The organism is Arhodomonas aquaeolei DSM 8974, from assembly GCF_000374645.1.
In the GTDB taxonomy this organism is placed as follows: domain Bacteria; phylum Pseudomonadota; class Gammaproteobacteria; order Nitrococcales; family Nitrococcaceae; genus Arhodomonas; species Arhodomonas aquaeolei.
Genome location: NZ_KB894814.1, coordinates 41,838 through 93,766, shown reverse-complemented (window position 1 = coordinate 93,766; position 51,929 = coordinate 41,838). Strand labels below are relative to the sequence as shown.

Below are 51,929 nucleotides of genomic sequence, written 5' to 3'. Positions count from 1 at the left end.
GAGGCCCGGGTCACGCCCTCGTCGATGTCCACCAGCACCGCGCGCTCCACGCCGGGGTGGCGCAGGACCTCGCGCAGGGTGCCGCAGTCGCCGCCGCCGACGATCAGCACCCGCCGGGGATCGGTGTGGGTGAACAGCGCCGGGTGGGCCATCATCTCGTGGTAGAGGAAGTTGTCCCGCGTCGTCAGCATCACGCAGCCGTCCAGGGTGAGGACGTTACCCCAGTGGCTCGTCTCGAAGACCTGGATGTGCTGGTAGGGGCTGTGTTCGTCGAGGAGTGTCCCCGTGATACGCAGCGAGAACGCCACGCCCTCGTCCTCGAACGCTTCGGAAAACCAGTGCTCGTCGAGACTCATGCCATGCTCCGCGTGGATCGTGGCCGGGAGTTTACTAGTGCCCTCCGGGGATGCCCAGCACCGCGCGCGTCCGGGGGCTTGCGCCCTGTGCGCGGGGACGCTGATATGATGGCGCCTTCCTGAAACCCTCGCGGCCGCACGCTGCTGGCCCGCAGGGCGGCGAGCGGGGCATTACAGCACAGAGAGAGGAGACCGTCGGATGACTGACACGCCGCAGCGCATTGCCGTCGTGGGGGGCGGCACCATGGGACGGGGGATCGCCCAGGCCGCCCTCACCGCGGGCCGGGAGGTCGTCCTGTGTGACGTCTCCGAGGCCGTTCTGGACAAGGCCCGGGAGACCATCGACGGTGGCCTGCGGCGCCTCGTCGACAAGGGTCGGCTGGAGGCTGACGCCGCCGAGGCCGCGCTCGCGCGACTCAGCGTCACCACCCGCATGGCGGACCTGGCCGATGCAACGGTGATTGTCGAGGCGGCGCCGGAGTCCCCGGAGCTCAAGGAGGGCATCTTCCGCGAGCTCGACACCGTGGCACCGGAGGCGATCCTGGCCTCCAATACCTCCTCGCTGTCGCTCACGCGGCTGGCGGAGGTGACCGGCCGCCCGGAGCGGGTCGTGGGGATGCACTTCTTCAACCCGGTGCCGGTGATGCCGCTGGTGGAGGTGATCCGCGCCCGGCAGACCGCGGATAAGGTGGTCGAGACGGTGGAGGCGCTGGCCCGGGACCTCGGTAAGACCCCGGTGCGCATCGGCGACAGCCCCGGCTTCGCCGTCAACCGCATCCTCATCCCGATGATCAACGAGGCGGCGTTCGTGGTCGAGGAGGGCGTCGCCACGGCCGAGGCGGTGGACGAGGCCATGCGCCTGGGGGCCAATCACCCCATCGGCCCGCTGGCGCTGGCGGACATGATCGGCGTGGACGTGGTGGTGGCCATCATGGAGGTCCTCCAGCAGGGCCTGGACGAGGCCAAGTACCGGCCCTGCCCGCTGCTGCGCCGTCTCGTCGACGAGGGGCACCTTGGCCGCAAGAGCGGCAGGGGCTTCTACGAGTACCCGCCGAAGGGGCGCTGAGCCTCAACCCGCCCCTGCCCGGTCCCGGGTGAGCCCGATGGCCCGGGCGAGGGCGGTCAGGTCCACGTGGCCGGCGACCGCATCCGCCAGGCGGTCGATGCCGGCCTCGCGCTCGGCCTCGTAGTCCGTGGCCCGCGGGTCGGCGAGACCGGCCCAGCGCAGCAGTGCGGTGCGTGCCTCGGGGTGCTCGAAGACCCCGTGCAGGTAGGTGCCGGCGACCCGGCCGTCCGCGCTGACGGCGCCGTCCGGCGTGCCGTCCGGGAGCCGGGCGAAGGGGTGCCGCCGGTCGCTGCCGTCGGTTTCGCCCATGTGGATCTCGTAGCCGTCCACCGCCGCGCCGCCCGCCAGGCTCGCGCGGACCCGCGTGAGGCGTTTGTCGGCGGCGAGGGTGGTGGCGACGTCGAGCCAGCCCAGGCCCATGCTCTCCCCCGCGGGGCCCTCGACGCCACCGGGGTCGGCGATCCGGTGGCCGAGCATCTGGTAGCCGCCGCAGATACCGAGCACCCGGCCGCCGTAGCGCAGGTGGCGGGCGAGGTAGCCGGGCCAGGCGTTGTCACGCAGCCAGTCGAGGTCGGCGCGCACGGACTTGCTGCCGGGCAGGATCACCAGATCCGCCGGTGGCGGGGTCTCGCCGGGACCGACGAGGTGCACGGAGACGTCCGGGTGCAGGCGCAGCGGATCGAGGTCCGTGTGGTTGCTGATCCGCGGCAGCGCCGGAACGACCACGCGCAGCGCGGCGTCGCCGGCGGCGCGCTCCCGGGGCAGGGCGTCCTCGGCCTCCAGGTGGAGGCCGAGGAGGTAGGGCAGCACCCCGAGCACCGGCACGCCGGTGTACTCGCTGAACCACGTCAGCCCTGGATCGAGCAGGGCCCGGTCGCCGCGGAAGCGGTTGATCACCACGCCGACGACACGGGCGCGCTCGCTCGCCGAGAGCAGCGCCAGGGTGCCCACCAGGGTGGCGAACACGCCGCCGCGGTCGATGTCGACGACCAGCACCACCGGGCAGTCCACCGCCTCGGCGAAGCCCATGTTGGCGATGTCGCCCTCGCGGAGGTTGATCTCGGCGGGGCTGCCGGCGCCCTCGGCGACGATCAGCCGGTGACGGGCGGCGAGGCGGGCGTGGGCGGCGAGGACGGTCCGCCGCGCGGTGCGCCTGTAGTCGTGGTAGTCGAGGGCGTCCATGTGACCGTGGGCCCGCCCGGCGAGGATCACCTGGGCGCGGCGGTCGGCGCTGGGCTTGAGCAGCACCGGGTTCATATCGGAGTGGGGCTCGATGCGGCAGGCCCGGGCCTGCACGGCCTGGGAACGGCCGATCTCGCCGCCGTCGACGGTGACCGCGCTGTTGAGCGCCATGTTCTGGGGCTTGAACGGTGCCACGTTGACCCCGCGGCGGAGGAACGCACGGCACAGACCGGTGGTCACGGCGCTCTTGCCCGCGTCGGAGGTGCAGCCCTGCACCATCAGCGTGACCGCGCTCATGGCCGCCGCCCCCGGGCCGTCTCCAGGGCCTGGCAGACCCGGGCGGCGCCGGTCAGAATGCGCGGGCTGGCGCGGTGGATCACGTCCGGGTCGACGTTGAAGAGGTTGTCCCGGGCCACTGCGGTGATCGATGGCCACTGTTGCCAGTCGTCCAGCCACTGCGGGCGTTCCCTGCCCCGTCCGGCGGCGATGATGACCTCGGGGTCGGCGGCGATGACCGCCTCGGTGCCCACCCGCGGCACCAGAGGGTCGAGGCCGGCGAAGACGTTGCGCCCGCCGCAGAGATCGATGACCCGGCTGATCAGGTGCTCGCCGTTGACCGTGATCATGGGGTGGTTCCAGATCTGGAAGAACACGGACACGCTCGGCTGTCCCGAGTAGCGTTCGGCAAGGTGGTCGCGTTCGCTGCGGAAGCGGGCCGCGGTGGTGCGGGCGGGCTCGGGGGTGCCGGCGAGCCGGCCGAGGCGTTCGACGGTCTCGGGGATCGCCTCCAGCGAGCGCGGCTCGCTGACGAACACGGTCAGCCCCAGCTTGCGCAGGCGTTCCACCGTCTCCTCGCCGTTGCCGCTGCGCCAGGCCACGACCAGGTCCGGGTCGAGTCCGAGGATGCGCTCGTAGTCGACCGCGTCGTAGCTGCCCACCCGGGGCAGGTCCCGGGCCGCCGGGGGCCAGTCGCTGTAGCTCACCGCGCCGACCACGTGATCGCCGGCGCCGGCGGCGTACAGGATCTCCGTGGCGTGGGGGGCGAGGCTGACGATGCGGTCTGCCGGCTCCGGCAGCTCTATGCGGCGGCCGGCGTCGTCGACGGCGCTCACGGCCGCGGCGGCCGCGGCGGCCGCGGCGTGGAGCAGGAACAGGGCGGCGAGCAGGGTCCTCATGCGGTGATCTCCCCGAGGGCGGTGTCCAGTCGGCGCCAGGCGCCGGCCGTGCCGGGCAGGCCGAAGCGCAGGGCCGGCGGATCGTCGAAGGCCCGCACCAGTATGGCGCGCCTGGCGAGCGCCGCGGCGAGTCCACGGGGCGCGGTGTGCGGGACGTAGCGGAACAGGGGTGTGCCCCCCGCCGGGGGCAGCCCGTGGTGCCGGAGGATGCGCTCGAGCCGGCGGGTGGCGGCGGCCAGCCGGCGGCGTTGCCGGCTGCGCCATCGCCGGTCCGCGAGCGCGCGGGTACCGAGCCAGCGGGCCGGGTGGCTGACCGCCCAGGGGCCGAGCTGGCCGGCGATGGCCTCGCGAACGGGTGTCGGCATGCCGACGAAGCCCAGGCGCAGGCCGGCGAGGCCGTAGAACTTGCCGAGCGAGCGCAGTACCACCAGGCCTGGCCGGCCGGCGAGGGCGGCCACGGTGTCGCCGCCGTCGGCGTCGGCGAAGGCCTCGTCCACCACGAGCCAGCCGCCGCGGCGGGCGAGCCGGGCATGCAGCGAGGACAGCCGATCCGCGTCCAGGTGCCGTCCGGTGGGGTTGTCGGGATTGACGACGACCAGGGCATCCGCGGTGTCCGCGGCGTGCCGCAGCGCCGCGTCCGTGACCGCCGCCGGCGTGACGCCGGCGTGTTGCCAGGCCGCCGCGTGGCCAGCGTAGCTGCCCGCGGTGCAGGCCACGCGGGTGGCGCCGAGCACCCGCGGCAGGCACTGGATCGCGGCCTGGGAGCCCGGTACGGCGAGCCATTCACCGCCGCCGTAGGCCTGCGTCGCCGCGGCCTCCAGGCCGTCGTCCGGCTCCGGCAGCCGCTGCCAGACTGTCGCCGGCAGTGGCGGCGATGGCCAGGACCATGGGGCGATACCGGTGGAGAGGTCCAGCCACTGCGCGGGCGCGATGCCGTAGCGTTCCGCCGCGGCGTGCAGCCGGCCGCCGTGCTCGACGTCGTGCTCAGCCAAGGCCGGCCCCCAGGGTGATTACCATCAGCCAGGCGGCGGTGCCGCGGTCCACGAGGGCGACGGCGCGGTGCAGGTCGCCGGCGTCCGGTGCGGGGCCGGCGCCCAGCGTGGGCCGTTCGTGGTGGACGCCGTGGTAGCTGGCGGCGCCGCCGAGCTGCATGCCCAGGGCCCCGGCGCCGGCGCCCATGACCGCACCGGCATTGCCGCTCGGCCACCCCCGGGCCCCGGCGAGGCCGTGCCGCCAGCCGCCGCGGCGATCGCCGAGGAGGGCGTAGGTCGCTGCCGTCAGTCGCGCGGGAACGAAGCCGAGCACGTCGTCGAGCCGTGCTGCGGCGGTGCCGAAGCGGGCGAAGCGTGCGTTGCGGTGTCCCCACAGGGCGTCCAGGGTGTTGGCGAGGCGGTAGACGACGGCCCCGGCGGGTCCGGCGACGACGAACCAGAACAGCGTGCCGAAGACGGCGTCGTGACCGTTCTCCAGCACCGATTCCGCCGCCGCGACCGCGCAGCCGTCCGCATCGAGCACGTCGGTGTCCCGCCCGACCATCCGTGCGGTCGCCGCCCGGGCCGCCGACAGGTCGCCCGCGGCCAGCGGTGCGGCCACCGCGCTGCCGTGGGCGGCGAGGCTGCCGCCCCCCAGGGCCAGCCACAGCAGCGCCACCGACGCCACCGGGCCGGCGACGGGCAGTGCGCCAGCCAGCGCGGCGATCAGCCCGGCCGGCACGAGCAGGGCGGCCAGCGCGAGCGCGCCGCGCACACGGGGCCGGTAGCCGTCGTTGAGCCGCGCCTCCAGCGCCGCCGCGGCGGCGGCGAAGGCATTGAGCGGGTGGCGCCGGGGCTCCGGGAGGAGCCGGTCCAGCGCCACCGCCAGGGCACAGGCCAGTGCCGCGGTCACTACAGCTCGACCCCCTTCTGGGCGCGGACGCCGGCCTTGAAGGCGTGCTTGACGACCTTGTGCCAGCTCACCGTGTCGGCGGCCTCCACCAGGGTGTCCGGTGCGTTGCGGCCGGTGATCACCACGTGCTGCATCTCCGGGCGTGCGCTCAGGGCCTCGAGTACCGCCGGCAGCGGGACGTAGTCCTTGTCCAGGGCGATGTTGAGCTCGTCGAGCAGCACCAGGCCGTAGGCCGGGTCGGCGAGCATCGCGGCGGCACGCTCCCAGGCCGCGGTGGCGGCGGCGGTGTCCCGCTCCGGGTCCTGGGTCTCCCAGGTGAAGCCCTCGCCCATGACGTGGTAGTCCACGCCGTCGATCCCGCGGAAGAACGCCTCCTCGCCGGTGGCGTAGGCGCCCTTGATGAACTGCACGACGCCGACGCGCATGCCGTGGCCCAGGGCGCGGGCGACCATGCCGAAGCCGGCGCTGCTCTTACCCTTGCCCTTGCCGGTGTGCACGACGATCACGCCGCGGTCCTCGCTGGCCCGGGCGATGCGGGCGTCGACCAGGCGCTTGGTGCGTTCGGCCTCCGCGCGCCGTGTGTCGGTGGTCGTGGTGCTGTCTTCGCTCATTGGGATTCCCCCACCATGATGAGTTTGCCCGTCTCCGGGTCCCGGTAGACCTCGCCCACCGGCTGGAGTCCGCTGCCGCCGCCCTCGACGCCGGCCGGCGGCTCGGCGAGCTCGTGGCCGCGGTCGACCTCGCGGCCGCCCCGGAGGGCGTCGTGGACGTCCTCGCTGCGGGCGGCCAGTGCCACGAGCAGGCCGCAGACGAAGACCAGCATGATGTCGACGAGGTTGGCGAGCGGTCCCATGGGATCGCGCTCCTGGTCGTCGAAACGGCCGGTCAGGCGCCTACGCCGGCTCATGTCCCGCCTCCATGCGATCGAGGAGCTCCTCGTACCAGCGCCGGCGCAGCCGCGCGACGACGAAGCCGGCCAGGCCGGCGAGCAGCCCGACCACCGTGGTGTCGAAGGCCACGGTGACCGCGGTGGCGAGCACGTCCAGCTCGCCGTTGCCGAGTGCGCTCAGCCCCGGGCCGAGGGGGATGAGCGTGCCCATGAGTCCGAGCATGGGGGCGCCGCGGGCGAGCAGGTCGGCGCGGTCGATGCGCCGCCGCGCCAGCCGTTCCGCGGCGTCCGCCGACCCCCGGGCGAGCCGGCGCAGGGCGAACGCGCGCTCGCCGGCGGCCACCCCCAGTTCCCAGACGGTGAGCGCGACGGTCACCGCCAGCAGCGCGAGCACGGGCTGCAGGAGCCAGCCGGTGACCCGGTGCAGCAGGTCGATGAAAACACTGTCGAACATCGTTCCTCCTTGGTGTGGGGCGCCCTCAGCGGGCGCGGCCCAGTCCGCCGCGGATCACCCCGCCCGCCAGCAGCACGCCGAGGCCGGCGAGCAGCCAGTACGGCGACCACGGCGGTGTCGGGGCGTCGTCGTCCCGCTCGCGGGCGTCGCGCTCCCCGGCGGACTGGCCGGACTCGCCGCGTTCGGCGTCGTCCGCGGGACGTTCGCCGGACCTCGCCGGGGATTCGCCCGCGGTCGTCGCCGGGGTGGACGGTGTCGCGGCGTTCTCCTTCGGCGCGTCCGCGGCGGCGTTGGCGGGGGTCGGGGTGATCTCGGCGACGGTGGTCACCGTCGGCCCCGACGGCCGTGGCTCGCCCCGGGCCGCGGCGATGCGTGCGCTGAACGGCCCGCGCAGCGATTCGGGCAGGCGCGGCGTCACCCACTCCAGCATCGGGTGCTCCGGGGCGGTGTGGCCGCTGCCGGGCAGGCCGTCGGCGATCACCGAGCGGGCGAACTCGGTGGCGAGCTGCTCGACGGTGGCGTCGTCGGCGTCCCAGAAGCCCTTCTGGATGGCGACCAGCATGATCGCGAGCATGTTGGTGCGCACGTGCACGTTGTTGCCCTGGCGGAGGAATTCGTCGAGGCCGAGGTCGTTGGCGTCGTCGATGTAGACCCGCTTGACCGCCTCCCAGGCCCAGGAGCGCACGATCTGCGGGTTGGTCACCTGCCAGCCCCAGAGGTATTCCATGAACTCGCTGCCCATGGTGCGGGCGCCGGCGTAGCCGTGATCCATCAGCCCGCGGATCCAGGCCGGATTGAGGTAGCGCCCGCGCAGCTCCTTGAGCAGTGCGGTCTCCAGTGGCTCGACGTTGGCGTCGCCGGGGTCGGCGAGGTGGACGACGCTGTTCGCCGGTGCCTCGCCGGTGAGGGTCTCCACGGCGAGGCTGAGTCCGCCCAGGTAGTCGAAGGCGTCGTTGTTGTCGAGCAGGCCGTAGAGGTTGCTCGCGCGGCCGAGATAGCTGCGCTCGACCCGGCCGAGGGCCCGGCGGAAGCCCTGCCGGGTGGCCTCGCCCTGGATGCCGGCGCCGTAGGCGTGGCCCAGGCGGCGCAGGTAGGTGTCGGCCAGGCTGCTGCGGTCCTGCCAGCTCCCGGAGCGCTCCACCAGGCGGTTGATACCGGCGCCGTAGCTGCCCGGGGCGTCGCCGTAGACGCGGCGCACCGAGCGCTCGCCGGCCTTCGCCGCGGTGAGCCCCTGCGACAGCGCCGCGCGGGTGTCCTCGACCCAGTGGGCGGCGACGCGGTTGCGTGCCAGCGGCTCGTCGCCGGGCTCGCCCAGCTCGTCCACCGGCCCCAGGGCCGTGTCCAGCGCCACGGTGAGCGCCGGATGGCGTTCGCGGATGGTCTGCGCCGAGCCCTGCAGGGCGAGGCGGGTGCCCCGGTCCAGCCAGACCAGCAGCTCGCCGTAGAGGTCGCGGAACAGCCCGGAGGTGGTGAACACCACGTCGCGGCGCTCGCGGCCGTCGGCCAGCGGGACGCGTTCGAGCCCCTCGACGATGCCGCGGGCGTTCCACACTGGCCTGACCCCGAGCATGTCCAGGCCGAAGGCGACCATCGCGCCCTCGTCACGGACCGTGTCCGAGGCCCACAGGACCACCGCCTCGCTGCCGTCGCCGCCCTTGCCGCGGGCCTCGGCGGCCATCTCCGAGCCCAGCGACCAGCCGACCCGGGTGGGCAGGAGGTTGCCGTTCAGGCCGTGGAAGTTGCGCCCGGTGGGCAGGACGTCGGGGCTGCGGATGGGGTCGTTGCCCGGGCCCGGCGGTACGAAGTGCCCGTCGAGGGCGGCGAGCAGGGCCTCACGCTCGTGCCGCGGGGAGGCGGTGAGCTCCGCGCGGGTGTCCGGGCCGGCATCGTCGCCCATGGACTCGAGCATCATCGACACCGCGTCGTCGTCCCACTCGCGGCCGAAGATGTGCAGCCCCTCCGGCATGAACGATTCCTGCAGCGCGGTGAGGTAGTGGCCCACCTCGTGGACCAGCAGCGCCGGGTCCAGGGTGTCCAGGTCGATGCTCTCCGTGCCGCGCTCGGCGGCGATCTGCGCGGCGAGCTCGCCGCCGAGGTCGAGGCTGTCGAGCCGGGTGCGGATGCGCCGCACGGAGCGCTCCCGGGCGGGGCTGCCCGGCTCGGCGGACTCGAAGGATTCCACCAGCTGGCGCAGCCCGAGCAGCTCGTCGTAGAGCGGCGTGGTCCGCAGCGGCGGGGTCAGGTGATCAACCATCACGGCGAGGCCGCGGCGCTTGGCCTGCAGGCCCTCGCCCACGCCGTCGACGATGTAGGGGTAGATCCCGGGGATATCCCCGGCAATCAGCGACGGGTAGTCGCTGGTGGTCAGCCCCGTGCGTGGGCCGGGCAGGAATTCGTAGGTGCTGTGCCGGCCCAGGTGGACCAGGGCGTCGGCGCCGAAGTCCGTGCGCAGCCAGTGATAGAAGGCGAGGTACTGGTGCGGCGGCGGGAAGGCCAGGTTGGCGTGCAGCAGCTCCTGGCGCACGCCCCAGCCCCGCGGTGGCTGCGGGCCGACGAACACGTTGCCGAAGGTCAGCCCGGGGAGGATCAGCCGGTCGTCGTGGGTCATCACCCAGCCCGGTGCCTCGCCCCAGCCGTCCAGGCCTGGCACACCGGTATCGCGCAGGGCCCGCGCGAGCTGTTCGGCGCGGTCCCATTCGCCGCTGTCCAGGGCCTCGTCGGCCGCCGTTTCGAGCTGCCCGAGCAGGTCCAGGGCGCGGGGGGCGGCGGGGTGGCTCGCCTCTTCCAGTAGGTGGCGGATGTCGCCGGCGGTGCGCGTGAGGAGGGTCCGCGCGGTCTCCGGCCGGTCCAGCGTCAGGGCCCGGCGCAGTCGCGGCACCAGGGCGGCGACCGGGCCGCCGGAGACGGCCCGGCGTGCGGTTTCCGGCAGGGTGTCGAACCAGCGCCGGTAGGTGGCGGCGTCCATGGTGTTCACCCGATCGGCCATCCCGGCGAGGGCGTCGGACTGTTCGGGGAGGTTCACGCCCCGCTCCTGAAGCCGTTCGACCATGGCCCCGGCGTCCTCGGGGATGTCGCCGACGCGGTAGCCGGCGGCCTTGAGCCGGCGGAGGATAGTGACCAGGGAGGCGGGGACGTCGAGGTTGTCCGCGCCGATGTTGTGCCGCCCCGGTGGGTGGTTGTAGTAGATGATGGCGATGCGCTTGTCGGCGTTGGCCTTGCGCTGCAGCGTGATCCAGTTGCCCGCACGGCGGGCGATGGCATTCACCTGTGCGGGCAGCGGGTGGGTCACGGTGAGCTCGATGCCGGTGAGCGGATCGATCCGGGGCGGCTCTGCGGCGGCGAGCACCATCGGCTGGCTCACGCCCTGGAACTCGGGCATCGACAGCCGGTAGTGGACGCTGTCGGCGGGCAGGCCGTCCGGGGAGAGCCGCCACTCGGCCTCGGTGCGCTTGCTCAGGCGGATGCCCTGGAGTACCGGCACCTCCAGCGACTCCAGCGCCCGGGTGGCGGCCTCGCGGCCGTCGCCGCCGCCGATCACGAATCCCTGGAGGCTGATGATCGCGCCCAGCGGGGTGTCGCCGAGGCGCTGGTCCAGGGTCTCCAGCGCGGTGACGCTGGCCTGCCCCCAGCGTGCGAGCAGCACCAGGCACTGGGGGCCCTGCTCGCGTACCGCCTCGCACAGGGCGTCGAGCAGGGCGCGCTGGCCGACGCTGTCGCCGGTGTCGTGGTCGAGTACGGCGACCACGGGACGCTTCGCCTCGAGGCGGAGGTCGTCCGCGGGGACGACCTCGCCGTCGTGGTAATAGCGCAGCGGCGCCCGGGTCTGCGGCTCGGGTACGCTCACATCCGCACCCGCCTCCCGGGCGAGGTAGGCGAGCAGACCGGCGGCATTGGCCGCACCGCGGCCGCTCCAGTAGGCGTGAGCGGTGAGCCAGCCCGCCTGGGCCGGGTGCTCGGCGGCGAGCCGCCGGCGCATGGCGGCCGGGTCCTCGTCCGCGCCGGGATTGGCCGTCAGCTCGTCCAGGGTGGCGTCGTCGAGCCCCGCCAGCGGCTGCTTGCCGCCGAGGCGCGTGAGCCGGTTGATCGCGCGGGCGCTGCTCACGCCGATCACGGCACGGTGGTCGCGGTCCCGCTGCACCAGCCGGCGCAGGCGTGGCACCACCGCGTCGCCGAACACGGCGGCGAACAGCACCGCGTCGGCGCGCTGCCACAGCGCGGCGAGCGCGGCGTCGGAGAGCCCGGCGATCTGCCCGGTGGTGCGCAGGACGATCTCATGGCCGGTATGTTCGGCGGCATAGCGTTCTGCGCCGGCCGCGAGCCGGGGCGCGGAACGCTCGGAGACGATTCCCAGCAGGACCGGGCCGTCGCCGTCATCCGCGGCCGGCGAGGGGCCCGGGGCGAGCCCCAGGACGAGGAGCGCCGTGGCGGCGAGCCGCCGCCACGGGAGACCGGTGATGGACATGGCCGCGGCTTAGCTGCCCGGCTGCCAGGTCACCGATACCAGCGCCGCCCGGCCGGGCATGTTGTAGGTGTCGGCGGTCTGGTAGTCCTCGTCGAAGAGGTTGGTCACCCGGCCGCGCAGGGTCCAGGCCTCGTCGATCCGCCAGGCGGCGGTGAGGTCCACGACGGTGTAGGCGTCCAGCTCCGTGGTGTTGGCGGTGCTGTCGTAGCGCTCGCCGCCGTAGTGGATGCTGGTGCCGAGGGTCGCCCGCCCGAAGGTGCGGCGCACGCTCAGGGTGGACTTGAACGACGGCCGGCGGCCGAGCTCGTTGCCGGTGTCCTCGTCCTCGGTGTGCATCCAGGTGGCGGTCAGGCGGGTGTCGAAGCCGGCCACGCTGCCACGCACCGTGCCCTCGACGCCGCGGATCAGGGCCTCGTCGACGTTGACGTAGGTCGAGCTGTCTTCGGACAGGGCGATCAGGTCGTCGATATGAGTCTGGAAGGCCGCCACGTCCCAGCGCCAGTCGTGGCCGCCCTTGAGCCCGAGCTCCCAGCTCTGCGACTTCTCCGGGTCGAGGTCCGGGTTGCCCTGGTACATGCCGAAGTAGCCCGGGTAATAGAGGTCGTTGAAGCTCGGCGCCTTGAAGGCGGTGCCCCAGGAGACATAGGTGCGCATGCTCTGCGTCAGGCGGTAGCCCGCGGCGACGCTGCCGGTGGTCTCGCCGCCGTAGACTTCGTTGTCGTCGTAGCGCACGGCGCCCTGCAGGTCGAAGGGACCGGCGAACCACTGCTGCTGGAGGAAGGCCGCGAGGTTGTCCCGGCTGGTGCGGTCGTAGTCGGTGGTGCTGTCGACCTGGTCGTCGTAGTAATCGACGCCGACGGTGGTGATCAGGTCCTCCGAGAGGAAGAGATCGTTCTGCCAGGTGACGCTGTCCCGGGTGGTGGTGTAGCGGTCGTCGGTCTCCGGGCGCAGGTCGTAGTCGTCCAGCGCGCGGCCCACGGACAGCTGCGAGCGCCACATCGGGGAGAGGCGCCAGTCGGCGGTGGCATTGACCGACTGCTGCACGGTCTCGTCGGTGCCCGCGTCGTACTCGTTGTCGCCCTCGGTGCGCATCACCTGGCCACGGAGGCTCAGGGCATCGGTGACGTCGTAGTGGCCGTTGGCGCTCAGCGAACGGCTGTCGTAGCCGTCGCGGTCCGGCTCGTGGCTGAACGCCCGCTCGTCGGTGGCGTCGAAGCCCTGCGTGGACTCGCCGGAGAGATTGATGCCGAAGCCGCCGCGGCCGATCTCCCGGGCGACGCCGACACCGGCCTCCCAGGTGTGCTGGCTGCCGGCGGCGACCCGGGCGTGGGTGGAATCGCGGTCGGTGAAGATCTGGATCACGCCGCCGATGGCGTCCGCGCCGTAGAGGCTCGCCCGGGGGCCACGCACCACCTCGATACGCCGGATCTGGCTGACCGGGATCTGCTCCAGCGGGGTGCTGCCCTGGGTCGCCGAGCCCATGCGCACGCCATTGATCAGAACCAGGGTGTGATCGCTCTCGGTGCCGCGAAGATAGACGCTGGCGGACTTGCCGCGCCCGCCGTTGCGGCTGATGGATACGCCGGCCAGATCGCGCAGCAGCTCGACGGCGTCGGCGGGCTGGCGCCCCTCGATGTCCTCACGCGTGATCACGTCCACGGCGGCGAGGGCGTCGTCCGCCGTGATCGGGGTCCGGGTCGCAGTGACCTGGACCGGGGCGGTGACCTCGGCGCCCTGGACGGTGGTGGCGAACGTGGCACCGACGGCGGCGGCCACGACGAGGCTGGTTCGGGTTCTCATTGTCTTCCCCCCTGATGCGCACACCCGCGCATGTTCGTGATGAGCGGCGCGGGAGGGCGGCGGGGAGACGACGCATTAGAGGGCCGGCAACCCGGACACCGCCCCCCGCGGCGTCGACGGATGCGCTACAGGCCGGTCTCCGGGCTCGCGAGTCCGACCTGGGGGTCGCGGGTCGAGCCTTCCCACGTCGCAGCGACGCAGTGGCGGAATTCGACCCGTGGCGCGCCGTGACGGCGCCCCGACTCGCTTACCGTTGCGGGGGCAGCGCCGGCCTTGCCGTCGACTGACGGCGCACCGGCTTCCCGTTTAACCCGTGGCGTGATCACGGGAACCTGAAGCGATTGGAAGGCAAGAACCTACCGGCAATCGACAGGGGGGTCAACGTCGCGGCGGACCCTGCCACGGCGTGTTCCATGGGTCGTCAGGCCGCCGAAAGCCGTGTCCGGCGCCGGCGCGTCAGGGGTTTACCCGGTTTTTTGATTACTGTATACAGTATTCCGAATGCATAAGGACGGTGATGCCAATGGCTGATGTCCCCTCCCCGTGCATCGGGGTCTGCGCCCTGGACGAGACCGGTGCGCAGTGCCGCGGCTGCGGCCGCACGCTCGATGAGATCGCGGCCTGGCCGGAGCTGGACGACGCCGGCCGGCGGCGGGTGCTCGAGCGGCTGCGCCGCCGGCGCGGGGACACGACTGGGCAGGAGGCAGGAACGATGGAGGACTCGCGCTGATGCAACGGATCGACACCCCCAAACCGCTGCCGGAGCTGGTCTACGACGCGGTCCTCAATGCGATCTGCGAGGGGACGCTGCCGCCGGGCGAGCGGGTGACCCAGGAAGGGGTCGCGGCGCGTCTCGACGTCTCGCGTCTGCCGGTGGGCCAGGCGCTCAAGCGGCTGGAGGCGGAGGGCTTTCTCTGCCCGGCCGGACGGCGTGGCCTGCGCGTCGCGCCGCTGACCTCGGAGCTGGTCCGCGAGCTCTACGGCCTGCGCGCCGGGATCGATCTGATCGCGGCGGGGGAGGCGGCACGCCGCTGCGATGCCCGCTTCCGCCGCGAGGGTCAGCGGGTCCTGGACGACGGCCGTTCGGCGCTCGCCGCCCATGACGTGCCGCTGCTGATCTCGGCGGACGAGGAGTTCCACTGGCTGATCTACGAGACAGCCGGTAACGCCCGGATCCTGGAGGTGATGGCCACCCAGTGGCACCACACCCGCCGGGTGATGCACCAGGTCATCGATGACGTGGCCAACCAGGGTCCCATCTGGGACCAGCACGAACGTATCTATCGGGCCATCGCCGACGGCGATGCGGCGTCAGCGGAGCGGCTGGCCCGCGCGCATGCCGACGAGGCCTCGGGTTGGCTGCAGGAGGCCGCCGAGCGGCAGTCGGCCTAAACCGTGAGAACACAACGAGGAGGAGAGGAAATGGCTCAAAGCGAACCGGTCATCCGGGTACTCCTGGCCAAGGTCGGCCTCGACGGCCACGACCGCGGTGTGAAGATCGTCGCCCGGACCCTGCGCGATGCGGGTATGGACGTCGTCTACACCGGCCTGCACCGCACCCCCGAGGAGGTCGTGGACGCCGCCCTGCAGGAGGACGTGGACATCCTCGGCATCAGCCTGCTCTCGGGCGTGCACATGACCGTCTTTCCGCGGGTGCTGGAACTGCTCCGCGAGAAGGGCGGCGAGGACATCATCGTCGCCGGCGGCGGGGTGATCCCCGACGAGGACGTCACCGAGCTCGAGCGCATCGGTGTCTCGAAGGTCCTGCTCCAGGACACCCCGCCCCAGGAGATCGTCGACGCCTTCCGCTCGCTGGTCGCCGAGCGCGGTCCGCGCTGACGGCCGCCGGCCTGCGGCGCGATACGACATAACGACAGAGCTGGAGGAGGAGATCATGGAGCAGTGGCAGTTCCCGCCGCGCTACGACGGGACCTACTTCCCCGCGCCGGAGCAGCGCTACTGGTTCCCAGAGCGCGAGACCATGGACCCGGAGCGCCGTGACGAGGCCATCGTCGGGCGGCTCCGCGAGGTCATGCACTACGCCTGGGAGCACGCGCCGTTCTACCGGCGGAAGTGGTCCGAGGCCGGGGTCCACCCGGACGACATCCGCAGCCTCGCCGACTTCGAGCGAGTGCCGGTGGTCACCAAGGATGAGCTGCGCGCCTCCCAGGGCGCCAACCCGCCCTTCGGCGACTACCTGTGCGTGCCGGACGCCGAGGTGCACCACATCCACGGGACCTCGGGGACGTCCGGGCGGCCCACGGTGTTCGGCATCTCCCGCTCGGACTGGGACACCATCGCCAACAACCATGCACGGATCATGTGGGGCATGGGCCTGCGCCCGGGGGACACGGTGTTCGTCGCCGCCATCCTGAGCCTGTACATGGGCTCCTGGGGGGCGCTCATCGGCGCTGAGCGGCTCGGCTGCAAGGCCTTCCCGTTCGGTGCCGGCGCGCCGGGGATGACCTCCCGCGCGGTGACCTGGCTGCGCATGATGCAGCCCGCCGGCTTCTACAGCACGCCCTCGTACGCCCAGCGCCTCGCCGAGGTCGCCCGGGAGGAGGGTGTGGACCCGCGGGAGTTCGGCATCCGCGTGATGTTCTTCTCCGGCGAACCCGGCGGCTCCATCCCGGGGATCCGCGACAGTATCGCCGAGACCTTCGGTGCGCGGGTGGTGGACTGCGGCACGATGGCCGAGGTCACCCCCTGGATGCACGGCGCCGGCAGTGCCGACACCGACGGCATGCTGTTGTGGCAGGACATCGTCTACACCGAGGTCTGCGACCCCGAGAGCTTCCGCCGCGTGCCCTACGGCAGCCAGGGGACGCCGGTCTACACCACCCTGGAGCGCACCTCCCAGCCCATGATCCGGCTGTTCTCAGGCGATCTCACCCACTGGGTGATGGAGGACAACCCCTGCGGCCGGACCTATCCGCGCCTGCCCCAGGGCATTTACGGGCGCATCGACGACATGTTCCAGATCCGCGGCGAGAACGTGTACCCCAGCGAGATCGCTGCCGTGCTCACGGAGCTGGAAGGCTACGGCGGCGAGCACCGGATCGTCGTCTCACGCGAGGGCGTGATGGACGAGCTCGCCGTGCAGGTGGAGGCGGACACGGCCACGGAGTCGGCCGGGGCGCCGGCGATGGAGCGCTTCAGCGAGACTGCGGCCGCCGCGCTGAACCGGGTGCTCGGCCTGCGCGTGGCCATCGAGGTGGTCTCCCCCGGCACCTTCGAGCGCACCGACTTCAAGGCGAAGCGCGTGATCGACGATCGCGATCTCTACCGCACGCTCAACCGGCGCGCCGGGAGCGGCACCGATGGCTGATCGCATCGCCTCCGACGAGCTCGCCGAGCGCGTGTGCAACGGCGATCCCCGGGCCATGGCCCGGCTGATCACCCGCACCGAGGGTGGCGAGCGTGAGTGCCGGGACGCCCTGGCGGCGCTGTATCGGCGCACCGGCCGCGCCCACGTGGTCGGCATCACCGGCGTGCCCGGGGCGGGCAAGTCGTCGCTGGTCAGCGAGCTGGCGCGCACGGTGCGCGGCAGTGGCCGGCGGGTCGCGGTGATCGCCATCGATCCGTCCAGCCCGTTCTCGGGCGGCGCGATCCTCGGCGATCGCATCCGCATGTCGGAGCTGGTGAGCGACCCGGGGGTGTTCATCCGCAGCATGGCCACCCGCGGGAGCCTCGGCGGGCTCGCCCGTCCGGCCCTGGACGCGGTGGACGTGCTCGACGCCGGCGGCTTCGACGTCGTGCTCATCGAGACCGTGGGTGTGGGCCAGGACGAGGTGGACGTGGTGCGCGCCGCGCACACCACCGTCGTGGTCAATGCCCCCGGGCTGGGTGACGACATCCAGGCCATCAAGGCGGGGATCCTGGAGATCGCCGACGTGCACGTGGTCAGCAAGGCCGACCGGCCGGACGCCAACCGCACCGTCCGCGAGCTCAAGTCCATGCTGATGATGAGCATGCCCGAGGGGCCGGACGCCTGGCACGTGCCGGTCATCCCCACGAGCACGGAGGAGGGGAGCGGCTTCGACGAGCTGCTCGCCGCCCTGGACCGCCACCGGGAACACCTTAACCGCACCGGCGAGATCGATACCCGGCGCCGCCGCATCGCGAGCACCCGGGTCGTCAAGATCGCCGAGGAGATCGTGCGCGACAGCTTCCTCCGGGCCCACCCGGAGCGCATCGACGCCATGCTCGAGCGCGTCGTCGAGCGTGAGCTGGACCCGCACGGGGCCGCCCTGGAACTGCTGGACACGGTCAAGGAGAGGATTCGTTATGACGAGTGAGCTGTACAACGATGCCGCGGTGTCGCGCATCGACGCCGAGCGCCGCGACTGGGAAGACAACGAGGTCGCGGGCTTCATCCGCCGCATGCCCGAGAGCCGGAGCGAGTACCGCACCGGGGCCGGGCTGCCGGTCAACCGCGTCTACACGCCGGTGGACATCGCCGACACGGACTACGCCGACATCGGCCTGCCCGGGCGCTACCCGTTCACCCGCGGGCCCTACCCGACGATGTACCGCGGCCGGCACTGGACCATGCGGCAGATCGCCGGCTTCGGCACCGCCGCGGAGACCAACGAGCGCTTCAAGTACCTGCTCTCGGTGGGGCAGACGGGGCTGTCGGTGGACTTCGACATGCCCACCCTCATGGGCTACGACTCCGACCACGGCATGAGCCACGGCGAGGTCGGCCGCGAGGGCGTGGCGATCGACACCCTCTCGGACATGGAGACGCTGTTCGAGGGCATCGACCTGACCAAGATCTCGGTGTCGATGACCATCAACCCCTCGGCCTGGATCCTGTACGCGATGTACATCGCCCTGGCCCAGAAGCGCGGCTACGACCTCAACGACCTCTCGGGCACGATCCAGAACGATATCCTCAAGGAGTACATCGCCCAGAAGGAGTGGATCTACCCGGTGCGGCCGTCGGTGCGCCTGGTGCGCGACTGCATCCAGTATGGCGCCGAGCACATGCGCCGCTACAACCCGGTGAACATCTCCGGCTACCACATCTCCGAGGCCGGGGCGACCGCCGTGCAGGAGGTCGCCTACACCATGGCGACGACCATCCAGTACGTCGAGGAGGCGATCAAGGCGGGCGTGAGCGTGGACAACTTCGCGCCCAGGCTGTCGTTCTTCTTCGTCAGCCAGGCGGACTTCTTCGAGGAGATCGCCAAGTTCCGTGCCGCCCGCCGGGTGTACGCCAAGATCATGGCCGAGCGCTTCGGGGCGCAGAAGCCCGAGTCCTGCCGCCTGCGCTTCCACGCCCAGACCGCCGCGGCGACCCTGACCAAGCCGCAGTACCAGGTCAACATCGTGCGCACCGCCTTCCAGGCGCTCTCCGCGGTGCTCGGCGGGGCCCAGTCGCTGCACACCAACGGCATGGACGAGGCCTTCGCCATCCCCACCGAGGAGGCCATGCGCATCGCCCTGCGTACCCAGCAGGTCATCGCCTACGAGACCGGCGTGGACCAGGTCATCGACCCCATTGGCGGCTCCTACTACGTGGAGTCCCTCACCGACGAGATGGAGCGCCAGATCAACAGCATACTGGCCAAGGTCGACGAGATGGGCGGCACCCTCAAGGCCATCGAGGACGGCTGGTTCCAGAAAGGGATCGCCGACTCCGCCTACGACTTCGCCATCCGCAAGGCGAGCGGCGAGCGGCCGGTGATCGGGGTCAACTGCTTCGTCGAGGAGGAGGAGAAGGTCGACATCGAGACCCATCCCCACGACCCGGAGACGGAGCGCCGCCAGATCGAGCGGCTCGAGCGGGTGCGCCAGGAGCGCGACGAGGCCGAGGTGCAGCGGCTCATCGAGGAGCTGCGGGAGACCGCCGAGGACGAGTCGCGCAACATCATGCCGGTGACCATCGAGCTGGTGAAGGCGGGCGCGTCCATGGGTGATATCGTCGAGACCCTGCGCGAGATCTGGGGCACCTACCGCGAGACCCCGGTGATCTGACGCGCCCAGCGACGCAAACGGGACAGCAAGGCCGGGCCGCGGGCCCGGCCGGAGAGAGGCGTGCACCATGGTCCGTCTGACCAAGATCTACACACGAACCGGCGACGCCGGTGACACCGCCCTCGTCGACGGCAGCCGCGTGCCCAAGGACGCGCCCCGGGTGGCGGCCTACGGCACCATCGACGAGCTCAACGCCACCATCGGCCTCGCGCGTGTCGGTGCCGCGGGACGGCTGGAGACCGAGCTGGAGCGCATCCAGAACGACCTCTTCGACCTCGGCGCCGACCTGGCCACGCCCATGGAGGCGGCGCTCAAGCACGAGCCCCTGCGCCTCGACCCCGCGCAGGTGGCGTGGCTCGAGGGCTGCATCGACGCCTACAACGCCGAGCTGGAGTCGCTGCGCTCGTTCATCCTGCCGGGGGGCGTCGCCCGCGCCGCCCACCTGCACATGGCCCGCACCGTCGCCCGCCGCGCCGAGCGCAAGCTGGTCACCCTGCAGCGCGAGAGCCGCATCAACGAGGCGGCGCTGGGCTACGTCAACCGCCTTTCCGACTACCTCTTCGTCGCCGCGCGCCACGTCAACGCCAGCGAGGGCGACGGCGACCTCCTGTGGGTGCCGGGCCGCTACCGCGAGGGCTGACGCGGCGGGGGCCCGCGTAAGTCGCGCACGGCTGCGGGCCGTGTGCGACATTCCCGCGAGACCACCTGGATGTCGCACGCCTTGCGGTGCACGACCGGCGCGTGTGCGGCGCTGGATTCACACGACAGGCCGACCCGGGTCATTTCCCGTGGGAACGCGCGGTCGGCTTCGGTTCGGGTAGGTCGGTTGCTCCTGGCAACCGACAGCCGCGGTCGTGTCGCACGACGGCAATGCTGGTCCACATGAACGGCCGCTGATCCCGTCCCTCGGGCCGGTGGCTACCGTAACCGCCATTCTTTCCCCGGCGATCGAATGCGCCGTCGGATTCAGGCCGGCAGGAAGGCCCGCCGCTCGCCGTCGTCGATGATGCGGATCGGGTGGCCGTAGTTCGGGTAGGTCGGTTGCTCCTGGCAACCGACAGCCGCGGTCGTGTCGCACGACGGCAATGCTGGTCCACATGAACGGCCGCTGATCCCGTCCCTCGGGTCGGTGGCTACCGTAACCGCCATTCTTTCCCCGGCGATCGAATGCGCCGTCGGATTCAGGCGGGGAGGAAGGCGCGCCGCTCACCGTCGTCGATGATGCGGATCGGGTGGCCGTAGAGGCGTTCGAGCATGGTCTCGTTGAGCACCGTCGATGTCTCGCCGAAGCACGCCTGCCCGTCACCGAACAGCAGCAGGACGTGATCGCAGAAGCGCGCGGCCAGGTTGATGTCGTGCAGGCTCATCACCACCGTGCGCGCCTGCTCCCGGCCGCGGGCGGTGATCAGCTCGAGCACGCGGATCTGGTGATGGAGGTCGAGGTGGTTGCTCGGTTCGTCGAGCAGCGCGATCTCCGGGTCCTGGGTGAGCAGGGTCGCCAGCGCGAGGCGTCGGCGCTCGCCGCCGGAGAGCGTGTTCACCGGCCGGTCCGCCAGGCTGGCGAGCCCCACGTCGGCCAGCGCGGCCTCCGCCAGCGCGGTGTCCTGCCGGCCTTCCCATTCCCACGTCCCGAGCCACGGGTGACGGCCGATCAGCGCCGTCTCCAGCACCGTGGTGGGAAAGGCGTCGTGGCTGTCCTGGGGCATCAGCCCCAGCCGCCGCGCCAGCGCCCGCCGCCGGATGCGCGGCAGGGACTCGCCGTCCAGGCGCAGCTCGCCGCCCTGGGCCGGGCGCAGGCCGGCCAGGGTGTGCAGCAGCGTGGTCTTGCCGGTGCCGTTGGCGCCCAGTATGCCCCAGCACTGCCCGGGCTGGAGGGCGACGCTCAGCGCGGTGCACACGCCCTGGCCGGCGATGCGTACGTCCAGGCTGTCGGCCTCCAGGACTGCCATCACGCCGCTCCCCGGCCGCCGCGATAGAGCAGGAACAGGAACACCGGCACCCCGATGAACGCCGAGAACACGCCAACGGGGAGCTGCTGCGGCGCAAAGGCCGTGCGTGCCAGCGTGTCCGCGAGCACGATGAAGCTGCCGCCGAGGAGCACGCAGCCGGGCAGCAGCACGCGGTGGTCGCTGCCCATCACCAGCCGCAGCAGGTGGGGCACCACCAGCCCGACGAAGCCCACCGTCCCGGCGACGGTGACCGCCGTGGCCGTGAGCAGCGAGGCGAGCACGTAGATCAGCAGGCGCAGCCGGCCGATGGCCACGCCCAGCGCCTGGGCCTGGAGCTCGCCGCGGGCGAGCAGGTTGAGATCCCGCGCCACCGCCAGCGTGGCCGCCAGCCCGATCGCCAGGACCGCCGCGGGCCAGCCCGCCGAGCCCGCCCCGGCGAGGTCGCCCATCAGCCAGAAGAGCATCCCCCGCAGCTCCGTGGGCGGTCCCACCGAGAGCAGGAAACTCACCACCGCGCCCCAGCCGGCGGCGACCACCACGCCGTTGAGCAGCAGCCGGGTCGGCGTCCAGCCACCGTGGCCGTGGGAGAGCCCGAAGACCAGGACCATGGTGATAGCCGCACCGGCGAAGGCGCTGCCGGACATCCAGAACGCGCCCAGGCCGAGCAGGGTCGAGCCCAGTGCCCCCACCGCTGCGCCGCCGGAGATACCGAGCACGTACGGGTCCGCCAGGGGGTTGCGCAGCAGCACCTGCATCAGCGCACCGGCCAGCGCCAGCAGCCCGCCGGTAACGAAGCCCGCCGCCGCGCGGGGCATGCGCAGCTCACGGATCACGGTGGCCGCGGTATCGGAGGCCCCGCCCCCGGTCACCGCCAGCCACACGTCGTGCGGCGCGACCGCGACACTCCCCGAGGAGATCGCCGCGCACAGGCTGACGAGCGTGATGACCGCGAGCGTGCCGAGGCCGACGGCGGCGCGTGCTGGCATGCGAGAAGGTTCCGTAGTAAACCTCTAAGTATAACCGCTGTATGTCGGCGCAGCCCAAATGGGGGCCGCCTATCGTTGTTTCAGGGCGATGCCGCGCTGCCCCGCGCGTTGCGCGACTGGGGTGTCACCCTGTACACAGGGGGCTAGAGACGCAAAAAACTGACAAACGGTCGATGCTCCAAGGATGGCATCGGCTACTGTTATAGACAGTTTCTCCGTCGAGGATGAACAGGGATGTTGTTGTGGGTGACACGGAAGAGCCCTCGGTAGGGGCCGTCGACACCGGCCTTGCGTGTCTGAGGCTGGTTTCACGTTACTACCAGCTGCCGGCAGACGAGCGCCAGCTCAGGCGGGAGTTCTCTCCAGCCGGTGAGACGGTGGACCCGCTGACCCTGATCAGGGCGGCGCGCACTCTCGGTCTCAGGGCCAAGCGTGCCCACGGGCGGGCATTGCGCCTCGCCACCATGCCTTTGCCGGCGATCGCCGAGTTGACGGATGGGACTTTCGTCGTCCTGGCCCGGGTAGGCGATGATCGCGTTCTGATCCACGATCCGCGGGAAGGCCGCCCACGTTCCGTAAACGTCGAGGACTTTCAGGCGGAATGGACGGGCCGCGCCATTCTGATCACCCGCCGCGCCCTCGCCGAGGAACTGCGCCGGCGGTTCGACATCCGCTGGTTCCTGCCTGTCATCGCGCGTTACCGCCGTATTCTCGGTGAGGTGCTGGTCGCCTCTTTCTTCATCCAGCTCTTTGCGCTGGTCACGCCGTTGTTCTTTCAGGTCATTGTCGACAAGGTCCTGGTTCACAAGGGGCTGACGACGCTCGATGTCCTTGCCGCCGGGTTTCTGATCGTCGCGCTGTTCGACGTGGTGCTCGGCGGGCTGCGGACCTATCTGTTTTCCCACACGACCAACCGGATCGATGTCGAACTGGGGGCGCGGCTGTACCGGCACCTGCTCTCGCTTCCGGTCAGCTATTTCGAGGCCCGGCGTGTCGGGGACTCCGTGGCCCGCGTGCGGGAGCTGGAGACCATCCGCAACTTCATCACCGGGTCGGCGTTAACGCTGGTCATCGACCTGTTTTTCACGCTCGTCTTTCTGGTGGTCATGTACTTCTACAGCCCGACGCTGCTGATGGTCGTTCTGGGCAGTATTCCGCTATACGTGATCCTCTCCGTTCTGATGACGCCCGTTCTGCGTGCACGGCTGGACGAGAAGTTCCGGCGTGGCGCGGAGAACCAGGCCTTCCTCGTCGAATCGGTGAGCGGCGTTGAAACGATCAAGGCCATGGCGGTGGAGCCCCAGATGCGAGCCCGCTGGGAGGAGCAGCTGGCCGGCTACGTCCGGGCCAGTTTCCGTGCCACCAACCTGGGGAACGTCGCCAACCAGTCGGCCAGCTTCATCAACAAGCTCACGACGCTGCTGATCCTGTGGATCGGTGCCCGGCTGGTGATCGACGCAGAGCTGACCGTCGGCCAGCTTGTCGCATTCAATATGCTTGCCGGACGGGTCAGCGGACCGATACTCCGGCTCGTCCGCCTCTGGCAGGACTTTCAGCAGGCCGGCATTTCCATAGAGCGGCTGGGGGACATACTCAACGCGCCCGCGGAGCCGGGATACAACCCCAACCGGGCCGCCCTGCCCTCCGTCAGGGGCGACGTCCGCCTGGAGCATGTCACCTTCCGCTATCGGCCGGATACGCCTGAAATCCTCTCCGACCTCAGCCTCCATGCCGAGCCCGGCGAGGTCATCGGTATTGTCGGCCGATCGGGTTCCGGCAAGAGCACACTGACCAAGCTCATACAGCGACTGCATGTGCCCGAGTCGGGGCGCGTACTCGTGGACGGCGTCGATCTGCGCATGGTCGACACTGCATGGCTGCGGCGGAATATCGGTGTCGTGCTGCAGGAAAGCCGGCTGTTCAATCGAACGGTGCGGGAGAACATCGCGCTCGCCGACCCGGGGCTCTCAATGGAACGCGTGATTGCCGCGGCGAAGCTCGCCGGGGCCCATGACTTCATCCTGGAATTGCCGGAAGGCTACGACACCATGGTCGGGGAGCACGGCGCCAATCTTTCCGGTGGCCAGCGTCAGCGTATTGCCATTGCACGGGCGCTGATCATGGATCCGAAGATCCTGGTTTTCGATGAGGCCACCAGCGCGCTCGATTACGAGTCGGAACGTCTCGTCCAGCAGAACATGCGGCGGATCGTGCGCGGCCGGACGGTGTTCATCATCGCGCACCGGCTCAGCGCCGTGAGAGACGCGCACCGCATCATCGTCATGGAAAAGGGCCGTGTAGTGGAATCAGGGAGTCATGCTGAGCTGCTGCGCCACGGAGGTCACTACGCCCGGCTTCAGGCGTTGCAGGACAGCGCGGCTCCGGATGAAGTCGCCGCGGCCGGTGCCGGTGGCCGGTAATTTACCCCGGCGTTTCAGAGGGCAGGCAAACAGGGATGTCGACCAGGGAAGGAAAAACGACGGCGCTCGTCAGGCGTCGAGATGGCACGGAGCGGGAATTCCTGCCGGCAGCGCTGGAGGTCCAGGAAACGCCGCCGTCCCCTGCCGGCCGTGTCATTACCGGGCTGATTGTCGGCGTTTTCGTCGTCGCCGTCGTATGGAGCTACGTCGGGCACGTGGACGTTGTCGCCACGGCGACCGGCAAGATCGTGCCGTCCGGCCACGTCAAGGTCATTCAGCCCATGGAGCAGGCCACCGTAAGGGCTATCCGGGTTGCCGAGGGGCAGCGCGTCGAGGCCGGTGACGTGTTGGTGGAGTTCGATCCCACGATCGGCCGCGCTGACCGGAATCGCCTGAGGGAGCAGCTGATGGCCGCACGCCTGGACCGTGCCCGATTACTTGCGGAGATCGACGCGGTCGATGGTAGCGACAGGAACGCGGCCGGGATGGCCGACTGGCCGAAGGGGGCCGACCCTGCCGCCGTAGCCACACAAAAGCGACTCTTGAGCGGTGAACTCGCGGACCATCGTGCCTCCGTCGCGGCCCTGCAGGCCGAGCTCGTGCGAGCCAGGGCGGAGCGGAACAGTACCGCGCAGGACAAGCGGCGGCTTGAATCCACGCTTCCGCTCATTGCCAAGCGTGCAGCCGCGCTGCATTCGCTGGCCAGCCGGGACATGGCCTCCGAATTCGAGTACCTGGACGTGGAGCGCACCCGTCTGGACCACACAGGGCAGATCCGCACGACGGACGCCAGGTTGGTGGAACTCGACGCACGTATCGATGCCGTCCGGCGCCGGATTGACGCGCAAAGGGCGAAATTCCGGAAGGATGTGGCCACAGATCTGGTGGATGCCCAGAAGCGGATAGCGACGACCCGGGAGGAGTTGAGAAAGGCCATGGCCCGGGCCGAATGGAGCACGCTCCGCGCACCGATCTCGGGCTTCGTACAGGGGCTGAAGATTCACACTACCGGTGGCGTGGTCGAGCCGGCGCAGGAGCTGATGCGTGTCGTCCCGGAAGGCGCGGAGCTGCAGGTCCAGGCCTGGCTGGCGAATCGCGACGTCGGCTTTGTCGACGAAGGGCAGACAGCCGAGGTCAAGGTGGAAACATTCCCTTTCACCCGTTACGGCACCCTGCACGCCACGGTGACCCATGTTTCCAACGACGCGACCGCGCAGGAGAACGGTGGCCTCATCTATGAAACGACCGCCGCCCTAGAGCGTAGCTGGATCGAAGTCGATGGCCGTCAGATTCCACTCAGCCCGGGCATGACCGTATCGCTGGAAATAAAGACAGGGCAACGGCGGGTTTTGGATTTTGTCCTCGCACCGCTGGTTGAGCACGTGGATGAAAGCGCAAGGGAACGTTAGACGTGAATGAAAGTGACCGTGATGACCGCCAATCTGCCTCCAAGCAGTCTGACGGTCGGGAAATAGTGATAGTCAGGCCGAATCATAAACGCCTGCCCTACCTGTATGGATCGAAGTGGCTCTATGCCGGTTTCGTGGCGTACTGGGCGACCGTTTGTCTGTTGCCCTGGCGGGCGATCGGCCGGTCAGACGGCGTCCAGATGTTTGTCGATGTGATGGCATCTCTGATTCCCAGCGTGGTCGGGTTAACGAACGACGTCCACTTCATGCCCGCGCCAGCCCTGGAGGCGCTGCTGGCTTTTCTTCACCTGTCAGGGTGGCTGTTTCTGGGGGTAATGGCATTTTTTCTGTATCCGGTTGCATTCAGGCCGAATGTCAAGCCCAGTCGGTGGAAGTTATTAAACGCGGTTGGGGTGTGCGGAGGGGTATTCGCGTTTTTGGTGGCTATTTTGCACTGGTCGCCCGGTATTACACGCGGGGAAGCAAGTGATGTGTTTCACGACAGTCTTGTTAGGATCACCTTCGCGTATATGTTTTTTTATTGGGTCATGGGTGGGATGTTGGGCATTTGGGGAGGGGCGTTGATTTCCCTTTTTCTTCCCTTGAGAGTCGAAGGAGATGACTGATGGCCAAGGAAGAGTCTCAGCCTATTTCGGGTGAAGCTGCAGCAGGTTCCGTGTGCGGGTGGTTATTGATAAGGAATCCAGTTAAATGTGCCAATTTTTAACTGATAACCTCTATGTCGAGGTGTTTCTGAAATTTCAGTGTTCCGTTTTTAGTTAAGTGTTTGTCAGGGGCTAGGTATTTTGAATCGTCTTGTTTAATAAAACAAGAAGTGGGTCATGGCGGGTGTGTTTAGAGAGAGGGTTTAGTTTTTTGGCGTGGTTGTCTTCTTGATGTGAGGGTTTTGTGTGTGTTGTCGCTGGTTCATGGTGTTTATTTTGACGGGTAAAAATATGCCGTAAGGTTGGGGTGTATGTCTGGAAAATGGAAGATGGTTCTCGTGCTTATGGGGGTCGTAGTTATTGGTTACTGGGTGTCCTTGCAGATTAGATCTGCCATTGTTTTGGCTGAAGGGGAAAGATTTGCGGTGGATGTTTTTCAGGAGATGTCGGATGATAGTTGGAGTGTTGACTCTATTAAACGTTATTCAGGGAGGTGGCTTGAGTATTCTTCCGATGTTTCTCCAGAAGAGGCTCGGGAGTTTTTTTCTTCCCATGGTTTTGTAGAGAAGGTTGGGCTGCTCGGAGATTGTGACGCCGTGGGCGTGGATCTTAAGGGTAAAAACGGAACCTATGTTTGGGTCTATTGCCCTGTTCGGGTCGATTTTCGGGATGAGTATGCTACTTTTGATGTTCTTGTTATTTGGGATGGTGGTCTAGATAGATGGTTTCTCTACTGGATTAGAAGTGCGGAGTTTCACGCGCGGAGGGTTGAGTAATGGACGTAAATATTCATGTTCCGAATAAAGCCGCTGGTCGAGAATTTTATAACCAGCTTAATGGAAAATGGAATCCCCAAAACGGCGAGATTGTGTACGATGCCGCTACGAATACTGTCAAGGCGATGATTTCCAATGATAGAGAGGCAGCCTTGAGGTTGTTAGCGCAAGTCGTAACGGCGCAGCCTTGGTACTTGGGCGGGGCGCTTGAACGCCCACTTGCTGAGGCACTGGTGGGTACAGCCGAGGTACTGAACGGTCGTGCGGAATACATTGATTCCGTCGTTAATGACGCGGTAAGCGGACGTCCTATGGACCGTGTTCAGGAGAAATTTGATCGGGCTGAATCCCATGCCTCCCCGATCATCTTGGATATGGACGGCGACGGCATCGAGACGCTCGGCCTGGAAGCCGGGGTGCAGTTCGACCACAACGGTGACGGCTTCGCTCAGGCGAGTGGCTGGGTGGGCCCCGATGACGCCCTGCTGGCTATGGACTTGAGCGGTAATGATGCAATAGAGGACGGCAGCGAGCTGTTCGGGAATGCCAGTGAGGTGGCCGACGGCGTTACCGCGATGAACGGCTTCGAGGCATTGGCCATCCACGACAGCAACGATAACGGTCATATCGACGCCGACGACGAGGCCTGGGGGGATCTGCGCCTGTGGCAGGACGTCGATGCCGATGGCGAGGTCGACGACGGCGAGATGCTCACGCTTGACGAGGTGGGTATCGGGTCAATCGACCTGGACTACACGAACTCTGCCGATGTGGATAACAACGACAACCAGCACCGCCAGATCGGTCGGTTTGAATGGGCCGACGGCCGTGAGGGTGCGGCGACGGATGTGTGGTTTATCCAGGACACGGCTGACACCAAGGTACTCGAACGGCTCGAGGTGCCGGGGGAAATTGCCTCAATGCCGGATCTCAAGGGTTATGGCGAGGTGTACGACCTGCACCAGGCGCTGGTGCGCGACGACAGCGGGCGGCTCCGCGAGCAGGTCGAGGCCTTCATAGCCGAGATGGGCGTCTCCGCACGCCGGTCTGGAATGCAGGCCCTGCTGTACGAATGGGCTGGTGTAACCGACGTCGATCCGGGTAGCCGCGGGAGGTTCATCGACGCCCGTAAGGTCGCCGCACTGGAAGCCTTTCTGGGGCAGGAATTCAGCCAGCACGGTAGCCCTAATCCGCGGAGTGGGGCATCGGCTCAGCTACGTGAGGGATTCGCACTTCTCGAGTCGGCGATGTATGACCAGTTGATGCGTCAGACGCACCTTGTTCCGTACCTCGGAGTGGTCGACGTGACTGTTGACGGCTCCGGCATCGGAACAGATTTCACCGGTACTATGGCGGTCTTACGGCAGCAGTTCGATGCCGATCAGGTCCATGCAGTGGGAGACCTGCTGGAACTGGACCGGGTTGCCGGAGAGCAATTGGCCCCTATGGGGTTCCATGTCGATGGACTGCTTCGCGACTGGCTTGCTGGTGCGGAAGTGTCCCCGGCTATGCAGGCCACCCTGGATGAATTCGGCTGGAAAGCCGTGCAGACCAATAGAAATGGGACGACGGCACCGGAGATCGTCATCGGCGAGAATGCCGGGGCGGTCCTGGATGGTAACGGGGGGGATGACTGGCTCTTGGGTGGTGACGGCGATGATCTTCTGGAAGGCGGTTCGGGTGACGACCTGCTCCGAGGCGGTCAAGGCGCGAATACTTATCGATTTCAGCCTGGGTGGGGGGAGGACTCGATTCGCGAATACGGTGCCGGTGTGGGGCAGAATGTCTTGGAGTTCGGTGCCGGCATTGAGCCAGGCGATCTGTTGGTCCGTGCCGACGGAGATTCGTTGGTTCTCGCTCACCGGAACGGGCGGGATTGGATTGTGCTGGTCAATGGCTTGCAGGAAGTGAAAGCGGCCGGAGGCGGGCTTGGGAGGATCCGTTTTTCTGACGGGAGGGAGTTCTCGCTTTCGACGGTCGACCTCGGGACCGATGCGGACGAGACAGTCACTGGTCAAGATCTGGGCAATCTATTGCTTGCTGCAGGTGGCGATGACGAGTTGGCCGGTGGTGACGGTAATGACGTTCTTTTCGGGGGTGATGGTAACGACGTTGTGGACGGTGGGGCCGGGAACGACTGGCTTGATGGTGGAAGTAGCGACGACCGGCTCGTTGGCGGTACCGGTGACGACGTATATGTCGTCGATGGGGGTGACGAGGTCCTTGAAACGGCGGACGGGGGGACTGACACCGTTCATTCGAGTGTGAATTGGACGCTTTCCGAGCACATCGAGAATCTCACTCTGTTGGGCGGTAAGCCCGTTTATGCGACGGGGAATGAGGCGGACAACGTGCTTCGGGGCAATGGCCGTGGCAATCGGCTGGACGGGGGTATCGGTGCCGACCGGATGGCCGGTGGATCGGGTGACGATACGTACGTCGTGGACGAAGCTGGCGACATTGTCATGGAGGCGGAGCGCGCCGGGGTCGATACGGTGGAATCCTCGATCGATCAAGCGCTATCTGCGAATGTCGAGTGCCTGCATCTGACAGGTCAAGATGACCTGAGCGGAACGGGAAATGAGCTGGACAATGAGATGGTCGGCAACTCGGGCGACAATATTCTTACCGCGGGGGGCGGAGACGATCGACTGGATGGTGCGGGCGGTGTCGACACCATGGTCGGTGGATCGGGCGATGATACCTATGTGGTCGATGACGTCGAGGATCAGGTCGTCGAACACGCGGACGAAGGACAGGACCTCGTGCAGACGAGTCTGGACTATACGTTGGGAGAGTATTTTGAGGATATGACGTTGACCGGAAGTACCGATGCAGTTGGTACGGGCAATGCATCGAATAACCGACTGATCGGGAGTGCCGGTGGCAATCTATTGTCTGGTCGGGAAGGCGACGATCATCTGCTCGGGCATGATGGCGACGACATCCTTGATGGTGGTGCCGGCGACGATCGGCTCGACGGCGGACGAGGCTGCGACATCTATCGCTTCGGTTACGGTTCTGGCCATGATCGGATCGACGAGAACGTCTATAGACCGTCGGTGACGGACGCTAACACCTTGGCGTTTGGGACGAATGTGGCCCCTAACGATGTAGTCCTCCGACGTTCGGGCGATGATCTGGTGGTGGCGCTGGGCGACGGCAAGGACCGACTGACGGTGGATGACTACTTCTGGGGCGATGCCAATAGCGGTGGACGGCGGATCGAGGAGTTGCGTTTCTACGACGGGACGGTCTGGGGCGTCGATCACGTCAAGCAACAGGTACAGGTGGGCACTACAGGAGCTGACACCTTATATGGCTACGACGCCGCCGACGAGATCGATGGCGGCGCCGGTGATGACACAACTTATGGCCGAGCCGGCGCGGATGTGCTTTCCGGGGGCGCCGGTGATGATCGCCTGGAAGGCGGCGACGGCGACGACGTTCTAGATGGTGGTGCCGGTGACGACCGGCTCGATGGCGGACGAGGCAGCGACATCTACCGCTTTGGTTTCGGCTCAGGTCACGATCTGATTGAAGAGCACGTCTACGGCTCGACGGTAATGGACGTGAACGCATTGGCATTTGAGGACGACGTGACTCCTGGCGAGGTGACCTTGCGTCGGTCGGACAGTGATCTTCTGGTGATCCTAGGCGATGGCACGGATCAGCTGACCGTCGACAGCTACTTCTGGCATGACGCTAACAGTGGTGGACAGCGCATCGAGGAGCTGCGCTTTGCCGACGGAAGTGTCTGGGATGTCGATCACGTCAAGCAACAGGTGCTAGTCGGCACTGAGGCGGGCGAGACCTTGACTGGCTATGACGTGGCGGACGTTATCGATGGCCTTGGCGGTGAGGACGATATCTCTGGTCATGATGGGGCGGACGTTCTTTCCGGCGGCGCGGGAAATGATCGACTCGACGGTGACAATGGAGCGGACCAGCTTTTGGGTGGCAGTGGTCAAGACCGGCTGTATGGCGAAGACGGTAACGATGTGCTGGTCGGCGGAACCGAGGGTGATCTGCTTGACGGCGGTCTGGGTAGCGATGTGTACCGGTTCGGTTTCGGGGACGGTCAGGACCGCATTGTCAGTCATAATTACAATCCGGACCCTGCGAAGGTCGATGCCATTGAATTCCAATCTGGCGTTCTTTTTTCCGACGTCATGCTCCGCCGATCAGGCCAAGATCTGGTTGTTGTGCTCGGAGATGGCACGGACACCCTGACGGTCGAAGATTACTTCTGGAATGATGCCAATAGCGGTGAACGGCGAGTCGAAGAGCTGCGATTTTCCGATGGCACTGTTTGGGATGTCAATGACGTGAAGCAGCAGGTACTAGTCGGCACTGATGCTTCGGAGGTGCTGATCGGTTATGACGTGGCCGATACGATCGATGGTTTGGCGGGCAACGACACTATCCATGGCCATGCTGGCAACGATGCCTTGAGTGGTGGTGACGGGGCCGACGTGCTTTCGAGTAACGAAGGCGATGACATGGTCTTTGGTGAGGCAGGTAACGATCGGCTGCATGGTGGCGCTGGCAACGATGCATTGTATGGCGCTGTCGGAGATGACGATCTTTACGGCGGTGCTGGCGATGACCGCCTTACCGGCGGTCAGGGGGATGACACGCTGGAAGGCGGCGCTGGAAGCGATACCTACGTTTTTCATGGCGGCCATGGTGCGGATGAGATAAACGCCTTCGATACCACGGCCGGTCGTCAGGAAGAGGTCGAGTTCTCCGCCGCGATCGCGCCCGACGATATCCATGCCCGCCGTCGAGGCGACGATCTGTTGCTACTCAACGTCAATGGAACGGACCAGGTCACTATTCGTGGGCATTTCCGCGACGAGACCCGCAACGACTCCACCATTCAGGCAGTCCGGTTCAGCGACGGGACCGTCTGGAACCTGAGCGATTTGAACGAGCTCGTATTGCAGGGATCGGCGGGCGACGACGTTCTCGAGGGCCATCTTGCAGACGATGCGATAACGGGCGGTGCCGGAAGCGACACGCTATATGGGCGTGACGGTGCAGATTCGCTTTACGGGGACGCCGGTGCCGATACGCTGTACGGCGAAGTCGGCGGAGACACGTTGATTGGTGGTGCCGGTGGCGATCGCCTTGAAGGCGGCCAGGGCGATGACGTCTACGAAATGGCGGCGGCCGACGGGGCCGACCGGATTTTCGATACACAGGGTAACGATCGGCTGCGACTGACCGACACCTCGTCCGCCGATGTTGTGTTGCGTCGGGACGGTGGGGATCTGGTGGTCCGCCTGGGTACCGGTGTGGTCCTTGCGCGTGTGCTCGGTCAGTTTTCCGATGAGGCCGGGGTTCAGGGGGACACGCCTCTGGAGTCGATTGAGTTCGCCGATGGCGCAATCTGGGACTACGACACCATCAAGCTGCAGGCCATCGCGGGGACGACCGGGGGTGACGTCATCCAGGGGCACGCCGACGCGGACGTTATTCAGGCGCTCGCGGGGGACGATACGGTGACCGCCGCCGCCGGAGACGACGAGGTCTACGGAGGTTCCGGGGCCGATACGCTGATCGGCGGCCAGGGGGGCGATCACCTTGTGGGAGGCGTCGATGGCGATTCGCTTTTTGGCGACTACGGCGAGGATGTCCTGGAAGGCGGTGCTGGTGATGACACGCTGGAGGGAGGTACGGGAGATGACACTCTGCGTGGCGGTGCCGGTGTCGACACGCTTGACGGCGGGACAGGTGTGGACCTGCTGGAAGGCGGTGCTGGCGGCGATACGTTACGGGGTAACGGCTCGCTCTACGGTGGTGACGGTGGCGACACCCTGAACGGAACAGGGCTGCTTTCTGGTGGAGATGGTGACGACACGCTCACCGGTCTGGGAAGGGACGAGTTGCTCGGTGGTGCCGGTGATGACGAGCTTACGGCGAACGGGGATCCCTGGATATCCGGCATGGGCTCGTTCCTCGAGGGCGGAACGGGAGACGACACGCTCTATGGTTCCTTCGCTGACGACACGTACCGGTTCGGGCTCGGCGATGGTCAGGACCGGTTGATCGAACGCCGGGCGGGGGAGTCCTACAGCAACGTCGATCCCTCGCGGGACACCCTCTCATTCGGGGCCGGCATCGCCGTGACCGATCTGGCCTTTGAGCGACACGGTGATGATCTCGTCATTCAGCACGCCAACGGGGCGGACCGCATCACCATCGAGCGCTGGTTCGAGGAGCCCACGGAACACTTCAAGGTCAACCGCTTCGTGTTCGAGGATGCCACCGAGCTGACCGATTCCGACGTCGAGGCTGCGGTGGTGACATATGGCACGGCTTCCGCCGATACGTTGTCCGGCTATCGCGCGCTGGACGAGCGGCTATATGCCGGCGCCGGCGACGATCAGGTTTGGGGGCGAGCTGGTGATGACGTGCTCCATGGCGAGGCCGGTGATGATTATCTGGACGGTGAAGCGGGTAACGATCAACTGATCGGCGGTATCGGCGAGGACAATCTGCAGGGACGTGACGGCAGTGACATGCTGGACGGTGGAGCCGACGCGGATAGTCTTAGCGGTGGCCTCGGCGAAGATGGTCTCTTCGGCCGTGCCGGTGCGGACAACCTGTTCGGTGATGAAGGTGCCGATTACCTCGAGGGAGGATCGGGAGACGACTACCTGTCCGGTGGTGATGCGGACGACGTCCTTCTTGGCGGAGACGGTAACGATCAGTTGCGGGGCGATACCGGCGATGATCACCTGACCGGCGGCCTGGGGGACGATAAGTACGTCCACGGGAGCGGGCAGGGGGCCGACACCATCGACAATCGCGACGGTGGTTACGACGGGGTGTTTTTCTCCGACGTCGGCGCTGATCGGCTGAATTTCATCCGTGACGGCGATGATCTCCTGATTACCGTGGATGCCGATTCGACCCAGTCCGTACGCGTGCTCGACCATTTCCTGGGGGGCGATGCCGCAATCGATTACGTCCAGCCCAATGGTGGGGCAATGCTGGATACCCGGCACATTGCCGACATCGTTGCGGCCAACGGCGTGACGGGCGAGTTCGCCACCGCTGTTGTCGGCACGGGCGGGGACGATGAGCTGTCGGCTTATGCAACGGACGACCTGCTCCAGGGCCTGGAAGGCGACGATACGCTATGGGCCTTTGCGGGGGCCGACCGGCTCGAAGGCGGCAGCGGTGACGACACGCTGTATGGCGGGGACGGCACCGGTCAGGGATCGGGGGCGGATCAGCTCTTCGGTGGAGCCGGGCACGATATCCTGTACGGCGAGGACGGTGACGACGTGCTGTCCGGTGGCGCCGGCAGTGATGACTATTACTACTCGGCCAATGGTGGCGTGGACGTCATCGACAACACCGGCGGAGGAACGGATACCGTCTTCTTCCTCGGCGGTATCGACCGTTCACGGATCTCCTTCCATCAGGACGGCGAAGACCTGGTAATGCTCCTCGACGGTGACGTGGCCCAGCAGGTTCGGGTAACGAACCACTTTCTGGGTGGGGATGCCGCGATCAGCTACGTCCAGCCGACTGATGGCGGCGGCGCGATAGCGGCCAACGAGATCACCGGTTTGCTGACCGCCATGCCTGACGACCCGGCCGACGGCTCCGGCGACGACGGGGATGGGGGGACGACGAACCCGCCACCGGATGATGGTGGTGAAACGCCGCCGCCCGCCCAGGCCGGCGGTTCGGACAACCTCGTCGGTACCACCGGCGACGATGTCCTTCTCGGAGGTGCCGACGCCGATACCCTGGATGGGCAGGGTGGTAACGATCTTCTCCGGGGTGGGACGGGAGATGACACCTATCGTTTTGGTGGCGGGCAGGCCGTTCTGCAGGAAGACGGCGGTAACGATACCTTGCTCTTCACGGACGGTATTGCCTTCAGCAGTGTTTCGTCAGGCTTGATGAAGTCCGGCGACGACTTGGTGTTGAGTGTCGATGGTGGCCCCGATCAGGTGACACTCTCCGGTTTCTTCCGGGGCGGTAGTGAACTCGTCGAGACCATCAGTTTCGAGAGTGGCGGGTCGTTGACCTCGGCGCAGATTTTCGGCGCGTTCGGGTTGCCCGTCCCGGACGGGTCATCGCCTTACGCCGGTACGCTTGTGGGAAGTAACGGTGATGATGCCCTGGTTCAGGGGGGCAGCGATGCCGAACGTCTTTTCGGTCTCAATGGTGACGACTCGCTTGAAGGTGGTGCCGGAGACGACTTGCTGATCGGTGGGCGCGGTGACGATACGTATGTCTTCCGGACCGGTGACGGACAGGATTGCATCGATAACACCGGCGGCGGTACGGACCAGTTGCAGTTTGCGGATGCGGGTTTCAACGACGTCGCGAGTGGCCTGACGAAGTCCGGCGACGATCTCGTGCTGAAGGTCGGATCCGGTGGTGATCAGGTCACGGTGGGCGGGTTCTTTCGGGGTGGAGACCTCGCCATCGATGCCCTGACCTTCTCCGATGGCGCCCAGCTGAGCAAGTCGCAGATTTTTGGTGCGTTCGGTCTTGCCGATCCGGATCCGGACGGTTCACCGGATTACACTGGGCTTCCGGATGAGCGGGCCTATGGCACTGTTCAGGCTGCACGCAGCGCAAGTGAGACCATCCTTGGCTCGTCGGATGCCGACCTGATCGATGGTGGTGCCGGCGCAGACATTCTGAATGGTGCGCAGGGCGATGACTGGCTGATCGGCGGCCGCGGGGACGACGAATTCATCCAGAACCGGGGAGGAGGGAACGACTCGATCACCGCGTATGACCCCAAGGCCGGCAAGACCGACGTCCTGAGCTTCGGTGACGATGTGGCCCACGATCAGCTCTGGTTCCAGCGGGAGGGAGACGATCTCTCGGTGGGGATCATTGGCACGGATGACGGAGCGACCATCAGCGGCTGGTACCTCGGTGATGCCCATCACGTCGAACAGATACAGGCGGCGGATGGATACACCTTGCTGGATTCCCAGGTCGATAGCCTGGTGTCCGCGATGGCATCGTTCGAGCCGCCGTCCTCCGGTGAGATCGTGCTGTCGCCCGATTATCAGGAGGAGCTGCAGCCGACCATCAGCGCGAGCTGGCAGTAAAGCCGATCCCTGGAATCACCGGAGCCTGTCCTGCAGACCCTCGGGTCTGCAGGACAGCATGGGTAACCGTCATTTGGATGAGGGGGCTTTGGTCCGTCGGCAGATGCGTGCAGCCAGTCGCCTCGGGGCTCCGTGTTCGTCCTGGTCGTGACGATTCCCCATCCGCGGGATCAACTACCCCGTCCTGTAGACGATGAGGTCCCAGACCCCGTGTCCCTTGCGGCGGCCGCGGCGTTCGAACTTGGTGACCGGGCGTTCGCCGGGGTCGGGGGCGTAGCCGCCGTGGGGGTTGTCGAAGTCGGGGCTGGCGCTCACGACCTCCAGCATGTGCTCGGCGTAGTTCTCCCAGTCGGTGGCGAGGTGGAGGAAGCCGCCCGGGCGGAGGCGTGAGGCCACCAGCGCCAGCCATTCGGGCTGGACCATGCGGCGCTTGTGGTGGCGCTTCTTGGGCCAGGGATCGGGGAAGAACAGGTTTACGCCGGCGAGGCCCGCCGGGGCGATGTGCTGGCGGAGGATGGCGACGGCGTCGGCGTCCATGACCCGGACGTTGTCGATGCCGTCCTCCTCCAGGCGGCGCAGCAGCCGGCCGACGCCGGTGCGGTAGACCTCGATGCCGAGGTAGCTGCGCTCCGGGTGGGCCTGCGCCATCTCCGCCAGGGCGTCGCCGTCGCCGAAGCCGATGTCGAGCACCACCGGCGCCTCCCGGCCGAAGGCCGTGGTGAGGTCGATCACCCCCGCGCCCGGCTTGATGCCGTAACGCGGATAGAGCCGCTCCAGCGCCCGCTGCTGGCCGGCGGTGAGGCGGCCCTCGCGGCGCACGAAGGAGCGGACGGGGCGGCGGGTGTTCCGGGTGGTGGTCTCGTCGTTCACGGGGTCATCCGGTTGTTCTGTCTCACGCACCGTGGCGGCACGGCGGGCAACGTCCTAGAAGAACGTCCCTTCGAGCGGCGAGGAGGCGCTGGCGAAGCGCTTGCGCGGGATGCGCCCGGCGAGGTAGGCCTCGCGGCCGGACTCCACGGCGAGGCGCATCGCCCGGGCCATGCGCACCGGCTCCTTCGCGCCGGCGATGGCGGTGTTGAGCAGCACGCCGTCACAGCCGAGCTCCATGGCGATGGCGGCGTCCGAGGCGGTGCCCACACCGGCGTCCACGAGCACCGGCACGCCGGCGTTCTCGATGATGGTGAGCAGGTTGTAGGGGTTCTGCACCCCGAGCCCGGAACCGATGGGGGCGGCGAGCGGCATGATCGCCACGCAGCCGATCTCCTCCAGCCGTTCGGCGATGATCGGGTCGTCCGAGGTGTAGACCATGACGTCGAAGCCGTCGGCGACCAGCTCCCGCGCCGCCTCGATGGTGGCGGTGACGTCCGGGTACAGGGTGCGCTCGTCGCCCAGCACCTCGAGCTTCACCAGGTTGTGCCCGTCGAGCAGCTCCCGGGCCAGCCGGCAGGTGCGCACCGCGTCCTGCGCCGTGTAGCAGCCCGCCGTGTTGGGCAGGATGGTGTAGCGCGACGGCGGGACGACGTCCAGCAGGTTGGGCTCGTCCGGCGACTGGCCGATGTTGCTGCGGCGGATCGCCACGGTGACGATCTCGGCGCCGCTCGCCTCGATCGCCTCGCCGGTCTCGGTGAGGTCGCGGTACTTGCCGGTGCCGACCAGCAGCCGGGAGCGGAACTCGCGCCCGGCGACGGTGAAGGTGTCTCCTGCCATGGTGTATCCCGGTGATTGCTCGGATGCGCGGGCCGCGCGGCGGTCAGCCCCCGCCGATGGCGTGAACGATCTCCACTCGGTCGCCGGCGGCGAGTTCGTGGGCCTGGAAGTCGCTGCGCGGCACCAGCGCCTCGTTCACCTCGACGGCGATACGCCGGTTCGTGAGCCCGAGGTCGGCCACGAGCCCGCCGACGGACTGCCCGGGACTGACCTGCCGGGGCTCGCCGTTGACGACGATCTCGATGGGTGCGCGTTGCTCCTGCATAGCGCTGCCATTGTACACCCGCCGGCCGTGGCGGTGGCTACCCGGGGCGGGTCAGTGCACGTAGGCGAGCAGGGCCGGCAGCAGGGCGAAGACGAGCAGCGTGGAGAGCACGATCATGCCGGCGATATCCTCCACCGGGCCGTCGTAGCGCTCGGCAAAGAGGTAGTTGAACACCGCCACCGGCATGGTGCACTGGATGATCAGCGTGCCCGCGGCCACCGGACCGAGCTCGAAGAGCGTCGCCACCGCCACGCCCGCGCCGAAGCCGATTGCCACCCGCGCCACCGCGAGCGCCGAGCTGCGTGGCAGGCGGTGCAGCCGCACGCCGCTGAGCGAGGCGCCGAGGGAGAGCAGCATCAACGGGATGGTGATGTCCCCGACCAGCGAGATGCTGCGCATCAGCGGCTCCGGCGGGGTGATGCCGAGGGCGTGCAGCGCGAGTGCCGCGACGAAGGCGTGGAGCAGGGGCATCCGGTAGAGCGAGCGCGCGGACATGCCCGCCCCGGCGAGCGACGCACCGATGGTGAAGTGGCCGACCTTCACCAGCGTGGAGAAGGCCACCCCGAAGGCGAGGCCGGTGGGCCCGAGGGCCAGGAAGACCACCGCCAGCCCCAGGTTGCCGGTGTTCGGGAACATCAGCGACGGCAGGTAGCCGCCCAGCGGCAGGCGCATCGCCCGGAGTACCCCGGCCCCGGCCACGGCGAACAGCGCGAGCGCCGTGGTCCCCGCCGCGAGCATGCGCAGGATCTCGCCCATGGCGAGCTCCGCCTGGAGCACGGAGCTGAACACCAGTGCCGGGGCGCCGACGTTCATCACCAGCGCGCCCACGAACCGCCGGTCGAAACCGGACACCCGCGATATCAGCAGCCCGAGCGCGGGGATGAGGAACACGGGTGCGACGGTGGGGAGGACGCTGGCGTACATGGCGCAGTCTGGGCGGTGATCCTGGCGGAACCGGGCACGGTGTGGACACCGGAATGAACGTCCGGGATTCTAACGGGCCGGGATCAGGACGTCACAGACCCGCGGGCCCTTGCCCCGGCTTGCGGATATGGACTGCCATGTTCATCGCGGAGTAAGGTCCGGTTCACGGGGTCCGGAGAGGGGGCCGGACCTGCGGGGCGGCAAACTGCCGGGCCTTTGCCCGGCTCGGTGCGCTGCCACTGCCGTATTGCCACCCCCGGCAAGGCCCAGTCATGGACGACTTCTCCGCCGGCGACCTCAAGACGATCCTGCACTCCAGGCGGGCGAACATCTACTACCTCCAGCACTGCCGCGTCCTGGTCAATGGCGGGCGGGTCGAGTTCGTCACCGACGAGGGCCGGCGCTCGCTGTACTGGAACATCCCCATCGCGAACACGACGACGGTCCTGCTGGGCACGGGAACCTCGATCACCCAGGCGGCGATGCGCGAGCTCGCCCGGGCCGGCGTGCTGGTCGGGTTCTGCGGCGGCGGTGGAACGCCGCTGTTCAGCGCCAACGAGATGGACGTCGAGGTCGCCTGGTTCAGCCCGCAGAGCGAGTACCGGCCGACCGAGTATCTGCAGGCCTGGGTGGCGTTCTGGTTCGACGCGTCACAGCGCCTCGAGGCCGCACGGCGCTTCCAGTGGGCGCGGCTGCAGCGGATACGCGGGAACTGGCTGGATAACCGGGCGCTCACGGACGTGGGCTTCGAGGTGGCACGGGAGCCGCTGACGCATCTCGTCGAGCGCACGGAGGCGGCGGTGGCCGCGGCGCCGGACACGGTGGAGCTGCTGACGCTGGAGGCGCGGCTCACCAAGCAGCTGTTCGCCATGGCCGCCGGTGCGGTGGACTACGGCGAGTTCGCCCGGGCGAAGCGCGGCAGCGGCACGGACCCGGCGAACCGGTTCCTGGATCACGGCAACTACCTGGCTTACGGGCTCGGTGCGACCGCCACCTGGGTGCTGGGGCTGCCGCACGGCCTGTCGGTCCTCCACGGCAAGACCCGGCGCGGCGGGCTCGTCTTCGACGTGGCCGATCTCGTCAAGGACGCGGTCATCCTCCCGCAGGCGTTCATCTCCGCCATGCGCGGCGACGAGGAGCAGGAGTTCCGCCAGGCCTGTATCGAGCAGCTCACCCGCACGGAATCGCTCGATTTCATGATCGATACGCTGAAATCCGTGGCCGTGACGCTCGGGACGCCCGCCCGATGAACGTGCTGCTCGTCTCCCAGTGCAGCAAGAACGCCCTCAAGGAGACGCGGCGGATTCTCGACCAGTTCGCGGAACGCCGTGGCGAGCGCACCTGGCAGACGCCCATCACCCAGGCCGGTCTGGACACCCTGCGCCGCCTGCTTCGCCGCAGTGCGCGCAGGAACACCGCCGTGGCCTGCCACTGGATACGCGGGCGCGATCACAGCGAGCTGCTGTGGATCGTCGGCGATGCCGGGCGGTTCAACGCGCGCGGCGCCGTGCCCACGCAGACCACGCGCCGGGACATCCTGCGGCGGGCGGACGAGAACGACTGGCACACCGGCGAGGACATCCTCCTGCTGTCGAGCCTGGCGGCCCTGCTGCACGACCTGGGCAAGGCGTGCGCCGCGTTCCAGAGACGCCTGCTCGACCCCGCCGGCGCCACCCGCAACGTCTACCGGCACGAATGGATCAGCCTGCGGCTGTTCGAGGCGTTCGTCGCCGGTGACGACGACGCCACGTGGCTCGCCCGGCTGGCCGAGCTGGATGCGGATGACGGGCCCTGGCTGGAACGGCTGGTGCGGGACGGCCTGGACGACGGCCCTGCCTCGCCGTTTTCCTCGCTGCCGCCGCTGGCGGCCGCCGTGGGCTGGCTCATCGTCACCCATCACCGCCTGCCGGTGATGCCGCGATCCGCCGACGACAGCGGTTTCCAGGCCGCACAGCTGCGGGATCTGCCAGCGCTCATTACCGCGGACTGGAACGACGATGTCGTGAACGGGCGCGATCCCCGCGAGCTCCCCGGCTACTGGCGGTTCGATCACCCGTTGCCGGTGACCACCCGCAGGTGGCGCAACCGTGCCGCGCACCTGGCCGGCCGCATGCGGCGCCGTCTCGATCACTACCAGCAGCCCTGGCTGGATAACCCCTACGTCATGCATCTCGCCCGGCTGAGCCTGATGCTGGCGGACCACCACTACTCCAGTCTGGAGGACCCCGGCCAGCGCACACGCGGTGAGCCCGGGTATCCCCTCTACGCCAATACCGTGCGTCGCACCGGGGCGCTCAACCAGCCCCTCGACGAGCACCTCCTCGGCGTGGAGGCCGGGGCGCGCCGGGTCAGCGGCACGCTGCCCGGTGTCGAACGTTACCTGCCACGGCTGGCCCGCCACCGCGGGTTCCGCCGCCGCAGCGCCGATCCGCGCTTTCGCTGGCAGGATCGGGCCTACGACCTCGCGGCCTCCCTGCGTGAACGCTCGCAGGCGCAGGGGTTCTTCGGCGTCAACATGGCGTCGACGGGCTGTGGCAAGACCCTGGCCAACGGCCGGATCCTCTATGCCCTCGCGGACCCGGACGGCGGTGCGCGGTTCTCGATCGCCCTTGGCCTGCGCACGCTCACGCTCCAGACGGGGCGGGCGTATCGGACGCTGATGAATCTCGGCGACGACGAGCTCGCCGTGCGTACCGGCGGGGCGGCGGGCCGCGCGCTGTTCGAGCACTTCGAGGCGGAGGCGGATGCCAGTGGCTCGGCTTCCAGCCAGCGCCTCATGGAAGAGGATGCCCACGTCTATTTCGAGGGCGACTTCGGCAACCATCCCCTGCTGCGCCAGCTCGCCCATGATCCGGGTATGCGTGCGCTGATTGCCGCCCCGATCCTCGCCTGCACCGTGGATCACCTCGTGCCCGCCACCGACGGGCTCCGCGGTGGGCGCCAGATCGCCCCCATGCTGCGCCTGCTCAGCGGCGACCTCGTGCTCGACGAGGTGGACGACTTCGACCTGGACGACCTCCCCGCGCTGACGCGCCTGGTCAACTGGGCCGGCATGCTCGGCACGCGGGTGCTGCTCTCCTCGGCGACCCTGGCGCCGTCGCTGGTGGAGGGGCTGTACCAGGCCTATCGGGCGGGGCGTGCCGTGTATCAGCGCAACCGTGGTGAGCCGGGGCGGGCGGTGAACATCGCCTGCGCCTGGTTCGACGAGAGCGACCGCCGGCACGCGGACTGCCCGGATGCCGCGTCCTTCACTGCTGCCCACGAGGCGTTCGCCGGCCGGCGCCGGGCGCGTCTGGCCGAGGCGGCGGTGAGGCGCCGGGCGGCCCTGGTGCCCGTCCCGGCATCCCGCGAGAGCGGGGCACCGACCATCGCCGAACAGATGGCGGCACAGATGCGCCGGCAGGCACTCGAGCTCCACCAGCGGCATCACAGCGTCGACCCTCGCAGCGGCAGGCGGGTGAGCTTCGGGCTGATCCGCATGGCGAACATCGAGCCCCTGGTGCAGGTCGCTCGGGCGCTGCTGGCGGCCGGCGCGCCGGAGGGCCACCGCATCCACCTGTGCGTGTATCACGCGCAGTTCCCGCTGGTCATGCGCTCGACCATCGAGCGTCATCTGGACGGTGCCCTCGATCGCCGTGACGAGATGGCCGTGTTCGAGCGCCCGGAGGTGCGGGCCTGCATCGACGGCGCCGACGAGCCGGATCAGCTGTTCGTCGTCCTGGGCTCGCCGGTGACGGAGGTCGGCCGGGACCACGACTACGACTGGGCGGTGGTCGAGCCCTCGTCGATGCGCTCGCTCATCCAGCTCGCCGGCCGGGTGCGGCGGCACCGGGTCGCCCCCTGTGAAACCGCGAACATCGCCCTGCTGGCCGGCAACTACAAGGCCATGGAAACCCCCGGCAACGTCGCCTTTACGCACCCCGGCTTCGAGGGCGCGGCGCGATGGCGGCTCAGCAGTCACGACCTGCACGAGCTGCTCGCGCCCGACGAGTACGAGGTGGTGGACTCACGGCCGCGCATCACCGAGCGCGGCGAGCTGCGCCCCCGCGACAGCCTGGTGGACCTGGAGCACGCCCGCCTGCGTGCCGCCCTGCTGCCCGGCGAGTCTGGGCCGGGCCGCGCCATGACGGCGCGGGAGCGGCGCGCCATGAAGGCGCCACCCACACCGCCGCTCAACGCCGCGAGCTGGTACGGCCTCCCGCGCGCGGACCTCAGCGGCGTGCTCCAGCGCAAACAGCCGTTCCGGCGGCAGACCCGGGAGGAGGTCGAGCTGGTGCTGATGCCCGACGACGCGGGCGAGCACTGGCACCTCAGGGAGCTGTGGCACGAGCCCGGCAGGCGGGGCGCCCCCCTCTATCTGGAGGCGGATGGCCGGCTGGAACGCACGACCCTGGAGGGCGTGCCGGGCGAGCGCATCACGCCCTGGATCGGCGCCGGCTACCTCGACGCCCTCGCGGCCCTGGCGGAGGACCTGGATCAGCCGCTGGAGGCGTGTGCGCGTCAGTTCGGCGTGGTGACCGTGCCGCAGAATGATCAGGGCTGGTGTTACGCCGATGCCCTTGGATTTACGCGTCGGCGATAGTGGGTGCAGGGGCCGGTGGTGGTGCCCGGCCCCTGCTCTGCCTGCTCGGCAGCGAGCTGTATAGCGAAGAGGTTAGTTGCTGAGCTGCCTTTACGGCAGGAAAACAAAATAGCATGTCGATAGGGTGTAGTGTTCATATATAGGGAAAATGTTAGGGATTGAAACTACGAGTTCGGCCAGCTAAGGTAGTACCCGATGGTGCGGCAACACCATCGGGTATGGATATCACGTGGCTATGCGTGAGTACCGGAATTCTCCCCGGACAGCGGAGAGTAAGGAGGTATATGGGGTGACTGGCATCCACTCGATCTCAATACCGTAACGCCGCATGTGTGACATGCGGCCAATTCACCCCGGCTCACTACCCTGAGCCGGGGTCTAGTTTGCCATTTTGGCATTTCTAGTTCTAGGCGCCAGTAGCCAAGGAGAGTGATCTAATGCCTACAGGGAGCACGGCGGCGCTGCGTAAGACCATCGAAGAGTTCCTGAGCGAGCGTCAGCAAACGAAACTGGACAGGTTGGCGTCGGATGATCCGAAGCGGGCAAGAATCATTGACGCCCATCAGAGAGAAAACTGGCTCGCGGACGCCACGCGGCGCGTCGCCCAGCTGCAGGTGGTCACCCACGCGCTCAAGGCCACGCACCCGGACGCCCGGGGCACGAGCCTGTTCGCCCCGCCGGAGACGTTGCCGGCGCACCCGGCCGTGGGCACTCACGTCCTCGGCGACGGCGCGCCGCGGGACGTCGTGGGCAATGCCGCGGCGCTCGACGTCTACAAGTTCCTCCAGACCGAGCACGACGGCCGCTCCATGCTGGATCGTGCCCTGGCCGGCGAGGCGGCCTTCGCGGCGGCCCTGAGCGACGATCCGACGCAGGGGCAGGCGTGGATGGAGGCGTTCGCCGGCATCACCCGGGCGGGGGACGACCAGGCCAGCCATACCCGCGCCAAGCAGGTCTACTGGCTCGTCGGCGACGACCCCACCGACGATCGGGGGTTTCACCTGCTGGCGCCGCTGTACGCGACGAGCCTTGCGCACGCGGCGTTCCGGGCGATCAACGAGGACCGCTTCAGCGAGGTGGCGAAGGCGGCGCGGACGGCCCGGCGCGAGCGGCGTTACAGCGCCGTCGAGTCCCGCGAGTATCCGAAACTGGCCGTGCAGAAATTCGGCGGAACCAAGCCCCAGAACATCTCCCAGCTCAACAGCGAGCGGCGTGGTGGCAACTACCTCCTCGCCTCGCTGCCGCCGGACTGGCGTTCCGCGGACGTACGGGCACCGCTCCACACCGACTCGGTATTCCCGCTCTTCGGCCGCCGGCGGCCCGTGCGCTCGGCGGTGAACGCGCTGTTGCGCTTCCTGCGCTCGGAGCCGAAACCGAACGTCGCGACCCGCCGCCACCGGGACGAGCTGCTGGCCGAGCTCACCGATGCGCTCCTGGTCTTCGCCGCCGAGCTGTCGGCACTGCCGCCGGGCTGGAGCGCCCACGCCGACTGTCGCCTCGTCGAGGCGGAGTGCCTTTGGCTGGACCCGGACCGGGCGGCGGAGGACGCCGAGTTCGCCATGCGCCGGGCGCAGGTGGACTGGCCGCGGGAGGTCCGAGAGCGCTTCGCCGCCTGGCTCAACGCTCAGCTCCAGGGCCCACTGCCGGTGGCCGACCCCGAACGGCGCTTCTGGGCGGACCGGCTGCAGGCGGAAATGGACGAGCTGGAGGAGACGCTGCCCCATGTATGAGAGTCATTCGCTCCTCGTGCTGCCCCACGTGCGCGTGCAGAACGCGAACGCCATCTCCAGCCCGATGACCTGGGGATTCCCGGCAATGACCGCGTTCGTGGGTCTGATGCATCTGCTCGAACGCCGCCTCACCGCGCGGGACGTCCCCCTCCTGTTCGAGGGCGTCGGCGTGGTCTGCCATCACTGCGAGCCCCAGGCGAGCCATCGTGGCTATACCCACGCCTTTCATCTGACGCGTAACCCGGTGGGCAGGGACGGCGACACCGCCGCCATCGTCGAGGAGGGACGCGTGCACCTGGAAGTCAGCCTGGTCTTCGCGGTGCGCGGCGATGCCTGCGCCGCGCCCGCGGAGGAGCGTGCCGCCATCGCCCGGGAGGTCGGTGAGCTGCTGCTCACCCTGCGGGTGGCCGGCGGCACGGTGTTGCCGGGCTCGTTCCGGGGGCGCCGCTGGAACGGCCCCGAGCTGATCCCCCTGGACGAACAGGAGGACGAGCGCCGCCAGCAGAGCAAGCGCCTGCTGCGGCGGTGGCTGCCCGGCTTCGCCCTCGTCTGCCGGGACGACCTGCTCCACGAACGGCACGCCGAGATGCGTGCGGACGACCCGGACACCACGCTGCTGGATGCCTGGCTCGACCTCTCGCGGCTGAACATGACCTGCCGCGGCGGGGAAGACGACGGCGAGGAGACGATTCGCTGGGAGGCGCGCCGCCGGCCGGGATGGTTGGTGCCGATCCCCGTGGGATACGGCGCGCTCGGGCCTTTGCAGGCGGGCGGCGACGTCCGGCGGGCCCGGGACACGGCCACCCCGCTACGCTTCGTCGAGAGCCTGTACTCCATCGGCCAGTGGGTGAGTCCCCATCGGCTGGACAGCCCGGAGCGGCTGCTCTGGTACGTCGACAACCGGCTCGACGAGGGGCGCTACCGACTGCGCAACGACTACATCGACAACGCCGCCGAATTCGTCTGATCTGCACCAGGAAGGAGCCTGAATCATGGCCAAGACCGCCGAGCTCAAGACCGCCTCCGTCCTCGCCTTCGAGCGCAAGCTCGATCCCTCGGACGCCCTGATGTTCGCCGGCCACTGGAGCGAGCGCGACAGCGCCGCGGAGTGGCCCGGCATCGCCATTCGCGCGAAGTCCGTGCGCGGCACCATCTCCAACCGGCTCAAGGCGAAAGACCAGGACCCCGCGAAGATCGATGCCGCGATCCACAATCCCAACCTCCAGACCGTGGACGTCGCGGCCCTGCCCACGGATGCCGATACCCTGCTGACGCACTTCACGCTCAAGGTCCTGGGCGGTGCCGGCGAGCCCTCCGCCTGCAACAGCGCGGCCTATCACGAAAAGCTCCGGGCCGCGGTGGACGCCTACGAAACCGAGCAGGGCTTCGACGAGCTGGCCCGGCGCTACGCCCACAACCTCGCCAACGGGCGTTTCCTCTGGCGCAACCGCGTGGGTGCCGAGGCCGTCGAGGTCCGGGTGAGTCACCGCGAGCACGGCGAGCTCGCGGCGAGCTGGACGTTCGATGCCCTCGATCTCTCGCTGCGCGATTTCGAGCCCGCCGCCGGTGCCCGGGACGATCTTGCCGGCCTCGCCGCCCTCATCCGCCAGGGGCTCGCCGGCGAGCGTCTCGTGCTCCTGGAGGTGAGCGCCTTCGCCCGGATGGGCGCCGGTCAGGAGGTCTTCCCCTCCCAGGAGCTCATCCTGGAGCGGGGGCGGAACGACAAGAGCAAGACGCTCTACAGCGTCAACGGCGTCGCCGGTATCCACTCCCAGAAGCTGGGCAACGCGATCCGCACCATCGATACCTGGTATCCGGAGGCGGAGAGCGCCGGGATCGGGCCCATCGCCGTCGAACCCTACGGCTCCGTGACCACGCGGGGGACCGCGTACCGCCAGCCGCGGCAGAAGGTCGACTTCTATTCGCTGCTGGACGACTGGCTGCTCAGGGATCGCAAGCCGGCGGTCACCGATCAGCACTTCGTCATGGCCACCCTCATCCGCGGCGGCGTGTTCGGCGACAAGGCGGAGTAAGGCGATGCTGGATCACTACCTGGATATCCGCGTCCTGCCGGACCCGGAGTTTCAGCAGTCCATGCTGCTCGGCGCACTGGTGAGCAAGCTGCACCGGGGGCTGGTGGGCATCGATGCCGACGATATCGGCATCAGCTTCCCCGCCCATCAGACCGATCCCCGTACCCTGGGCGATGTGCTGCGGCTCCACGGAACGGCGGACCGGCTCCATGAGCTGACCGGGCTCCGCTGGCTCACCGGCATGCGCGACCACGTCGATCGCGGCGGGATCCGGGCCGTACCCGACGGGGCCGCCCACCGGGTCGTGCGGCGCCGCCAGTACAAGACCAGCGCCGAGCGGCTGCGGCGCCGGCGCATGCGCCGGCATGACGAGACCTACGAGCAGGCCTGCGCCCAGGTCCCGGACAGCGTCGAGCGGCAGGTGACGACCCCCTTCGTCACCGTCCGCAGCAGCAGTACCGGCCGGGCGTTCAGCCTGTTCATCGAACACGGCGACTGCGGCCCGGACCCCGTGCCCGGTGCCTTCAGCACCTACGGGCTCAGCCGCACGGCCACCGTGCCGTGGTTCTGACCCTTTTTCCGGCGGCCGATAACACGGCTCCATAAATCAGTCACTTAGAAAAGTGCCTGAAAAAAGGGTCAACGGCCGCCGGATCCTCGTTGTTCTTTAATAAACAGATGGTTACCGCGCACAGGCCCTAGTTCGCTGCCGCGTAGGCAGCTCAGAAAGATACGCCTTACGGGCGCCAACGTCAGAGAGCGTTCGCTGCCGCGTAGGCAGCTCAGAAAACCGGCCACGACCGAGGCGCCGGCGCCGCCGGGTTCGCTGCCGCGCAGGCAGCTCAGAAAGGGAGCCCTCAGCCGAGTAGCCAGCGTGCGGTGTTCGCTGCCGCGCAGGCAGCTCAGAAATGTGGGTGGGAACGCAGCGACCAACGGAGATTGTTCGCTGCCGCGCAGGCAGCTCAGAAATCGCATCCTACGGTCGCGAGTGTCTGCATCATGTTCGCTGCCGCGCAGGCAGCTCAGAAATGCTTGCGAGCGTCCGCGCCACGCCGTGTGTGTGTTCGCTGCCGCGCAGGCAGCTCAGAAATTGATCTCCGCAACGAGCTCGCGCTGATCGACGTTCGCTGCCGCGCAGGCAGCTCAGAAAAGATACATCGCCCGGGGCTTTACCGGCGGGGCGTTCGCTGCCGCGCAGGCAGCTCAGAAAAGCGGATGCGGCGCAGTGTCAGTAACGCCCTGGTTCGCTGCCGCGCAGGCAGCTCAGAAATGCCGGCGCTGCGTATCGAGGTCGAGGGGGCCGTTCGCTGCCGCGCAGGCAGCTCAGAAAAGCGTGAGCGCGCGCGTCCGGCGGCGCGGTCAAGTTCGCTGCCGCGCAGGCAGCTCAGAAACCCACACAACGTTCTTGGGCACGAAACAGTCCGTTCGCTGCCGCGCAGGCAGCTCAGAAAACGCCCGCCATACGGCGCGTGCGCAAGCACCGGTTCGCTGCCGCGCAGGCAGCTCAGAAATCCCACACAACGTTCTTGGGCACGAAACAGTCGTTCGCTGCCGCGCAGGCAGCTCAGAAACGGCCGATATCCGCCTCGTGCACTTCGATGTATGTTCGCTGCCGCGCAGGCAGCTCAGAAAAGCGCCCCTCGCAGAAGGACCACGGCTCGCGCGTTCGCTGCCGCGCAGGCAGCTCAGAAAGACCCGAGGACGGTAGCGGCGGCGCCGGCGAGGTTCGCTGCCGCGCAGGCAGCTCAGAAATGCCCGCCACTCGTAGAGCCGGCCGAGCGCGTGTTCGCTGCCGCGCAGGCAGCTCAGAAAGGCGGCGACAAGCCGGTGAAGGGGCGGGTGGCGTTCGCTGCCGCGCAGGCAGCTCAGAAATGCGGCTCGTGGACGCGCATGTGCTCGGATAGGTTCGCTGCCGCGCAGGCAGCTCAGAAAAAATCCCACGGATAATTCAGCACTTCCCGCACGTTCGCTGCCGCGCAGGCAGCTCAGAAAGCCGGGATGATCGTCACCCCGAGGCTGATGCAGTTCGCTGCCGCGCAGGCAGCTCAGAAATCGGGGCGGTAGTCGTCCCAGCGGTGGCCGTCGTTCGCTGCCGCGCAGGCAGCTCAGAAAGACAGCAGGCACAGACGGGGGGTGACGATGGACGTTCGCTGCCGCGTAGGCAGCTCAGAAAAGCGGCTCCGGCAAGTCCTCGCGTATACGCGAGTTCGCTGCCGCGTAGGCAGCTCAGAAAAGGTCGAACCGCCGCCGGGGGTGCAGCAGGCGGTTCGCTGCCGCGTAGGCAGCTCAGAAAAGCCGTTGCCGCCGGTGTGCGCTCCATCGGCATGTTCGCTGCCGCGTAGGCAGCTCAGAAACCAGGTTCGTCGCACTTTGTCGGGAAAAGATCGCGATTGATGTGCGGCAAGCAGGCACTGTCGCGATCCCAATGGTCGTCAGTTTGGTCATAGCTTGTGATCGCACTGGCGTAAGGTGCGCCGGGTGAGAACCCCAGGCGGCACCTGATGCCCGTGCGGGACGTTGCACGCCTGCGGCGCACAACCTACGCCGGGTCGTTCCTGTAGGTCGGTTGCTCTTGGCAACCGACAGGTGGGGTGCCGGCGGTCTCCCGGTCGGCGGGCGGGGTCCGGGGCGCGACGTTGCGTGGGCGGTGTTCCGGCGGGAGGACGTCTACGACCTGTCGGCCGTGCACGATCCTGGATGTTGTCCGGGAGGTTTTTGCCAGTTTGCTTGCGGGTTACCGGGAAAACCTGACGACCTGCCGGCCGTTGTTTGCACTGACCTCGTCTGTCAGGCAGTGCCGTGCCTCATTGCCGGCGCTGTGTCGCTCCGCCAAGTGAGCGACATCATCGCGGCTGTCGGTTGCCAAGAGCAACCGACCTACCCGAGCGGCACCCCGTGCCGGGCGTCTTCGGCACCTATAGGCTCAGCCGCACGGTCACCGTGCCGTGGTTTTGACCCTTTTTCCGGCGGCCAGTGGAGCCATCCCGTCAATCAGTGACTTAGCGAAGGGCCTGCAAAAAGGGGCAACGGCTGCCGAATCCCCGTTGTTCTTTAACAAACAGGGGATTACCGCTGATAGACTCTAGTTGGCTGCCGCGTAGGCAGCTTAGAAAAGGTCGAACCTGCGGTGAGTGACGACCGGGTCGTTGGCTGCCGCGTAGGCAGCTTAGAAAATATTCTGCAGCAGATACAGAGCAGGGATCTGGTTGGCTGCCGCGTAGGCAGCTTAGAAATGCAGGGTGATGGTCGCCATGCCGCCGTCCTGGTTGGCTGCCGCGTAGGCAGCTTAGAAAAGCGACAAACCGACGAGCAATTACTCGCATCTGTTGGCTGCCGCGTAGGCAGCTTAGAAAACGCTCGACAGCGCCTCGCGGTAGCGCACCGTGTTGGCTGCCGCGTAGGCAGCTTAGAAAAATGAGCGTGGCCACGGCCACCTGGATCTCCGGTTGGCTGCCGCGTAGGCAGCTTAGAAACAGCCGGTGCCCATTGCCGCGCACTTCGCTACGTTGGCTGCCGCGTAGGCAGCTTAGAAATCTTTGATTCCTGAGCCCGCGATATCCTCCCAGTTGGCTGCCGCGTAGGCAGCTTAGAAAGTCGGCGTGCTCCCTCCGGTCACCGAGCGCTAGTTGGCTGCCGCGTAGGCAGCTTAGAAATGCGCCCGGCGAGCACATACGTCCAGGTCACGGTTGGCTGCCGCGTAGGCAGCTTAGAAAACGAGCAGCAGGACTTCTCCGCCAGCCGATCCGTTGGCTGCCGCGTAGGCAGCTTAGAAAACGTCGCCAATCAGCGTCGGTGTGATTCCACCGTTGGCTGCCGCGTAGGCAGCTTAGAAAATCATCGACTTTGGCACGCATGAGGAACCGATGTTGGCTGCCGCGTAGGCAGCTTAGAAAATCGCCGCGCTGCGCAAGGTGGACCTCAAGGCGTTGGCTGCCGCGTAGGCAGCTTAGAAACCGCTGATCGCGCCGGAGGTGGCGACGGTGGCGTTGGCTGCCGCGTAGGCAGCTTAGAAATTGAGCTTGTCCCCGAATGTCCGCGCGAAGGCGTTGGCTGCCGCGTAGGCAGCTTAGAAACGCTGGTCCCCGCTCGGCATGCTCGTGCGCACGTTGGCTGCCGCGTAGGCAGCTTAGAAATC

The 51,929-nt window shown here is 68.0% G+C and carries 35 protein-coding genes, 2 CRISPR repeat arrays and 1 riboswitch; of the genes, 19 read left to right on the top strand and 16 right to left on the bottom strand.

Features of this window, described 5'->3' with window-relative positions; genetic code table 11:
- A partial coding sequence (locus C516_RS0114225) for a spermine/spermidine synthase domain-containing protein (RefSeq protein ID WP_018719080.1) occupies positions 1-356 on the bottom strand: 356 nt, incomplete at its 3' end.
- A 199-nt stretch (positions 357-555) separates the two neighbouring features.
- Here C516_RS0114225 and C516_RS0114220 point away from each other — a divergent pair.
- Positions 556-1,422, top strand: a complete 867-nt coding sequence (locus tag C516_RS0114220) for a 3-hydroxyacyl-CoA dehydrogenase family protein (RefSeq protein ID WP_018719079.1) — start codon at positions 556-558, stop codon at positions 1,420-1,422.
- A 3-nt stretch (positions 1,423-1,425) separates the two neighbouring features.
- Here C516_RS0114220 and C516_RS0114215 read toward each other — a convergent pair whose 3' ends face one another.
- From C516_RS0114215 to C516_RS0114175, 9 genes are read right to left on the bottom strand one after another with little or no spacing between them, the layout of a single operon-like run.
- Entirely contained in the window at positions 1,426-2,901 is a 1,476-nt protein-coding gene (locus C516_RS0114215) for a cobyric acid synthase (protein ID WP_018719078.1), read from the bottom strand.
- Positions 2,898-3,779, bottom strand: coding sequence for a cobalamin-binding protein (locus C516_RS0114210; protein ID WP_018719077.1), 882 nt, complete (start codon positions 3,777-3,779; stop codon positions 2,898-2,900). Before C516_RS0114210 ends, C516_RS0114215 begins: the two co-directional genes overlap by 4 nt.
- Positions 3,776-4,771, bottom strand: coding sequence for a threonine-phosphate decarboxylase CobD (cobD, locus tag C516_RS0114205; protein ID WP_018719076.1), 996 nt, complete (start codon positions 4,769-4,771; stop codon positions 3,776-3,778). The genes C516_RS0114210 and cobD overlap by 4 nt, the downstream gene beginning before the upstream one ends.
- Positions 4,764-5,663 (bottom strand): cobalamin biosynthesis protein CobD/CbiB, encoded by a 900-nt coding sequence (locus tag C516_RS0114200; RefSeq protein WP_018719075.1) that lies wholly within the window; start codon positions 5,661-5,663, stop codon positions 4,764-4,766. The genes cobD and C516_RS0114200 overlap by 8 nt, the downstream gene beginning before the upstream one ends.
- Positions 5,663-6,274, bottom strand: coding sequence for a cob(I)yrinic acid a,c-diamide adenosyltransferase (gene cobO / locus C516_RS0114195; protein WP_018719074.1), 612 nt, complete (start codon positions 6,272-6,274; stop codon positions 5,663-5,665). Before cobO ends, C516_RS0114200 begins: the two co-directional genes overlap by 1 nt.
- Positions 6,271-6,570, bottom strand: a complete 300-nt coding sequence (locus C516_RS0114190) for a DUF2149 domain-containing protein (protein WP_018719073.1) — start codon at positions 6,568-6,570, stop codon at positions 6,271-6,273. Before C516_RS0114190 ends, cobO begins: the two co-directional genes overlap by 4 nt.
- Positions 6,557-7,006, bottom strand: a complete 450-nt coding sequence (locus C516_RS0114185) for a MotA/TolQ/ExbB proton channel family protein (RefSeq protein ID WP_018719072.1) — start codon at positions 7,004-7,006, stop codon at positions 6,557-6,559. The genes C516_RS0114190 and C516_RS0114185 overlap by 14 nt, the downstream gene beginning before the upstream one ends.
- Positions 7,007-7,031: 25 nt before the next feature.
- Positions 7,032-11,468: a cobaltochelatase subunit CobN gene (locus C516_RS0114180; protein WP_018719071.1), complete on the bottom strand. Its 4,437-nt coding sequence runs from the start codon at positions 11,466-11,468 to the stop codon at positions 7,032-7,034.
- A 9-nt stretch (positions 11,469-11,477) separates the two neighbouring features.
- On the bottom strand, positions 11,478-13,268 hold the full coding sequence (locus C516_RS0114175) for a TonB-dependent receptor domain-containing protein (protein ID WP_026321203.1): 1,791 nt from the start codon (positions 13,266-13,268) through the stop codon (positions 11,478-11,480).
- Between the two features lie 113 nt (positions 13,269-13,381).
- A riboswitch (cobalamin riboswitch) is annotated at positions 13,382-13,619 on the bottom strand.
- 172 nt (positions 13,620-13,791) lie between these two features.
- On the opposite strand from C516_RS0114175, the gene C516_RS19625 reads away from it, so the two are divergent.
- The 7 genes from C516_RS19625 (at position 13,792) to C516_RS0114140 (ending at position 19,890) form a co-directional block, all read left to right on the top strand.
- Entirely contained in the window at positions 13,792-13,998 is a 207-nt protein-coding gene (locus C516_RS19625; protein WP_018719069.1) for a DUF1289 domain-containing protein, read from the top strand.
- Complete coding sequence (locus C516_RS0114165; protein WP_018719068.1) at positions 13,998-14,660, top strand: GntR family transcriptional regulator; 663 nt, start codon at positions 13,998-14,000, stop codon at positions 14,658-14,660. Before C516_RS19625 ends, C516_RS0114165 begins: the two co-directional genes overlap by 1 nt.
- A 30-nt stretch (positions 14,661-14,690) precedes the next feature.
- Positions 14,691-15,107, top strand: coding sequence for a cobalamin B12-binding domain-containing protein (locus C516_RS0114160; RefSeq protein ID WP_018719067.1), 417 nt, complete (start codon positions 14,691-14,693; stop codon positions 15,105-15,107).
- A 55-nt stretch (positions 15,108-15,162) separates the two neighbouring features.
- A complete protein-coding gene (locus tag C516_RS0114155; protein WP_018719066.1) occupies positions 15,163-16,596 on the top strand; it encodes a phenylacetate--CoA ligase family protein in 1,434 nt (477 codons plus the stop codon).
- Positions 16,589-17,566 carry a methylmalonyl Co-A mutase-associated GTPase MeaB gene (meaB, locus tag C516_RS0114150; protein WP_018719065.1) on the top strand — a complete coding sequence of 326 codons (978 nt, stop codon included), beginning with the start codon at positions 16,589-16,591 and terminating at the stop codon, positions 17,564-17,566. The genes C516_RS0114155 and meaB overlap by 8 nt, the downstream gene beginning before the upstream one ends.
- Entirely contained in the window at positions 17,556-19,250 is a 1,695-nt protein-coding gene (locus C516_RS0114145) for a methylmalonyl-CoA mutase family protein (RefSeq protein WP_018719064.1), read from the top strand. Before meaB ends, C516_RS0114145 begins: the two co-directional genes overlap by 11 nt.
- A gap of 67 nt (positions 19,251-19,317) precedes the next feature.
- On the top strand, positions 19,318-19,890 hold the full coding sequence (locus C516_RS0114140) for a cob(I)yrinic acid a,c-diamide adenosyltransferase (RefSeq protein ID WP_018719063.1): 573 nt from the start codon (positions 19,318-19,320) through the stop codon (positions 19,888-19,890).
- A gap of 541 nt (positions 19,891-20,431) precedes the next feature.
- Here the strand turns inward: C516_RS0114140 and C516_RS0114130 are convergent.
- Both C516_RS0114130 and C516_RS0114125 read right to left on the bottom strand, forming a co-directional pair.
- Positions 20,432-21,199 (bottom strand): ABC transporter ATP-binding protein, encoded by a 768-nt coding sequence (locus C516_RS0114130; RefSeq protein ID WP_018719061.1) that lies wholly within the window; start codon positions 21,197-21,199, stop codon positions 20,432-20,434.
- The gene (locus C516_RS0114125) at positions 21,199-22,185 is read right to left on the bottom strand and encodes a FecCD family ABC transporter permease (protein ID WP_018719060.1); all 987 of its coding nucleotides are present in this window, start codon (positions 22,183-22,185) and stop codon (positions 21,199-21,201) included. The genes C516_RS0114130 and C516_RS0114125 overlap by 1 nt, the downstream gene beginning before the upstream one ends.
- 242 nt (positions 22,186-22,427) lie before the next feature.
- On the opposite strand from C516_RS0114125, the gene C516_RS19620 reads away from it, so the two are divergent.
- From C516_RS19620 to C516_RS21570, 5 genes are all read left to right on the top strand, one after another.
- Positions 22,428-24,605 (top strand): type I secretion system permease/ATPase, encoded by a 2,178-nt coding sequence (locus C516_RS19620; protein ID WP_240466154.1) that lies wholly within the window; start codon positions 22,428-22,430, stop codon positions 24,603-24,605.
- 35 nt (positions 24,606-24,640) lie between these two features.
- Positions 24,641-26,014 carry an HlyD family type I secretion periplasmic adaptor subunit gene (locus tag C516_RS0114115; RefSeq protein WP_018719058.1) on the top strand — a complete coding sequence of 458 codons (1,374 nt, stop codon included), beginning with the start codon at positions 24,641-24,643 and terminating at the stop codon, positions 26,012-26,014.
- Between the two features lie 2 nt (positions 26,015-26,016).
- Positions 26,017-26,640: a hypothetical protein gene (locus C516_RS0114110; RefSeq protein WP_156831255.1), complete on the top strand. Its 624-nt coding sequence runs from the start codon at positions 26,017-26,019 to the stop codon at positions 26,638-26,640.
- Positions 26,641-27,008: 368 nt separating this feature from the next.
- Entirely contained in the window at positions 27,009-27,455 is a 447-nt protein-coding gene (locus C516_RS21200) for a hypothetical protein (protein ID WP_156831254.1), read from the top strand.
- Positions 27,455-36,553, top strand: a complete 9,099-nt coding sequence (locus C516_RS21570; protein WP_084594223.1) for a calcium-binding protein — start codon at positions 27,455-27,457, stop codon at positions 36,551-36,553. The genes C516_RS21200 and C516_RS21570 overlap by 1 nt, the downstream gene beginning before the upstream one ends.
- Positions 36,554-36,727: 174 nt before the next feature.
- Here the strand turns inward: C516_RS21570 and trmB are convergent, their stop codons facing one another.
- The 4 genes from trmB to C516_RS0114080 are packed head-to-tail and all read right to left on the bottom strand — an operon-like array spanning position 36,728 to position 39,449.
- Positions 36,728-37,423: a tRNA (guanosine(46)-N7)-methyltransferase TrmB gene (gene trmB / locus C516_RS0114095; RefSeq protein WP_018719055.1), complete on the bottom strand. Its 696-nt coding sequence runs from the start codon at positions 37,421-37,423 to the stop codon at positions 36,728-36,730.
- Between the two features lie 54 nt (positions 37,424-37,477).
- Entirely contained in the window at positions 37,478-38,260 is a 783-nt protein-coding gene (locus C516_RS0114090; protein WP_018719054.1) for a thiazole synthase, read from the bottom strand.
- Positions 38,261-38,303: 43 nt separating this feature from the next.
- Positions 38,304-38,525, bottom strand: coding sequence for a sulfur carrier protein ThiS (gene thiS / locus C516_RS0114085; RefSeq protein WP_018719053.1), 222 nt, complete (start codon positions 38,523-38,525; stop codon positions 38,304-38,306).
- 51 nt (positions 38,526-38,576) lie between these two features.
- Positions 38,577-39,449, bottom strand: coding sequence for an AEC family transporter (locus C516_RS0114080; protein WP_018719052.1), 873 nt, complete (start codon positions 39,447-39,449; stop codon positions 38,577-38,579).
- Positions 39,450-39,721: 272 nt separating this feature from the next.
- On the opposite strand from C516_RS0114080, the gene cas1f reads away from it, so the two are divergent.
- The 6 genes from cas1f (at position 39,722) to cas6f (ending at position 48,365) form a co-directional block, all read left to right on the top strand.
- Positions 39,722-40,699: a type I-F CRISPR-associated endonuclease Cas1f gene (gene cas1f / locus C516_RS0114075; RefSeq protein ID WP_018719051.1), complete on the top strand. Its 978-nt coding sequence runs from the start codon at positions 39,722-39,724 to the stop codon at positions 40,697-40,699.
- Entirely contained in the window at positions 40,696-44,031 is a 3,336-nt protein-coding gene (gene cas3f, locus C516_RS0114070) for a type I-F CRISPR-associated helicase Cas3f (protein ID WP_018719050.1), read from the top strand. The genes cas1f and cas3f overlap by 4 nt, the downstream gene beginning before the upstream one ends.
- Positions 44,032-44,468: 437 nt before the next feature.
- A complete protein-coding gene (gene csy1, locus C516_RS0114065) occupies positions 44,469-45,761 on the top strand; it encodes a type I-F CRISPR-associated protein Csy1 (protein ID WP_018719049.1) in 1,293 nt (430 codons plus the stop codon).
- Positions 45,754-46,728, top strand: coding sequence for a type I-F CRISPR-associated protein Csy2 (gene csy2, locus C516_RS0114060; protein WP_018719048.1), 975 nt, complete (start codon positions 45,754-45,756; stop codon positions 46,726-46,728). The genes csy1 and csy2 overlap by 8 nt, the downstream gene beginning before the upstream one ends.
- Positions 46,729-46,753: 25 nt before the next feature.
- Complete coding sequence (csy3, locus tag C516_RS0114055; RefSeq protein WP_018719047.1) at positions 46,754-47,794, top strand: type I-F CRISPR-associated protein Csy3; 1,041 nt, start codon at positions 46,754-46,756, stop codon at positions 47,792-47,794.
- Between the two features lie 4 nt (positions 47,795-47,798).
- Positions 47,799-48,365 carry a type I-F CRISPR-associated endoribonuclease Cas6/Csy4 gene (gene cas6f / locus C516_RS0114050; RefSeq protein WP_018719046.1) on the top strand — a complete coding sequence of 189 codons (567 nt, stop codon included), beginning with the start codon at positions 47,799-47,801 and terminating at the stop codon, positions 48,363-48,365.
- A gap of 130 nt (positions 48,366-48,495) precedes the next feature.
- A CRISPR array of direct repeats spans positions 48,496-50,148; the repeat unit is 28 nt; unit sequence GTTCGCTGCCGCGCAGGCAGCTCAGAAA.
- 730 nt (positions 50,149-50,878) lie between these two features.
- Positions 50,879-51,927: a CRISPR direct-repeat array (repeat unit 28 nt).
- Positions 51,928-51,929 lie beyond the last annotated feature (2 nt).

What these genes read in the sequence shown, in the direction of transcription:
- C516_RS0114125 (WP_018719060.1), bottom strand. Translation starts at nt 22,185, where the DNA reads ATGCCAGCACGCGCCGCCGTCGGCCTCGGCACGCTCGCGGTCATCACG.
- C516_RS0114140 (WP_018719063.1), top strand. Translation starts at nt 19,318, where the DNA reads ATGGTCCGTCTGACCAAGATCTACACACGAACCGGCGACGCCGGTGAC.
- C516_RS0114145 (WP_018719064.1), top strand. Translation starts at nt 17,556, where the DNA reads ATGACGAGTGAGCTGTACAACGATGCCGCGGTGTCGCGCATCGACGCC.
- cas1f (WP_018719051.1), top strand. Translation starts at nt 39,722, where the DNA reads ATGGACGACTTCTCCGCCGGCGACCTCAAGACGATCCTGCACTCCAGG.
- csy1 (WP_018719049.1), top strand. Translation starts at nt 44,469, where the DNA reads ATGCCTACAGGGAGCACGGCGGCGCTGCGTAAGACCATCGAAGAGTTC.
- cobO (WP_018719074.1), bottom strand. Translation starts at nt 6,274, where the DNA reads ATGAGCGAAGACAGCACCACGACCACCGACACACGGCGCGCGGAGGCC.
- C516_RS0114180 (WP_018719071.1), bottom strand. Translation starts at nt 11,468, where the DNA reads ATGTCCATCACCGGTCTCCCGTGGCGGCGGCTCGCCGCCACGGCGCTC.
- C516_RS0114130 (WP_018719061.1), bottom strand. Translation starts at nt 21,199, where the DNA reads ATGGCAGTCCTGGAGGCCGACAGCCTGGACGTACGCATCGCCGGCCAG.
- C516_RS0114165 (WP_018719068.1), top strand. Translation starts at nt 13,998, where the DNA reads ATGCAACGGATCGACACCCCCAAACCGCTGCCGGAGCTGGTCTACGAC.
- C516_RS0114175 (WP_026321203.1), bottom strand. Translation starts at nt 13,268, where the DNA reads ATGAGAACCCGAACCAGCCTCGTCGTGGCCGCCGCCGTCGGTGCCACG.
- C516_RS19625 (WP_018719069.1), top strand. Translation starts at nt 13,792, where the DNA reads ATGGCTGATGTCCCCTCCCCGTGCATCGGGGTCTGCGCCCTGGACGAG.
- thiS (WP_018719053.1), bottom strand. Translation starts at nt 38,525, where the DNA reads ATGCAGGAGCAACGCGCACCCATCGAGATCGTCGTCAACGGCGAGCCC.
- C516_RS0114215 (WP_018719078.1), bottom strand. Translation starts at nt 2,901, where the DNA reads ATGAGCGCGGTCACGCTGATGGTGCAGGGCTGCACCTCCGACGCGGGC.
- csy2 (WP_018719048.1), top strand. Translation starts at nt 45,754, where the DNA reads ATGTATGAGAGTCATTCGCTCCTCGTGCTGCCCCACGTGCGCGTGCAG.
- C516_RS21200 (WP_156831254.1), top strand. Translation starts at nt 27,009, where the DNA reads ATGGTTCTCGTGCTTATGGGGGTCGTAGTTATTGGTTACTGGGTGTCC.
- C516_RS0114185 (WP_018719072.1), bottom strand. Translation starts at nt 7,006, where the DNA reads ATGTTCGACAGTGTTTTCATCGACCTGCTGCACCGGGTCACCGGCTGG.
- cas3f (WP_018719050.1), top strand. Translation starts at nt 40,696, where the DNA reads ATGAACGTGCTGCTCGTCTCCCAGTGCAGCAAGAACGCCCTCAAGGAG.
- C516_RS21570 (WP_084594223.1), top strand. Translation starts at nt 27,455, where the DNA reads ATGGACGTAAATATTCATGTTCCGAATAAAGCCGCTGGTCGAGAATTT.
- C516_RS0114080 (WP_018719052.1), bottom strand. Translation starts at nt 39,449, where the DNA reads ATGTACGCCAGCGTCCTCCCCACCGTCGCACCCGTGTTCCTCATCCCC.
- C516_RS0114090 (WP_018719054.1), bottom strand. Translation starts at nt 38,260, where the DNA reads ATGGCAGGAGACACCTTCACCGTCGCCGGGCGCGAGTTCCGCTCCCGG.
- csy3 (WP_018719047.1), top strand. Translation starts at nt 46,754, where the DNA reads ATGGCCAAGACCGCCGAGCTCAAGACCGCCTCCGTCCTCGCCTTCGAG.
- C516_RS0114155 (WP_018719066.1), top strand. Translation starts at nt 15,163, where the DNA reads ATGGAGCAGTGGCAGTTCCCGCCGCGCTACGACGGGACCTACTTCCCC.
- cas6f (WP_018719046.1), top strand. Translation starts at nt 47,799, where the DNA reads ATGCTGGATCACTACCTGGATATCCGCGTCCTGCCGGACCCGGAGTTT.
- C516_RS0114210 (WP_018719077.1), bottom strand. Translation starts at nt 3,779, where the DNA reads ATGAGGACCCTGCTCGCCGCCCTGTTCCTGCTCCACGCCGCGGCCGCC.
- C516_RS0114190 (WP_018719073.1), bottom strand. Translation starts at nt 6,570, where the DNA reads ATGAGCCGGCGTAGGCGCCTGACCGGCCGTTTCGACGACCAGGAGCGC.
- C516_RS0114220 (WP_018719079.1), top strand. Translation starts at nt 556, where the DNA reads ATGACTGACACGCCGCAGCGCATTGCCGTCGTGGGGGGCGGCACCATG.
- C516_RS0114160 (WP_018719067.1), top strand. Translation starts at nt 14,691, where the DNA reads ATGGCTCAAAGCGAACCGGTCATCCGGGTACTCCTGGCCAAGGTCGGC.
- meaB (WP_018719065.1), top strand. Translation starts at nt 16,589, where the DNA reads ATGGCTGATCGCATCGCCTCCGACGAGCTCGCCGAGCGCGTGTGCAAC.
- C516_RS0114115 (WP_018719058.1), top strand. Translation starts at nt 24,641, where the DNA reads ATGTCGACCAGGGAAGGAAAAACGACGGCGCTCGTCAGGCGTCGAGAT.